42 protein-coding genes, 1 tRNA gene and 3 pseudogenes (1 of these 46 cut by a window edge) are annotated in these 50,870 nt (G+C 71.8%); 25 read left to right on the top strand and 21 right to left on the bottom strand.

The window, feature by feature from the left end; genetic code table 11:
* Window positions 1-392 precede the first annotated feature (392 nt).
* On the top strand, window positions 393-932 hold the full coding sequence (locus QNO09_RS18935) for a SigE family RNA polymerase sigma factor (RefSeq protein WP_283971370.1): 540 nt from the start codon (window positions 393-395) through the stop codon (window positions 930-932).
* On the top strand, window positions 932-1,762 hold the full coding sequence (locus QNO09_RS18930) for a hypothetical protein (RefSeq protein WP_283971369.1): 831 nt from the start codon (window positions 932-934) through the stop codon (window positions 1,760-1,762). Before QNO09_RS18935 ends, QNO09_RS18930 begins: the two co-directional genes overlap by 1 nt.
* Window positions 1,763-1,815: 53 nt before the next feature.
* Here QNO09_RS18930 and QNO09_RS18925 read toward each other — a convergent pair.
* A pseudogene (locus tag QNO09_RS18925) lies at window positions 1,816-1,939 on the bottom strand (DNA-binding response regulator); the annotation flags it as partial.
* Between the two features lie 85 nt (window positions 1,940-2,024).
* Between QNO09_RS18925 and QNO09_RS18920 the strand changes: the two are divergent.
* The 3 genes and pseudogenes from QNO09_RS18920 to QNO09_RS18910 form a co-directional block, all read left to right on the top strand.
* Window positions 2,025-2,318, top strand: a complete 294-nt coding sequence (locus QNO09_RS18920; RefSeq protein ID WP_283971383.1) for an integrase core domain-containing protein — start codon at window positions 2,025-2,027, stop codon at window positions 2,316-2,318.
* A gap of 1,217 nt (window positions 2,319-3,535) precedes the next feature.
* Window positions 3,536-4,276: a hypothetical protein gene (locus QNO09_RS18915; protein WP_283971368.1), complete on the top strand. Its 741-nt coding sequence runs from the start codon at window positions 3,536-3,538 to the stop codon at window positions 4,274-4,276.
* Between the two features lie 669 nt (window positions 4,277-4,945).
* Window positions 4,946-5,194: pseudogene (locus tag QNO09_RS18910) on the top strand (winged helix-turn-helix domain-containing protein); the annotation flags it as partial.
* Window positions 5,195-5,708: 514 nt separating this feature from the next.
* On the opposite strand, the gene QNO09_RS18900 reads toward QNO09_RS18910, so the two are convergent.
* Window positions 5,709-5,840, bottom strand: a complete 132-nt coding sequence (locus QNO09_RS18900; protein WP_283971367.1) for a hypothetical protein — start codon at window positions 5,838-5,840, stop codon at window positions 5,709-5,711.
* A 108-nt stretch (window positions 5,841-5,948) separates the two neighbouring features.
* Here QNO09_RS18900 and QNO09_RS18895 point away from each other — a divergent pair, with 108 nt between their 5' ends.
* Window positions 5,949-6,146: an integrase gene (locus tag QNO09_RS18895; RefSeq protein WP_283971366.1), complete on the top strand. Its 198-nt coding sequence runs from the start codon at window positions 5,949-5,951 to the stop codon at window positions 6,144-6,146.
* Between the two features lie 181 nt (window positions 6,147-6,327).
* On the opposite strand, the gene QNO09_RS18890 is transcribed toward QNO09_RS18895, so the two are convergent.
* Window positions 6,328-6,400: transfer RNA gene (locus QNO09_RS18890), tRNA-Arg, on the bottom strand.
* Window positions 6,401-6,721: 321 nt separating this feature from the next.
* On the opposite strand from QNO09_RS18890, the gene QNO09_RS18885 reads away from it, so the two are divergent.
* From QNO09_RS18885 to QNO09_RS18870, 4 genes are all read left to right on the top strand, one after another.
* Window positions 6,722-8,329 (top strand): dynamin family protein, encoded by a 1,608-nt coding sequence (locus QNO09_RS18885; RefSeq protein WP_283971365.1) that lies wholly within the window; start codon window positions 6,722-6,724, stop codon window positions 8,327-8,329.
* A gap of 3 nt (window positions 8,330-8,332) precedes the next feature.
* Complete coding sequence (locus QNO09_RS18880; RefSeq protein ID WP_283971364.1) at window positions 8,333-10,159, top strand: GTP-binding protein; 1,827 nt, start codon at window positions 8,333-8,335, stop codon at window positions 10,157-10,159.
* A gap of 396 nt (window positions 10,160-10,555) precedes the next feature.
* On the top strand, window positions 10,556-11,032 hold the full coding sequence (locus tag QNO09_RS18875; RefSeq protein ID WP_283971363.1) for a single-stranded DNA-binding protein: 477 nt from the start codon (window positions 10,556-10,558) through the stop codon (window positions 11,030-11,032).
* Between the two features lie 282 nt (window positions 11,033-11,314).
* On the top strand, window positions 11,315-12,721 hold the full coding sequence (locus tag QNO09_RS18870) for a Cys-Gln thioester bond-forming surface protein (protein ID WP_283971362.1): 1,407 nt from the start codon (window positions 11,315-11,317) through the stop codon (window positions 12,719-12,721).
* 61 nt (window positions 12,722-12,782) lie between these two features.
* On the opposite strand, the gene QNO09_RS18865 is transcribed toward QNO09_RS18870, so the two are convergent.
* Window positions 12,783-12,908 carry a hypothetical protein gene (locus QNO09_RS18865; RefSeq protein WP_283971361.1) on the bottom strand — a complete coding sequence of 42 codons (126 nt, stop codon included), beginning with the start codon at window positions 12,906-12,908 and terminating at the stop codon, window positions 12,783-12,785.
* Between the two features lie 410 nt (window positions 12,909-13,318).
* Between QNO09_RS18865 and ettA the strand changes: the two genes are divergently transcribed.
* The 3 genes from ettA to QNO09_RS18850 are packed head-to-tail and all read left to right on the top strand — an operon-like array spanning window position 13,319 to window position 16,068.
* Window positions 13,319-14,983, top strand: a complete 1,665-nt coding sequence (gene ettA / locus QNO09_RS18860) for an energy-dependent translational throttle protein EttA (protein ID WP_283971360.1) — start codon at window positions 13,319-13,321, stop codon at window positions 14,981-14,983.
* A gap of 6 nt (window positions 14,984-14,989) precedes the next feature.
* Window positions 14,990-15,403: an acyl-CoA thioesterase gene (locus QNO09_RS18855; protein ID WP_283971359.1), complete on the top strand. Its 414-nt coding sequence runs from the start codon at window positions 14,990-14,992 to the stop codon at window positions 15,401-15,403.
* Window positions 15,400-16,068 carry a DUF8010 domain-containing protein gene (locus QNO09_RS18850; protein ID WP_283971358.1) on the top strand — a complete coding sequence of 223 codons (669 nt, stop codon included), beginning with the start codon at window positions 15,400-15,402 and terminating at the stop codon, window positions 16,066-16,068. Before QNO09_RS18855 ends, QNO09_RS18850 begins: the two co-directional genes overlap by 4 nt.
* 18 nt (window positions 16,069-16,086) lie before the next feature.
* Here the strand turns inward: QNO09_RS18850 and QNO09_RS18845 are convergent, their stop codons facing one another.
* On the bottom strand, window positions 16,087-16,500 hold the full coding sequence (locus tag QNO09_RS18845) for a globin (RefSeq protein ID WP_053671759.1): 414 nt from the start codon (window positions 16,498-16,500) through the stop codon (window positions 16,087-16,089).
* Between the two features lie 59 nt (window positions 16,501-16,559).
* Between QNO09_RS18845 and QNO09_RS18840 the strand changes: the two genes are divergently transcribed.
* Window positions 16,560-17,543, top strand: a complete 984-nt coding sequence (locus tag QNO09_RS18840; RefSeq protein ID WP_283971357.1) for a methyltransferase domain-containing protein — start codon at window positions 16,560-16,562, stop codon at window positions 17,541-17,543.
* A 6-nt stretch (window positions 17,544-17,549) separates the two neighbouring features.
* On the opposite strand, the gene QNO09_RS18835 is transcribed toward QNO09_RS18840, so the two are convergent.
* From QNO09_RS18835 to QNO09_RS18785, 11 genes are all read right to left on the bottom strand, one after another.
* On the bottom strand, window positions 17,550-18,872 hold the full coding sequence (locus QNO09_RS18835) for an FHA domain-containing protein (protein ID WP_283971356.1): 1,323 nt from the start codon (window positions 18,870-18,872) through the stop codon (window positions 17,550-17,552).
* Between the two features lie 32 nt (window positions 18,873-18,904).
* The gene (locus QNO09_RS18830; RefSeq protein WP_283971355.1) at window positions 18,905-20,251 is read right to left on the bottom strand and encodes a vWA domain-containing protein; all 1,347 of its coding nucleotides are present in this window, start codon (window positions 20,249-20,251) and stop codon (window positions 18,905-18,907) included.
* Window positions 20,252-20,353: 102 nt separating this feature from the next.
* A complete protein-coding gene (locus QNO09_RS18825) occupies window positions 20,354-21,757 on the bottom strand; it encodes a PP2C family protein-serine/threonine phosphatase (protein WP_283971354.1) in 1,404 nt (467 codons plus the stop codon).
* A 3-nt stretch (window positions 21,758-21,760) separates the two neighbouring features.
* Entirely contained in the window at window positions 21,761-24,322 is a 2,562-nt protein-coding gene (locus QNO09_RS18820) for a serine/threonine-protein kinase (RefSeq protein ID WP_283971353.1), read from the bottom strand.
* A gap of 17 nt (window positions 24,323-24,339) precedes the next feature.
* The gene (locus QNO09_RS18815) at window positions 24,340-25,677 is read right to left on the bottom strand and encodes a coiled-coil domain-containing protein (RefSeq protein ID WP_283971352.1); all 1,338 of its coding nucleotides are present in this window, start codon (window positions 25,675-25,677) and stop codon (window positions 24,340-24,342) included.
* A 109-nt stretch (window positions 25,678-25,786) separates the two neighbouring features.
* Complete coding sequence (locus tag QNO09_RS18810) at window positions 25,787-26,821, bottom strand: glutamate ABC transporter substrate-binding protein (RefSeq protein ID WP_283971351.1); 1,035 nt, start codon at window positions 26,819-26,821, stop codon at window positions 25,787-25,789.
* A gap of 14 nt (window positions 26,822-26,835) precedes the next feature.
* Window positions 26,836-28,308 (bottom strand): GlnX family signal transduction membrane protein, encoded by a 1,473-nt coding sequence (locus QNO09_RS18805; RefSeq protein ID WP_502962316.1) that lies wholly within the window; start codon window positions 28,306-28,308, stop codon window positions 26,836-26,838.
* Window positions 28,309-28,695: 387 nt separating this feature from the next.
* On the bottom strand, window positions 28,696-29,667 hold the full coding sequence (locus QNO09_RS18800) for an N-acetylglucosamine kinase (RefSeq protein ID WP_283971349.1): 972 nt from the start codon (window positions 29,665-29,667) through the stop codon (window positions 28,696-28,698).
* Window positions 29,658-30,923, bottom strand: coding sequence for a 6-phospho-beta-glucosidase (locus QNO09_RS18795; protein ID WP_283971348.1), 1,266 nt, complete (start codon window positions 30,921-30,923; stop codon window positions 29,658-29,660). The genes QNO09_RS18800 and QNO09_RS18795 overlap by 10 nt, the downstream gene beginning before the upstream one ends.
* Window positions 30,924-30,980: 57 nt before the next feature.
* A complete protein-coding gene (locus QNO09_RS18790) occupies window positions 30,981-32,192 on the bottom strand; it encodes an ROK family transcriptional regulator (protein WP_283971347.1) in 1,212 nt (403 codons plus the stop codon).
* 281 nt (window positions 32,193-32,473) lie between these two features.
* Window positions 32,474-33,577, bottom strand: a complete 1,104-nt coding sequence (locus QNO09_RS18785) for a mechanosensitive ion channel family protein (protein WP_283971382.1) — start codon at window positions 33,575-33,577, stop codon at window positions 32,474-32,476.
* Window positions 33,578-33,896: 319 nt separating this feature from the next.
* Between QNO09_RS18785 and QNO09_RS18780 the strand changes: the two genes are divergently transcribed.
* The gene (locus tag QNO09_RS18780; RefSeq protein ID WP_033314199.1) at window positions 33,897-34,433 is read left to right on the top strand and encodes an HNH endonuclease; all 537 of its coding nucleotides are present in this window, start codon (window positions 33,897-33,899) and stop codon (window positions 34,431-34,433) included.
* A 94-nt stretch (window positions 34,434-34,527) separates the two neighbouring features.
* Here QNO09_RS18780 and QNO09_RS39980 read toward each other — a convergent pair whose 3' ends face one another.
* Window positions 34,528-34,770: a hypothetical protein gene (locus QNO09_RS39980; RefSeq protein ID WP_502962315.1), complete on the bottom strand. Its 243-nt coding sequence runs from the start codon at window positions 34,768-34,770 to the stop codon at window positions 34,528-34,530.
* Between the two features lie 351 nt (window positions 34,771-35,121).
* Window positions 35,122-37,971: a glycoside hydrolase family 84 protein gene (locus tag QNO09_RS18770; protein ID WP_283971346.1), complete on the bottom strand. Its 2,850-nt coding sequence runs from the start codon at window positions 37,969-37,971 to the stop codon at window positions 35,122-35,124.
* Window positions 37,972-38,193: 222 nt separating this feature from the next.
* Between QNO09_RS18770 and QNO09_RS18765 the strand changes: the two genes are divergently transcribed.
* The 3 genes from QNO09_RS18765 (at window position 38,194) to QNO09_RS18755 (ending at window position 40,887) form a co-directional block, all read left to right on the top strand.
* Window positions 38,194-38,451 (top strand): hypothetical protein, encoded by a 258-nt coding sequence (locus QNO09_RS18765; protein ID WP_283971345.1) that lies wholly within the window; start codon window positions 38,194-38,196, stop codon window positions 38,449-38,451.
* Complete coding sequence (gene malQ / locus QNO09_RS18760) at window positions 38,452-40,536, top strand: 4-alpha-glucanotransferase (RefSeq protein WP_283971344.1); 2,085 nt, start codon at window positions 38,452-38,454, stop codon at window positions 40,534-40,536.
* A 63-nt stretch (window positions 40,537-40,599) separates the two neighbouring features.
* Window positions 40,600-40,887: a hypothetical protein gene (locus QNO09_RS18755; RefSeq protein WP_283971343.1), complete on the top strand. Its 288-nt coding sequence runs from the start codon at window positions 40,600-40,602 to the stop codon at window positions 40,885-40,887.
* Between the two features lie 56 nt (window positions 40,888-40,943).
* On the opposite strand, the gene QNO09_RS18750 is transcribed toward QNO09_RS18755, so the two are convergent.
* On the bottom strand, window positions 40,944-41,456 hold the full coding sequence (locus tag QNO09_RS18750; RefSeq protein ID WP_283971342.1) for a MarR family winged helix-turn-helix transcriptional regulator: 513 nt from the start codon (window positions 41,454-41,456) through the stop codon (window positions 40,944-40,946).
* A gap of 123 nt (window positions 41,457-41,579) precedes the next feature.
* On the opposite strand from QNO09_RS18750, the gene QNO09_RS18745 reads away from it, so the two are divergent.
* Window positions 41,580-42,515 carry an EamA family transporter gene (locus tag QNO09_RS18745; RefSeq protein WP_283971341.1) on the top strand — a complete coding sequence of 312 codons (936 nt, stop codon included), beginning with the start codon at window positions 41,580-41,582 and terminating at the stop codon, window positions 42,513-42,515.
* Between the two features lie 142 nt (window positions 42,516-42,657).
* On the opposite strand, the gene pepN is transcribed toward QNO09_RS18745, so the two are convergent.
* Window positions 42,658-45,237 (bottom strand): aminopeptidase N, encoded by a 2,580-nt coding sequence (pepN, locus tag QNO09_RS18740; RefSeq protein ID WP_283971340.1) that lies wholly within the window; start codon window positions 45,235-45,237, stop codon window positions 42,658-42,660.
* Between the two features lie 171 nt (window positions 45,238-45,408).
* Between pepN and QNO09_RS18735 the strand changes: the two genes are divergently transcribed.
* Complete coding sequence (locus tag QNO09_RS18735; RefSeq protein ID WP_283971381.1) at window positions 45,409-45,906, top strand: DUF1203 domain-containing protein; 498 nt, start codon at window positions 45,409-45,411, stop codon at window positions 45,904-45,906.
* On the opposite strand, the gene QNO09_RS18730 is transcribed toward QNO09_RS18735, so the two are convergent.
* On the bottom strand, window positions 45,903-46,919 hold the full coding sequence (locus tag QNO09_RS18730) for an aspartate-semialdehyde dehydrogenase (protein ID WP_283971339.1): 1,017 nt from the start codon (window positions 46,917-46,919) through the stop codon (window positions 45,903-45,905). The two genes, QNO09_RS18735 and QNO09_RS18730, sit on opposite strands and share 4 nt — an antisense overlap.
* A gap of 336 nt (window positions 46,920-47,255) precedes the next feature.
* Here QNO09_RS18730 and QNO09_RS18725 point away from each other — a divergent pair.
* From QNO09_RS18725 to QNO09_RS18705, 5 genes and pseudogenes are all read left to right on the top strand, one after another.
* Window positions 47,256-47,791: pseudogene (locus QNO09_RS18725) on the top strand (RNA polymerase sigma factor).
* A 1-nt stretch (window position 47,792) separates the two neighbouring features.
* Window positions 47,793-48,446 carry a hypothetical protein gene (locus tag QNO09_RS18720; RefSeq protein WP_283971338.1) on the top strand — a complete coding sequence of 218 codons (654 nt, stop codon included), beginning with the start codon at window positions 47,793-47,795 and terminating at the stop codon, window positions 48,444-48,446.
* A 265-nt stretch (window positions 48,447-48,711) separates the two neighbouring features.
* Window positions 48,712-49,185, top strand: coding sequence for an RNA polymerase sigma factor (locus QNO09_RS18715; RefSeq protein ID WP_502962314.1), 474 nt, complete (start codon window positions 48,712-48,714; stop codon window positions 49,183-49,185).
* A gap of 2 nt (window positions 49,186-49,187) precedes the next feature.
* Window positions 49,188-49,931, top strand: a complete 744-nt coding sequence (locus tag QNO09_RS18710; RefSeq protein ID WP_283971337.1) for a hypothetical protein — start codon at window positions 49,188-49,190, stop codon at window positions 49,929-49,931.
* 220 nt (window positions 49,932-50,151) lie between these two features.
* Window positions 50,152-50,870, top strand: partial view of a hypothetical protein gene (locus QNO09_RS18705; RefSeq protein WP_283971336.1) — the 5' portion only. 16 nt of this gene lie beyond the right edge of the window; the window shows 719 of its 735 coding nt (coding positions 1-719); it begins with the start codon at window positions 50,152-50,154; its stop codon lies beyond the right edge, outside the window.

The following is a 50,870-nucleotide window of genomic DNA, read 5'->3' as shown; positions in this document are numbered from 1 at the left end:
AGACAGCCAAACGCGCTGAATCGATCAAGGAGCACCGAGCTCAGCGAGGATAAACGCCAAGCTAAGGGCATCAAGGGCTTGGTCGGGGGCCTGTCCTGCGATGGAGGGAGGCAGACGCCTGGCGGACGGTCGATGGGTTCCCCGCTGTTCCCCGTGGTTCCCCGCAGCATCTGGCACGCGTCTGGCACGAGTCATTCGTCGTCGCACTGACCTTCCCCTCGTAGCGTTGAGGCTGTGGCTGCCGCGGAAGGTGCCGGTGCGGCAGGCGTGAGGCCACGGCCGCGCGGGCCTGCCGCACAATCTCCGGGCCCGAGGCTCGAAAAAAATCCTCCGCGCGGCGGTGCAACGAAATCCGATCCTCATGGACTCCTTCAACCATCTAGGAGGTGCCCATGAGGGATCGGAAAGAGGCTCGGGACGCGGAGTTCCAGAGCTTCGTCGTCGGCCGCTGGCCACGGTTGCTGCGCACGGCTTTCCTACTCACGGGGGAGCAGCATGCCGCGGAGGACCTGGTCCAGTCGACGCTCGAACGGGCCTATGCGGCCTGGCGCAGGGTCGGCGCGGCCGACGACCCCGACGCGTACGTACGGTGCGTGATGATCAACGCGCACGCCCGCAGGCACCGCAGACGCCTCAAGGAGTTCCTGGCGCCGAAGGACGACTCGGGCCTCACCCACGAACTGCCCGACGCCGACGACCGCATCGCGCGGGCGGACGACCGCGGCGCGCTGCTGACGGCGCTCGCCGCACTGCCCGCGCGCCAGCGGGAGGCGGTGGTCCTGCGGTACTGGGAGGACCTGAGCGAGGCGCAGGCGGCGGAGGCCATGGAATGCAGCGTCGGCACGGTGAAAAGCAACACGGCGCGGGGGATCGCGAAGCTCCGCGCCCTGCCGGGACTGGCCGAGGCACTCACGAACGGAGGGCGGAAGTGATGAGCGCGGACAGGGAGACGAACCACGATATGACGTACGACGAGGCGCACACGGACATCGCCCTCCTGCTGGCGGACGCGGCGGACGAGGTGGAGGTCGGCGCGGCCCCCTATCAGGCGGTGGTACGGGGAGGGAGGCGCCGCAAGACGCGCCGCTGGGCGGTTGCCGCGGCGGCCGCGGCGGTGATCGCGGGGTCCACGGGGACGACGCTGGCGCTGGCGGGAGGCACGGGCGGCGGGCACGGGGCGGGGCAGGTGGCCGCGCGGCCCTCGGCGGGGACGGCGAAGCAGAGTCCCGAACGGCGGGTGACGACTCTGGCCAGGGGCACGGACCACGGCAGGAAGTGGAAGGTCGACGCTGCCGTCTGGACCGCGCCGAAGACCACGGCGGAGGCACGCGCCCAGCTCGCCGAGATGGCCCTGTACGGGGAGAAGCCGGTCGATGTGGAGAAGGCCTCGGACCTGGTGGGCGAGAGCTGGTTCTTCGTGCACCTGACCGTGGGGGGCAAGTCGTCGACGGTGATCCTGAGACTATTCAGTAAGGACGGCCTGGTCTCGGGCAAGGATCTCGAGGCGTACTCGAGGCCGTTGGACACCGACCGGGTCGGCGCCCCGCAGCGCCTGGTGATCGGGCAGGTCGCCCGGACCGTCCAGGAGGTCACCTGCACCTGGGGCGACGGCACGAAGACCCGGGTGGAACGGGCCGCTGCGGGGGCCGGCGACTTCAAGAACCTGATCCGCGAGGTGGACGGCTCCCAGAAGGACTGGTTCGTGTGCCTGGGACCGGACGGAGTGAACTACAAGAAGGCGGAGGTCACGGGGGTGAGGTGAGCGATGCGGGCAGGGCCGCGGCAGGGGTCACAACCCCCGCCGCGGCAGCAGGGTCACAACCACCCCTGCTGCCGCGCCTCCCGCATTGCCTTTATTTTGGTTGCGGGTGCCTGTCTTGCCGATCGCGGAGGAGAGGTAGTTGCGGACCTTGGACTCCGAGAGGTGGAGCTTGGCCGCGACGATCTTCCACAGCGACCGCGGCGCGGAGTACACGTCCGAGGCGTACAACAAGCTCTGTGACCGCCTGGGCGTGGTGCAGTCCATGGGACGCGTGGGGTCCGCGCTGGACAATGCCGCCGCGGAGAGTTTCAACTCGCTGATCAAGGTCGAGTACATCCACCGCCGACAATTCGCGACCCGGACCGAGGCCCGCCTGAAGATCGCCACATGGATCACTGGGTTCTACAACCCGCGACGAAGGCACAGCGCGGCCGGCGGCCTACCGTGTCGGCACTCGTCGTCGTCAGCATCGGTGGGGCTGCGGTGCTGTGGGCCGGTGTCGTGTGGTGGCTCAGTCTTCGTCCCTTGGCGGGGAGCTTGCGTCTCGTACTTGTAGCGAATGCACTTGCGGCATGTGTGCTCGCTGCGGTGTCTGTGGCTGCAGCAAGTGTGCTTGTCCTGCTCACCCTTGTGGCGGTCGCGATTGATGTCGCTGCTTTCGCGGGCAGTCAGACCGTTGCACTCAGACGACTGGCGCGCGAACTGACTTGACGAGTCAACGCGAGTGCAGCCAAGTGCTGATCGCCCCGGAGGCAGCCGCCGAGGACTCCTTGCACGCTCGTCACGGCGGCCGTCCTTCACCCCGACCACGTGAGTAAAGACGCACCCCGTGTGGAACGCGGATCCACAGGTCTTGACAATTCCTCTTCCAACCTGTGGTGGTGGGATGGTGGGTTGGGTGCAGGGGCGTTCACCTGCGTTCATGGGCGGCTGGCCCTGCGATCGGCTTCCGCCTTCGATCCCGTCTGAATGGCCGTGAACGGCGCTGAATGAGACGGAAACTGAGACGGTCGGCCGAGGGCATTACGAGGGTGTGACCACGGCCAGTTGAGGCCTCGCTGCACTGCATGGCCCGATAGTTCTGCGGAGGACAGTCGGCCGGTGACCACCGTGTGGTGGTCACCGGCCGGTGCGAGTCATCCGCCGAGGTGGTGGTGAAGGTGTCGCCCTGTGCGGGATCCGGAGAGTCGGTTCGTTCTCAGACCGCTGTGATCTTGGCGAGCGGCTTGTTGGCGGCCCAGCAGGGTGACATACGGCAGACGAGTGAATTCCTGCCCAGGGAAACGCAAAAAGACGCCCTCTTCGAGAGTCGTGTTGCCTCCGTGACGAGTTGCCGGAAGAGCGGGGTGGGGGTGGTCACCCGTGGGTGCCGACTGTCAGCGTTGGTCGGCTTCGCACGGCCCAGGGCGCCGGGCGGTCGCGATCACTGCGTTGTACGGGCGGACGTGACTGGAAGTGGGGACGCGCAGGTCACTGCCTTGCGCCGGCAGGCCAGCTACTGATGATCTCAGCGTCAAGTCGCCGGACGGTCGCCGAGACCTCCAGGTCAGGCACGCCTTCGTTGGGCGACCTCACGCCCGGAATCTCGGCAATTGAGGTATCTCAACTGCAGCAGACCAAGGGTGACCACACCACGCGGCACAGACCTGGCACGCCTGCCGCTCCGGTTGTGCCTGCATGGCGAGGCATCTCGCTACAGTCGTAGGCCCGCTTCTGGCGCGAAGTTTTGGCCGTTCGGGTACCTCAGAGTGACGCTAGTCGCACAATGTCATCATGTCGACGCCAACGCAGCGCACCGAGAAGCGCTTGATTTTTCAGAACTGTCAGCTAGGAAACAGCGACCTAAAAAGAGTGTTCGCGCTCGCATCTGAGGGCACTGACCCGGCTAGCGTTGAGGTATCGACGCAGCGGAACTCGACACGCTATAGCGCCTCCGACCTTGACGGACTTATCAATTCCCTGAATTCGGCAAATGTAGGCGGGGATCTAAAACTATGGGCCTATGTTCTAGTTGAGGCCAGCGATACGACGGGGGACCGGCGCGTTTCCTTGAGCGTAGAAACTCGCCGAGTGGAGTTCTCCGTCTCCGGAAAAGACGAGACGTGGGTCCTAGGGCAGGCGGCGCGACTCCAACTGTTCCTGGAGCAGGCCGGAGGAAGAGTCGTCATCGAACAGAAGGCGAGCCCTTGGTTCTACATTTGGTCCCTTTTGGGTGCTGGCTGGATCCTTGGCGTGCTCGGCCTGATGCAGGACCGAGGAGGCAAGGAAGCCGGAAAGGACTTCTGGATCTATGTAATGGCGCCAACTTTTGGCCCTATTTTCTTGCTCCTGTTTGCATGGCTATTCTTCACCTCGCGGGCAGCTAGGCCAATTCTCCGCGTCACCGAGGATGTCACCCGCGGATCTGTATGGAGCCGCCTCAATGCAGCAAATCGAATTGCCTTGGCTGGACTGATTGCCACTACGATAATTGGCGTGGCCGCAGTAGTAGTGACCGTGTTTTCGGGGCAATGAACCGTCGCAAATCACTCAGGCAACGCTGACTATGGAGGTCATACACGCCTTGCCCAACCTGACCCGGCGGGCCGAGATGTCGGCTGGGTGGCAGCCGTGCGCGGCACGCGCAAAACAGGTCGTTGCCGACCTCGTGTCGCCACTCGTCATCAACCCACCACCGGCCCAAGCTCCCATCCCGTCTGCCGTCGACCCACACACCGTGGAGCGGGCGTGGTTCATGGCGTCCAGGTGGAGCGCGCCACTGTACGAACGACCTGGACGCCATGGGCCGCGTCTGCTCGGCTCTGCCTGGGTCGACGGCAGACGGGATGGGAGCTCCCCGCGCCCGCCACTCACGGCCGGCACTCGCGAGCGGCGCCCCCGCCATCTCGGAGCCTGAGCGCCCCCGCCGGAGGCACGTCTTTGACCAGTGGGTGACTTCTTCGCTTCTGCCCGCTGCACCTAGCGCGCCGCCGGGCGCGGCCAGCCGGGGCGCAGACAGGAGGCAGGCCGCGCCGCAGAGGCGGCGCGCGCCCGCGCCGTGCGCGGGCCTTGATGGATGTAGGGAAAGTTCTACCGCGCTCCCATGTGATCGTCTGGTCCCGGCTGTGTCTACTCACGTGAGTGCTCTGGCGGCTACGCCTGTGTCGCTCGACATAGCTCGGCGACAAGGAGTGTGCTCAACGGATGGGACCGAAGTCGGAGCGGGTCTACCGCACGATCCGCGAGTGGATCTCGACGGGGAAGTACTCGCCTGGTTCCAAGATCCCGTCTGAGCGCACCCTGTCCGAAGAGCTGGACATCGGCCGTACGGCTCTGCGCCAGGTGCTGGCGAAGCTCGTCGCCGAGGGCGTCATCGAGGTGCATGGCCGTAGCTCCTACCGGGTGCCGGATCGGTCTGTGACCACTCAGGCGCCGGCGGACGTCGAGCCGTGGCTCGCGGGCCATGTGCGCCTGAGTGAGGTCGCAGTGCAGCCCTGCGGACGCTCGTATGAACGTCGGGTCGGCTGTGTCCAGGGCTGTGTAGAGGCTCTGGACTGCTTCGTGGTCGCCGATCAGGGCGAGCGCGTTGCCGCGCCATCTGGCGAGGTGCCCCTCGTTGAGGAAGATACTCAGCATGTCCGGGTCGCGGGCGTCCTCACCCGGGGGCAAGGACCTTACGGCGCTTTCCAGTGCGCGCTTGCAGTCGTCGGTCAGACCGGCTCGGGCGCATATCTCGGCTTCTGCGGCGTGTAGCCAGGCTGTAAGGCGTGGGGACATGGCCGTGCCGCCGAGTCGCTGTGCCTCGCGTATCAGCTGCACCGTCATGGGAGCGCGTCCGGCGTCGCAGAGTACGTAGGCCTGCTACCAGTGGTGCGAGCTGCTGATCCACACCGCGACTCCAGAGGTCGGAAAGCAGTGGACAGACACAGGGGAGATCCATGATCGGCGGCGTCAGGCTCGGGCAGGGTCACGTCAGCGCGACCTGAAAGGCCGTGCTGAGGGCGAGACCCGCACTGTCCCGGGGCATCCCGCCCTCACGCGCATCCTTCGGCAGCACATCGAGGTCGAAGAGCTCAAGCCGGGTGACCTGCTGTTCCAAGGCGAGTCTGGAGGCATCCTCGCCGGTTCCGTCATCCGTCGGGCGTGGCGCAATGCCCGTAAGGCCGTACTGCCCCCGCACGTCTTCGAGTCGCCCACCGGGCGGCGCGTGTACGACAACCGGAACACGCGCCTGACGAAGTGGCTGAACGACGGGATTCCACCCGCCCAGGTGGCCGAGTGGGCTGGGAACAGCGTTGCCGTGCTCCTGGCGACCTACGCCCGCTGCGTCGAGGGCCAGCTGCCCGACCTGAAGCGGCGGCTCGAAGCTGCCGGAGATCTTCCCGAGCGGCCGTCCGCCGACTGACCTCGCGGCCCGCAGAAACTTCGACACGTATTCGACACGGCCACCCGCAAAAACCCGGTAACAGCCGGACAGCCCCGGAAACCGCCCTTGATCATCAAGAGGGCGCCCGGGGCTTCGCCGCACCACCCCGCACCCGCCCTGACCAGCAAAAAGCCCTCCCCAAAGGGAGGGCGGAGACTTGCGCCCCCGGCAGGACTCGAACCTGCGGCCAAGCGCTTAGAAGGCGCCTGCTCTATCCACTGAGCTACGGGGGCCGGGTGTGGTGGCCTCTGTCGTGGTGCCCGGGTGTGGGCCGATCCGTGACGTTGCCGGGGACAAGGATAGGGCTCCCGCGTCCTTGTCCCTGTTGCTTCGCCTCCGTGGCTCGATGTGGAGGTTCAGTGAAGCGGTCCTGATAATCGCAGGCAGGTACGAATCGTGCATCGCTTTTGGCGTCAGAGGCATCGGGTGTTGTGCACTCGTTATGCCTGCGGTGCGCCTGTGTCCCAGTCGTCCCTTCCGTCCCTTGTGTTCTGTCGGCGCGCAGACATGCTCATATGCTTCAGAATTCCCCTAAAATTGGGCATTCTTCACATGTGGTGACCTTGGACGTACGGCCTCAGCTGCTCGACGCACTCTCCGCCCTGCGCGACCGTGTCGCCGCCGCACGCTTCCCGCTGCCCCTGGCGGGGGCCCCACGCGCGCGTGCCAACCGCGACGAACTCCTCGCGCAGCTCGACGACTACTTGGTGCCCCGCCTGCGGGAGCCCGAAGCGCCGCTTCTGGCCGTCGTGGGCGGGTCGACCGGAGCCGGGAAGTCGACGCTCGTGAACTCCCTCGTAGGACGGCGGGTCAGCGAGGCGGGCGTGCTGCGGCCGACGACACGCACCCCCGTGCTGGTCTGCCATCCGGAGGACCATCACTGGTTCAGCGGGATGAGGGTGCTGCCCGACCTGACCCGCGTGTGGGTCCCCCAGTCGGACTCCACGGACGACCTGCTGCTCCCCGGCGAGAACCCCGCGCGCGTGCTGCGCGTCGAGACCGCCGAGAGCCTGCCGCCCGGCCTCGCCCTCCTCGACGCACCCGACATCGACTCCCTAGTCGCCGACAACCGCGTCCTGGCGGCCGAACTCATCTGCGCCGCCGACATCTGGGTCATGGTCACCACCGCCGCCCGCTACGCCGACGCCGTCCCCTGGCACATGCTGCGCACCGCCAAGGAATACGACATCACCCTCGTGACGGTCCTCGACCGCGTGCCCCACCAGGTCGTCCACGAGGTGTCACGGCAGTACGGGGCCCTGCTCACCAAGGCCGGACTCGGCGAGGTGCCGCGCTTCACCGTGCCCGAACTGCCCGAGTCCGCCTGGGGCGGCGGGCTCCTGCCGGCCTCCGCCGTCGCCCAGTTGCGCACCTGGCTGGTCCACCAGACCCAGGATCCCGCGGCCCGGCAGCACGTCCTCGCCCGCACGGCGTACGGCGTCCTCGACTCCCTCAAGTCCCGGATGCCCGAGCTCGCCGGTGCCGCCGCCGCGCAGCACGCCGCCGCGCTGCGGCTCACCTCCGCCGTGGAAGGGGCGTACGACAGCGAGCACGCGCGCGTGCGGGGCCGGTTGCACAGCGGCGCGGTCCTCGCCGGGGACGCGCTCAAGCGCTGGCGCGCCTTCCCCCTGGACTGCACCGCGGCCGAACTCCTCGACGCGCTCGTGGAGAGCCTCAGCGCGCTGCTGCTGTGCGCCGTCACCGCCGCCGACGAGCGCGTGGACGACGCCTGGCGGCGCGAACCGGCCTCCGCCGCGCCGGAACTCGCCGCACGCGACACCGGCGCGGACAACGCCGAGCACCGCATCGGCCTCGCCGTACGCCGCTGGCGCCGCGAACTGGAGGAGCACGCCGAGGACGAGGTGCGCGAACTCGACCGCAACCTCGCACCCGACCCCGAACTGGTGGCCGCCCTGGTCGCCACCTCCCTGCTGGGCGGCCGCCGGGGCCGGACGGCCGGGGAGGGGCTCGCCGAGCGGATCGGCGCCCACGGGGCGCTGCGGCTGCGCGACCGCGCCGGGCGGCTGCTCACCGAGCACGTGGACCGGGTCCTGTACGCCGAACGCGAGCGCCGGCTCGCCCCGCTCGACGCGCTGGACGTCCACCCCGAGCCCCAGGCCGAACTCATCGCCGCGCTGTCCGTACTGCAGAAGGAGAGGTGACCGGTGACCGCCGTCACTGACCACGACCCCACGGACCACGCCGATCAGCCGGACGACGAGGCAGGCAGGACGAGGTCCGCCAAGAGCCCCTCACGGGGCGCCCTCGACGGCGAGCGCGCGGCGCGTACCGACGCGGCGGAGGCCTGGGACGACGGGCTCATCGCGCGCCGGGTCAACGAGACAGCCGAAGGAGACCGGTTCCCCATGACGGACCACCGCTCCGCCGTCCCTCCGACGGTGACCCCGCTGGTGTACGAGGGGCCGCTGCGCTCCCGGCTGGAGGCCCTGCGGGAACTCGTCGGGCTCTCCCGCACCCGCCTCGACAGCCGGACCCTCTCGGAGGCCGGCCGCGTGCTCGACGAGGCGTCGGCGCGCCGCAGGCTCTCCGGGCAGCACACCGTCGTCGCCATCGCGGGCGCCACCGGCAGCGGCAAGTCGCAGCTGTTCAACACGCTCGCCGGGGTCACCATCTCGGAGACCGGCGTACGCCGTCCCACCACCGCCGCCCCCCTCGCGTGCAGTTGGAGCGACGGGGCCGCCGGCCTCATCGAACGGCTCGGGATCCCGCCCCGGCTGCGCCGCCGGCCGCTGCCGACCGGGGACGGCGAGTCGCCGCTGCGCGGACTCGTCCTGATCGACCTGCCCGACCACGACTCCGCGGCCGTACAGCACCGCGAGCACGTGGACCGCATCCTGGCGCTCGTCGACGCGGTCATCTGGGTCGTCGACCCGGAGAAGTACGCCGACGCCGTCCTCCACGAGCGCTATCTGCGGCCGATGGCGGCGCACGCCGAGGTCATGTTCGTGGTCCTCAACCAGATCGACCGGCTGCCCGGCGAGGCCACCGAGCAGGTCCTCGACGATCTGCGGCGGCTCCTCGACGAGGACGGCATCGCCCTCGGCGAATACGGCGAACCGGGCACGACCGTGCTGGCGCTGTCCGCCCTCACCGGGGACGGCGTCGGAGAACTGCGGGAGGCGCTCGGCCAGTTCGTGTCCGAGCGGGGAGCGCCCGCCCGGCGTATCTCGGCCGACGTCGACATGGCGGCGGCGCGGCTGTGGCCCGTCTACGCCACCCAGCGGCGGACCGGGCTCAGCGAACAGGCCAGGGAGGAGTTCTCCGACCGGCTCGCGGACGCGGTGGGCGCCACGGCGGCGGGTGAGGCGGCCGAACGCGCCTGGCAGCGCAACGCCAACCGCGCCTGCGGCACCCCCTGGCTGCGGCTGTGGCGCTGGTACCAGGACCGCGGCGAGCCCACCACGGGCCGGCTCCCGTCGCGCACGCAGGCCGACGAGGAGGCCACCGCCCGTCAGCGGGTCGAGCAGGCGGTGCGGACCGTCGCCGACCGGGCCTCGGCCGGGCTTCCCGCGCCCTGGGCACAGGCGGTGCGCGAGGCGGCCGTCCGCGGCTCGCAGGGGCTGCCCGAGGCGCTGGACGAACTGACCGTGCGGGCGGGCGTGCCGACGGGGCGGCCACCGCGGCCGGGGTGGTGGCCGGTGGCCGTACTGACCCAGGCGTCCATGACGATCCTGCAGTTCCTGGGCGGGCTGTGGCTGCTGGGGCAGATCGTCGGGGTCATGTCACCGAACCTGGGGGTGCCGGTGCTGCTGATGGTGATCGGCATCGTCGGCGGCCCGCTCATCGAGTGGAGCTGCCGGCTGGCGGCCCGCGGCCCGGCCCGGCGCTACGGCCTGGAGGCCGAACGCCGGTTGCGGGAGGCGGCAGCCGGATGCGGCAGGGCCCGGGTCCTGGACCCGGTGGCGGCGGAGCTGCTGCGGTACCGGGAGGTTCGCGAGCAGTACGGGAGGGTGGTGGGCGCGGGGCGGTGAGGCCGTGACGGTGAGGTGGTGGGGGATGGTGGGGCGCCGGGCGGGCGGTGAGGCGCAGGTGGCAGGCGACAGGTGATTGGTGACAGGTAGTTGGTGATCGGTAGTTGATGACAGGCGACAGGCGACAGGCGACGCTACGGCGGTGAGGCGCCGGGTGGGCGGTGACTCCGGGTCGGGGCGGCTGTGACGGGCCGCGGAGGTGCCGTCGTCGCGACTCGGGGGCCATCCGGTGCCATCCCTGTGGGTGGCGGCGTTGTCCACAGGGCGGGGGTGGTCCACAGCGCTCAGCGGGTTCGGCCCGGCGGCGGCAGTCTGGCAGACACAGCCGTACGGGACGGGCCCGTACGCGTGTCGGCCCGGTGCGGGTGCCGTGGTCCGGGCGAGGGAGGGGTTCGCATGAACGAGACGATGGTGTGCGCGGTCGGCAGGGTGGCGACGCAGCCGGTGTACCGGGAGATGGCGTCCGGCCCGTCGGCGAGGTTCCGGCTGGCGGTGACCGCGCGCTACTGGGACCGCGAGAAGAACACCTGGACGGACGGGCACACGAACTTCTTCACGGTGTGGGCCAACCGGCAACTGGCCACCAACACGGCCGCGTCGCTGACGGTCGGAGAGCCCGTGATCGTGCAGGGCAGGCTGAAGGTGCGCACCGACGTGCGCGAGGGGCAGAACTGGACGTCGGCGGACATCGACGCGGTGGCGATCGGCCACGATCTGGCCTGGGGCACCTCGGCCTTCAGGCGCGCCGCCAAGACCGAGACCGGGCCCTCGGCGACGCAGCCGGAGCCCAACTGGGAAACACCGTCGCCGGATTCCGCGAGCCCAGGGGGTAAACAGTCTCAACACGAGCCGGAGCCAGCCGTATTGGCGTGACAGTCCGTCGTCGACGGCGACTGCCCGAACTGTGGCTTATCGACGAGTGTGCACCGAACAGTCAGGGGTGGATTTGTCGATAAGCCCTGCTCACCTGCGGACTTGGCGATAACGATTCCGAGTCGGATCACTCGTCCGACCGTCTGATCGGCGGGCGGTGCCCCCCGCGTCCCTAGGATGCCGGACATGGCTCTCGGGACTCTTGCGTCCGGTGAGGCTTCTGATTCTGCAGGTGGGACCGTCCCCCCCCACGTCAACGGGTCCTGCTCGAAAGGGAATTTGGTGCTTGCTTCGTTCTCTGAGCTGTTCCTGCGAAGGCGAGGGGCTGCTCGCCTCGCCACCGCGACGGTGGTGTCCGGGCTCGTCGCCGCCGGCGGGCTGGCCGGTGCCGGCCGGGCGGCCGCCGACGAGACGACGCAGAGTCAGGGCGGAGCGGCCGCGACGATAGGCGGTCTCAAGACGTACGGCGCGGCCGTCATACACGCCGCCACCGGCGACCAGGAGATCCCGGCGGGCCTGTTCGAGATGTCCGTCGACGGCGGCGGCATGCTCCAGACGTACTGCGTCGACCTCCACAACCCGACCCAGCGGGACGCCAAGTACCACGAGACGCCGTGGAGCGGCACGTCCCTGGGCGTCAACAAGGACGCCGGCAAGATCCGTTGGATCCTGCAGAACTCCTACCCGCAGGTGAACGACCTCGCGGCGTTGGCGCGGAAGGCGGGCGTGCGCGGTGCGATGACGGAGCAGGACGCGGCGGCCGGTACGCAGGTGGCGATCTGGCGCTACTCGGACGACGTGGCCGTCGACGCCCTGGACCCGCAGGCCGAACAACTCGCGGACTACCTGGAGAAGAGCGCCCGCAGTCTGCCCGAGCCCCGCGCCTCGCTCACCGTCGAGCCGCCCGCGGTCTCCGGCCGGCCGGGCGAGCGGCTCGGTCCGGTGACGGTGCGCACCAACGCCGGCAGCGCGACGGTCACCCCGCCCGCGGACGCCGCGACGAGCGGGGTACGGATCGTCGACCAGCAGGGCAAGGCCGTCACCACGACGTCCGACGGCGGGCAGGTGTTCTTCGAGGTGCCCGAGGACGCGGCGGCGGGCACGGCGGAACTGACCGTACAGGCCTCGACCACCGTGCCGGTCGGCCGTGCCTTCACCTCCGAGAGCCGCAGCCAGACGCAGATCCTGGCCGGCTCCAGCGAGTCGACGGTGTCCGCGACGGCCGGGGCGACCTGGGCGAAGCAGGGGCCGGCCCCGGCGCTGACGGCGGCGAAGGACTGTGCCGGGGGCGGGGTCGACATCATCGCCTCCAACAAGGGCGACGAGCCGTTCACGTTCGAGCTGGCCGGTCTGGAACACACCGTCGCCGCGGGCGAGTCCCGCACGGTGACGGTCCCGCTCCAGGAGGACCAGGCCTACGACTTCACGGTCCACGGCCCCGGCGGCTTCGAGAAGCGCTTCACCGGCACGCTGGACTGCCGGACCCGCGGCAGCGACACCGGCACCACCACCCAGACCCTCAGCGAACCGAGCCCGATGACCGTGGGCGGCACGGCCTCCGACACCAACCTCGCCGAAACGGGCAGCTCCGGCATCACCCCCCTGATCGCGGGCGTCGCCATCGGCCTGGTCCTGATCGGTGGAACCACCCTGATCGTGCTGCGTCGCAGGGAGGCGGCGGGGGAGTGACGACGACGAACGGCCGGTCGACGGCCAGCACCGTCAGCTGACGGCGGCTGCATCTCGGTGATCAGCCGAAGACGAGCACGAACTCCTCGCCCAGGCGGACCGTGACGACGGCGAGGCGGCGGGTCTCATCGATACGCCGCCGCAGAACGTGATCACTGCCGTCGCGAGGAGGGTGGTGCTCATCCACTCGCGAGGGCGCGTAGCCACCCGGCGAGCACGAAGAAGTCGGTCTCCAGGAGACAGAGATCCCGATCAACCGATAGTCGCATGGCCTGTCGAGGGCCGGGTGGGGCGGTGCTTCGGGCGCGTCCATGCCAGTCGCGGATGACGCGATCAACGGCTGCCGTTCACGTCGCGGCGGCGGCCCAACCCCACGCACGCTGCCCGCAAGCGATCAATCCTGGGCCGCCCCTGCGCCGTCCGAGGGCGCCCAAGGCCGACCAAAGGCGACCGGCAGTGACAGTCGCCCGGCAGTCGGTATCCGAGAAAGGCCAGGTCAGCCGCCCCCGGTCATACGCGTTTCCACCCAGGCCTAGCGGTACGGCAAGATGGGGTGTATCTGCCCACTGCCAGTTTCAAGCTGCCGGACGGTTTCTCTTGGCTGAGTTCATTTACACCATGCGCAAGGCGCGCAAAGCGCACGGCGACAAGGTGATCCTCGACGACGTGACGACCAGCTTCCTGCCGGGGGCGAAGATCGGCGTCGTCGGCCCGAACGGCGCCGGCAAGTCGACGATCCTCAAGATCATGGCCGGCCTTGAGCAGCCGTCCAACGGTGATGCCTTCCTCACTCCCGGTTACACCGTCGGCATCCTGCAGCAGGAGCCGCCGCTGACCGAGGACAAGACCGTCCTGGAGAACGTCCAGGAGGGCGTCGCCGGGATCAAGGGCAAGCTCGACCGGTTCAACGAGATCGCCGAGCAGATGGCGACCGACTACACCGACGAGCTCATGGACGAGATGGGCAAGCTCCAGGAGGACCTGGACCACGCCAACGCGTGGGACCTGGACGCCCAGCTGGAGCAGGCCATGGACGCGCTGGGCTGCCCGCCCGGCGACTGGCCCGTCACCAACCTGTCCGGCGGTGAGCGCCGCCGCGTCGCGCTGTGCAAGCTGCTGCTGGAGCAGCCCGACCTGCTGCTGCTCGACGAGCCCACCAACCACCTCGACGCCGAGTCGGTGAACTGGCTGGAGCAGCACCTGGCCAAGTACCCGGGCACCGTCGTCGCGGTCACCCACGACCGGTACTTCCTCGACAACGTCGCCCAGTGGATCTGCGAGGTCGACCGCGGTCGCCTCTACCCCTACGAGGGCAACTACTCCAAGTACCTGGAGACCAAGGCCGCCCGCCTCAAGGTCGAGGGCCAGAAGGACGCCAAGCGGCAGAAGCGGCTCAAGGAAGAGCTGGAGTGGGTGCGGTCCAACGCCAAGGGGCGTCAGGCCAAGTCCAAGGCGCGTCTGGCCCGCTACGAGGAGATGGCCGCCGAGGCCGACAAGATGCGGAAGCTGGACTTCGAGGAGATCCAGATCCCGCCGGGCCCGCGCCTGGGCAGCATCGTCGTAGAGGTCAGCAACCTCAGCAAGGGCTTCGGCGACAAGCTGCTCATCGACGACCTCAGCTTCACGCTGCCGCGGAACGGGATCGTCGGCATCATCGGGCCGAACGGTGCCGGCAAGACGACCCTGTTCAAGATGATCCAGGGCATCGAGGAGCCGGACTCCGGATCCATCAAGGTCGGCGACACCGTCAAGATCTCCTACGTCGACCAGAGCCGCGAGAACATCGACGCGAAGAAGTCGCTGTGGGCGGTCGTCTCCGACGAGCTGGACTACATCAACGTGGGCCAGGTCGAGATGCCGTCCCGTGCCTACGTCTCGGCCTTCGGGTTCAAGGGGCCGGACCAGCAGAAGGCCGCCGGCGTGCTCTCCGGCGGTGAGCGCAACCGGCTGAACCTCGCGCTCACCCTCAAGCAGGGCGGCAACCTGCTGCTCCTCGACGAGCCGACGAACGACCTCGACGTCGAGACCCTCAGCAGCCTGGAGAACGCGTTGCTGGAGTTCCCGGGTGCGGCCGTGGTCGTCTCCCACGACCGGTGGTTCCTGGACCGGGTCGCCACGCACATCCTCGCCTACGAGGGCGAGTCCAAGTGGTTCTGGTTCGAGGGCAACTTCGAGTCGTACGAGAAGAACAAGATCGAGCGGCTCGGCCCGGACGCCGCTCGTCCGCACCGTGCCACCTACAAGAAGCTGACCCGGGGCTGATCGATCTTGCGGCACATCTACCGCTGCCCGCTGCGCTGGGCGGACATGGACGCGTACGGCCACGTCAACAACGTGGTGTTCCTCCGCTACCTGGAGGAAGCCCGTATCGACTTCCTGTTCCGCCCGGAGAAGGACTTCAAGCAGGGGTCCGTGGTGGCACGCCATGAGATCGACTACAAGCGGCAGCTCGTCCACCGGCACCACCCGGTGGACATCGAGCTGTGGGTCACCGAGATCAAGGCCGCGTCCTTCACCCTCACCTACGAGGTGAAGGACGGCGACCAGGTCTATGTGCGGGCCTCGACGGTGATCGTGCCGTTCGACTTCCAGGCGCAGCGCCCGCGCCGGATCACCGCGCAGGAACGGGAGTTCCTGCGTGAGTACATGGAGGACGCCGAGGAGGAGGCCGTCGCCGCATGACGGTGCTCCACCTCGCCGACGAGGGGGAGGCGGCGGATCTAGCGGCCTTCCTCTCCCGCCTGCTCCACTACGACCGTGGAGCCGCGGTGCGGCTGCAGGCGGCCGGCACCGCGCTGGCCGTCTTCGGGCGGCCCCCCTCGTTCGAGGTGCTGGCCGTGCGGGCGGTACGGCTGGGGAAGCCGTACGAGGAGGGGCTGGAGGTCACGCTGGATGTGACCGTCTCGGCCGGTGAGTTGCTGGAGACGGTGGACGAGAGCGCCGGGACCGTCGTCGTGCCGGGGGCCGTGACCGGGCCGCCGTGGGCCGGTGTGCTGCCGCCCCGCGGTGGCTGGCGGGCCGAGCCGGGACTGCCCGCTCCGGACGCCCTGGGGGCCCTGGTGGCCGCCGTCGTCGCCGAGTTCCGTTCGCGGACGGGGGAGTTGCCCGCCGAGCGGCGGACCCGGGACGAGCTGGACCGGATCGGGCGGGACATCTGGTCCCGTACGGTCGGGGACACCCGGCTCCCCGTCCGGGCCGTGCACGCGGCGCAGTCCCTCGGGTTCCTGCGGCCCGGAGAGCCGCCGGCTCTGTTCTCCTCGGGCGCGTGGCTGAGGCTGCGCACACCGTACGGGTCCGTCGCCGTCCGGCGTGCCGGGCTCGGGGCGCTGGACGTCAGCGTCCGCTGACCGGCCCCCCGGCGGGCGTCAGCCCGCGGTGTTGACCATCGAGGCCGCCGCGTACGTCAGGTAGTTCCACAGCGTGTGCTCGTGCTCCTCGGACAGGCCCAGCTCCTCGACGGCGACGCGCATGTGCTTCAGCCACGCGTCGTGCGCCGCCCGGTCGACCGCGAAGGGCGCGTGCCGCATCCGCAGCCGGGGGTGGCCGCGGTTCTCGCTGTACGTCGTGGGGCCGCCCCAGTACTGGATGAGGAACAGCACGAGACGCTCCTCGGCCGGGCCCAGGTCCTCCTCGGGGTACATGGGCCGCAGCAGCGGGTCCTCGGCGACTCCCTCGTAGAAGCGGTGGACGAGCCGACGGAAGGTCTCCTCCCCGCCGACCTGCTCGTAGAAGGTCTGCTCCTGAAGCGTGCCGCGCCGAATCTCATTCACGCGATCCATGGTCTCAGACGCCCCGGCATAGGACTCAAGACCTAGGTCCTTGCCCCTACTGTGGAGACATGGGCGGCTACGGACCCGGCAGGCAACTCGACGGTCTCGCCGCCGTCGCGCGGGCGGCACTGGTGCGGCGGATCGAGGCGAGCGGGGTCTGGGCCGCCGATCCGGGCTGGCGGGCCGCCTTCGCGGCGGTCCCGCGGCACCTCTTCGTGCCGTACTACTACGTCGGTGTCGCCGGCGGCTACGAACGTCGCTGGGGCGAGAGCGCCGACCGGGGGGCGCGGGAGCGGTGGCTGCGGGGCGCCTACGAGGACACCCCGCTGGCCACCCGGCTGCGCGACGGCGAGCTGCTGTCCTCCAGCAGCCAGCCGTCCCTGATGGCGGACATGCTGGCCGCGCTGGACGTCGCGGACGGCCACACGGTCCTGGAGATCGGCGCGGGCACCGGCTACAACGCGGCGCTGCTGGCCCACCGGCTGGGCGACGACAAGGTCACCACCGTCGATCTCGACCCGGAGATCACCGAGTCGGCGCGCAGGCACCTGGCCGCGGCCGGGTACCACCCGGTCGTCGTCACCGGCGACGGCGCCCGGGGTGTGCCGGAGCGCGCGCCGTTCGACCGGATCATCGCGACCTGCGCCCTGAGCACCGTCCCGTGCGCCTGGGTGGCCCAGAGCCGCCCGGGAGGCCGGATCCTGATGCCGCTGGCCACCGGCCTGATCGTGCTGACGGTGACCGGCGCCGGGGACGCCGAGGGACGCTTCCTGCACACCCCCGCCTACTTCGTGCCGCTGCGCGGGACCGGCCGGCCCGGGGGCGAGTCGGCCCAGCTGGGCGGGGTGCCGCGCCGGGCCCGGGAGGACGACCTGTTCCGCTTCCTGCTGGCCCTGACCCGCGGCAGCCTCGATCCGCAGGAGGCGCACGCGCTGTGGGAGCAGGAGGGCCGGCCGCAGCGCGAGCGCTACGGCATCACCGTCCGGGGTGAGCGGGAGTGGGCCTGGCTGGACGACCCGGAGGGGCCGTACGCCTGGCCCCTCCCGTCGTGACGGGGCTCAGCCGCGGCGGATCGTGATCGTCGTCCAGGCGCCCACGTGCACCCGGTCGCCGTCCTGGAGCGGTACCGGGACGAACGGCTGGATCGGTTCCTCCGAGCCGTTGACCGTCGTGCCGTTCGTGGAGTTCTGGTCGACGACCGCCCAGCTGCCGTCCGGCTGCTGGACCAGCACCGCGTGCTGGTGCGAGACGCCCGGGTCCTCCGGCGGCACCGACAGGTCGATGTCGGGGGTGTCGCCGGTGGAGTGCCGCCGGCGGCCGATCGTGAGCTGGTTGCCGGTGAGCCGGCGCTGCTGCTCCGGCGAGTACGCGGGCAGGTTCAGGCCCGCGGCCTCGGGACCGGAGCGCTGCATCATCGCCATGAAGTAGTCGCGGTCCGGGCCGATGGTCGCCGTCCACGTCGCGGGTCCCCGCGGCGGCTGGGGCTGCTGCGGGAAGCCGCCGGGGCCGGGAGGGGCCTGGGTCGCGCCGGGCTGCGGGTAGCCGTAGCCGCCCTGACCGGGGCCGCCGGGGCCACCGGGACCGGACGACGGCGGGGAGATCACCCAGTCGTCCTCACCGCCGCCGAAGGACGGACCGCCCTGCTGCGGAGGCCGCTGCGTCTCCTGCGGGTATCCGGGCGGGGCCGGCGGGCCGGACTGGTGGTAGGCCTGCGGAGCGCCACCGGGACCGCCGGGACCACCCGGACCGCCGGGTCCAGGCGGAGGCGGGACCGGCCGGGAGGGGTCGGCACCGAATCCGGGCGGGCCGGGAGGGCCGCCGTGACCGCCCGGGCCTCCGTGGCCGCCAGGACCGCCGGGGCCCGGGTAGCCGCCGGGGCCGCCCTGGCCGGGGCGGCCGGACGGGTCGCCGCCGAACGGCGGGATCGGCTCGGCCGGGCGGTTCATCTGCGAGGGGCGGGAGCCCTGGTACTCGTAGGAGTCACCGCCGCCGTACGACGGCCCGGGCGGGCCCTGCCGGCCCGGCGGCTGGAAAGGCCCACCCGGACCGGGCGGCGGGGCCGCGGGCGTGTACGACGTCGCCGTGTTCGTCAGGAAGTTCCACCGGCACTCCTCGCAGAACGGGGCGCCGCCCTCACGCGGCGTACGGCACTGCGGGCAGAGTTCCGGCTCGGCGTTCGGTACGGCGGACAGGTGCGGCGGGCGTCCGCCGGGCCGGCCACCGGGGCCCTGGGGGCCGCCCGGCCCGGCGGGGGGCGGGAAGCCGTAGCCGCCGGGCGGCGGCGGGGGAGGAGGCGGAGGCACGGCACCCGCCATGCGGTGACCGCAGACCTCGCACCAGTCGTCGGAACCCGACTGGTGTCCGTTCGGGCAGGTCGGCATGTCGGCGCGTCCCTCCTTCGATCTCTTCCAGGTCACTTCTTCACGCGGACGGTCTTGGTGGAACGGGTCTCGAGCGTCATCTCGTCGGCCTCCGCGACCTTCGCCTTCAGTCGCACAGTACCGGTCGCGGCGTCGACCACGTCCACCACCTTCGCAAGCAGTTTCGCAGTATCGGCGTTCCCGGAGGCACTCGCGAGCTGAACGGCCCGGCCCAGTTTGGCCGTTGCTCCATCCATATCGCCCGACTTGCGAAGATCCAGCCCCTGCTGGATGACTTGTGCCAGTTCGGCCTGCCCGGTGTAGTGGGCGACCTGAGGGTTGATCGACGTCGAGGCGACCACGTCGTCCGTCCACACCGCCCGCACCAGGCCCTGCGCGCCGAGGTTCTGGGCGTTGCCGTCGGGCTGCGGAATGACCAGCGAGATCCGGGCCGCGAGCATCTCCTGCCCGATGTTCGCGGCCGGGACCTCCACGCAGACGTGGTAGTCGCGGGACTCGTCTCCCCAGGAACCGAGGGGGTAGTCGCCGGCGCGCGGGCCCGCCTCGGTGCGCCGGCCGGTCAGTTCCTCGACCGTCGGCGCGACCTGCTTGACGAACCTCACGGTCGTGCCGACGGGGGTCCACAGCCGCAGGGAGACGTCCGCGACCTCCTTGCCCATCGCCGTTTCCATCATCTGTGTGAAGTCGGCGGCGAGCGCGGCCGGATCGGCGACGATGTCGGCGGTGCCGAGCAGGGCGGAGGCGATCGCTGTGACTTCTTTCACTTCCCAGTCCGTGCCCACACCGCGCGCGTCACAGGTGAACCGCCCGGCGCACGCGTCGAGCGCGGCCTTCAGATCCTCGGGCGACTCGTGCTCGTTGCGGCCGTCGGTGAGCAGGATGCCGTGCCGGATGGCGACGTCCGCTGAGGACAGCAGGCGGTCGGCCAGTCTCAGCCAGGTGCCGATGGCGGTGCCGCCGCCGGCGCTGAGCGAGCGCAGCGCCTGCTTGGCCTGCTCGCGCGTGGTGGCGTCGGCGACCGCGACGCGCCCGCCGCCCGGGTAGACCTCCTTGGCCACGTGGGTCCCGCCGATCACCGCGAAGTGCACACCGTCGCGCAGGGTGTCGATCGCGGCGGCCGTCGCGTCGCGGGCGTTGCGCATCTTGGTCGGCGGGTAGTCCATCGACCCGGAGCAGTCGACCATGATCGCCACGGCCGCGGACGGGCCCTGGCCGGGCGAGTAGAGGTGGGGCGCCGCGACCGCGCTGCCGATCGTGCCGCCGCCGGTCGCCGACACCGTGACGATGGCGTTGACCTCACCGGCGCCCTCCGGCAGGTACTCGTTCTGGTACACGTCCACCGAGAACTGGGGCACGTTCGACTTCGAGAAATTGGCCATGCTGCTTCGATCCCCCTTCAAAGCCCCCGCCGCGGCGGGGTGATGACGGTAGGCGGACCGGTCCCCTCCGGTCCGCCGAGGCGTGCGTCCCCGTACCTGGCCTCAGGCCGATCCTGCCCCCTGGGGCACGGCGGGGAACGGCACGAGCGCCACTGTTACGTTGTCGTGGCCCCCGCCGTCCAGGGCGTGGCCGAGGAGCACCCGGGCGCTGTGCAACGGGTGCACGGCGGCGTCGAGCGGGACGACCCGGGCCATGTCGTCGGCGGCCTCCGCGTAGTTCCACAGACCGTCCGTGCAGACCACCACCACGCCGGGCCGGTCCGGTTTGAACGCGGCGGTGTGCGGTTCCAGCTCGTAGGCGTCCGCGCCGAGCCAGCCGGTGATCGCGTGGGCGCGCTCGTCGGCGTAGGCCTCGGCCTCGTTCATCAGGCCCGCGGCGACCATCTGCGCGGCCCACGAGTCGTCCTCGGTGAGCCGGGCCGGGGGAGCGCTGCGGTCGACCGGGACCCAGTAGGCGCGGCTGTCGCCGACCCAGCCGACGATCAGCAGGCCCGACGTCACCACGGCGCCGACGATGGTGCAGGCGGGGGCGTTCTGGTGAGGGGCCTGCTCAAGGGCCGTGGCGGGCTCCGCGGCGAGCGAGTTGACGGCGCGCGAGGCGGCGAGGATCGCGTCGTGCATCGCCTGCTGCGGGTGCGCGCCGCGCGGCAGGGCCGCCAGCAGCGTCTCGCCCGCCGCCTTGGAGGCCGCCGCGGAGGCGTCGTCGGGGCGGGTCGCCGAGGAGACACCGTCGCAGACGATCGCGACGCAGGCGGGGGAGCCGTCGGGCAGCGCGGTGGTGCCGATGGCGAACGCGTCCTCGTTGCGGTGGTGGCGCAGGCCGCGGTCACTGACCGCGGCCACCGGGCCGGACTCCTGCTCCATGTGGTCCCGTTCGCGCGGCTGGGCGTGGCCGCAGTTCTCGCAGTAGCCGTCGTCGTCCACGCGGCCGGCCCGGCAGGCGACGCAGACCTTGCCGCCGGTGCCCGCGGCCTGGGCCGCAGACTCGGCGGACACCCGTGGGTCCGGTGCCTGGAGGAGGTACTCGTCGGGCTGTGTCTGGTAGATCTCCGGCGACGCGGCGGGCCCGTCGGGCTGCGGCGGCCGGTCGAACCGCACGCCCGCGGCCGGGGCCGGCGGGGCGCTCGGGGGCGGGGGCGCCTGAGGCGGCAGTGCGGAGCCGCCCGAATCGGCGCCCGGCAGGTGCGCCGGCTGTGGGGCACCCGTGCCGTCCGGCCCGGGGACGGGCCAGGCCGCGCCGGCGGACGGCGCCGACGGGGGCTCGGGGTACGCACCGGCCGGAGCGCCCTGGGCGGGCACCGAGCCGTTCATGGTGATGGTCGGGTTGTCCTGAGGCCGTGCCGGCACGGCGGACAGGTCGTATCCGCACGCGCCGCAGAAACGGTCACCCGACTCGAGGGGTTCCTCGCAGCTCGGGCAGGCGGACAACCGGGGCATCTGCGACATCAACTACACCCACGTCCGGGGGCGGTAACGATTGGCACGTTCCACCAGGTCGATTCTCTCCTCGCCGCCCCGCGCCAGCCGGGCCAGCGTGCGGTACGAGCGTTCCAGACCGAAACGCAGGCCCCGCTCGTCCAGGCCGCTGCCGAGCAGCGTCCGTCCCCCGGCGGCGGGAGGGGCGGAACCCTGGTCCCCGGAGAGTACCCAGTCCAGCGCGCAACCGAGGACTTCGGCCGACAACCGCTCCCGGCGCGCCGGATCCAGACCGTACGCCTCCAGCGCCTCCACCTGCGCCGCGGCGGCCGTCAGATCCTCCGGGAACGACGCGTCGGACGCGGTCGCCGCACGCTGCCGCAGCCGCGCCCGGACGGCCGCCACCCGCGCGGCCGTGTAGTGGATGGAGGACTCCGGCACCGACTCCAGCGTACGCACGGCACCCCGCCGGTCCCCGGTCGCCAACTGCACGCGGGCCAGGCCGAACGCGGCGCTCACATAGCTCGGATCGGTCGACCACACCAGCCGGTAGTACTCGGCGGCGTTGTCGAGCTGCTCCAGCACCTCCGCGCACAGGCCCAGCGCCAGCTTGGGCGCGATCTCCCCCGGGAAGGCGTCGTAGATCGCGTCGAAGGCGAGCGCGGCGCCCTCGTCGTCGCCCGTCACCAGCGCGGCCACACCCCGGTACCAGACCACCCGCCAGTCGTCGGGCCGTTCACCCTCCAGCGCGACCAGCGCCTGGAGCGCGGTGGCCGGCTCGCCGGTCTCCAGCCAGGCCCGGACCTGCCTCAGGCGGGTCTCGATCGACGGGACCGGGGCCGCCGCCAGGGCGCCGAGCAGTTCGGCGGGTGCCGAGGTCATCAGGCCCGCCAGGAAACCGGCGTTGGGGTCCCCCGGGTCGACCCGGGCGACGGGCAGGGCGAAGGCGGCGGCGGGGGTGTCGACGGGCTTGACGAGGCCGTGCGGGCCCCCGGGCCGCTGCGGGTGGGGCAGGACGGCAGGGGCGGCGGACGCCCGGGTCCGCACCGCCCGGGCCCCGAGGCGGGACACCTCTGCGTCCAGCCTCGGGAACAACTCCGTGTCCGGCACCCGCAGTTCCGGTCCGAAGAGCGTGGACAGGGCCGGGCGGGCACGACCCGTCTGGAGGGAGACGACCTCCCGCAGGACGCCCGTCAGCTGCTCGGTCATCTCCTGCGCGGAGGCGAAGCGGCGGGCCGGGTCGGGATCCGTGGCACGGACCAGGAGCCGGTAGAACGACTCGTACTGCCGGAACACCTCGATGTGGTCCGGATCGGGCAGGGAGTCGGCGTAGACGTTGGTGTAGCCCTGGAAGTCGAACGTCATGACGGCGAGGGTGCGGGCGACCGTGTACAGGTCGCTCGCCACCGACGGGCCCGCCTCGGCGACCTCCGGGGCCTGGTAGCCGACCGTGCCGTAGATGGCCGACTCCTCGTCGTCCATCCTGCGCACCGCGCCCATGTCGATCAGCTTGAGCTGGTCCTCGGTCTGGATCGCGTTGTCGACCTTGAAGTCGCAGTACAGCAGGTTCCGGCTGTGCAGGTGCCCGAGCGCCTCCAGCGCCTCGATGCCGTACGCGCACGCCTGCTCCACCGGCAGCGGGTCCCGTCTGCCCTGCGCGGTGCGGCGGGCGTTGGCGATCTCCTTGAGGGACTTGCCGCCGACGTACTCCATGACGATGTAGCCGTCGAGCGAGCCCGTGCGCTGGTCCAGGTGCTCCACGAAGTTGTAGATCCGCACGATGTTGGCGTGCTCGATCTCCGCGAGGAAACGACGCTCGGAGATCGCCGCCGCCATGGCGTCCTGGTCTCCCGTGTCCAGCAGGCCCTTGAGGACCACCCAGCGGTCCGAGACCGCCCGGTCGACGGCGAGGTAGATCCAGCCCAGGCCGCCGTGCGCCAGACAGCCGACCACCTCGTACTGGCCGTGCACCACGTCCCCGGCCTTCAGCTTCGGCACGAACGAGTACGGATGGCCGCACTTGGTGCAGAAGCCCTCCGTACGGCCCGGCCGGTCGCCGCGCGCCCGGCCCACCGGCGCTCCGCAGTCGGACCGTGAGCAGAACCGCTTCCGCTCGGGCACCTCGGGGTTGTCCAGGACCATCTCGCGCGGGTCGGGCCGCGGGATCGGCGGCACCTGCACCAGCCCGGCGCCCAGCCGCCCCCGGGACGCGGAACCGGCGGTCGAGCCGGAACTGCGCACCGACATCGAGCGGCCCGTCGACGTACCCGACAGGGACCGCGAGAGGCGTCCCGACACCGAACGGCGGGACCTCGACGACTGGGAGGAGGTCCGCGAACTGCGGCTGCCGGAGCGGGAACCACCGGTGCCGGCGGACCCGCGGGAGCCGCCCCTGCCGCCGGCCGTGATGCCGGTGGGAGGCGAACCGACCATGCCGTTCCCGGAAGGGGGTCCCCCCGCCGCGACGACCGGGGCGAGACCGCAGGTGTCGCAGTACAGTTCCCCACCGCCCACGTCCTCGTAGCTGCCGCCGCAGGCGGGGCGCTGGCAGGCGCGTCCGGACGCGCCGGGCGGCTCCTGCGGTGGCTGACTCATGGACTCCCCCTCGTCACTCATGCGCCCGGCCCCCTCCGGTCGTCCTCGGGCACACCCTGCCCCGGCACCCGCGGGCCGCCGCCCAGCAGCTCGGCGGCCGCGTGCTGGTAGCGCAGCACCGCCTGCTCGGCGGCGCGCAGGTCGCAGGGGGCGCTCCACAGCATGCGGCGCGCCTTCTCGTACCGCTCCACCAGCAGGGTGTCCTCCGCGAAACCGTGCCGGGCGACCTTCGCCTTGTACGCGTCGAGCCGGCCGCGCAGCTCGGCGCGGACCGCCAGTGGGGCGGTGACGGCCGTCAACGACTCGCGGGCGCGCAGCAGTTCGTCCTCCGCCTTCTGCTCCAGCGACTCCAGCAGCGGGGACAGCCGGTGCCACTGCGCCTGCCTGCGGTACTCCGCGGCCGCCGCCAGCTGCTCCTGCAGCACGGTCGGCGGGCCGCTGACGACCGGCACCTCCGTCGCCGCGATCTTCGCCAGGACCTCGCCGCGTGCCGTGCGCGCCTCGGCGAGCGTGCGGTCCGCGCGGCTGAGGATGTCCCGCAGCCGCACGATCCGCTTCTCGGCGTCCTGGCGCACGGTGAGTACGGCGTCGATCTCGCGGCGTACGTCCTCCAGGGCCCGTGCCTCACGGTCGTACACCGTCAGGTCCGGCCTGCCGCCGCCCGGCGCCGAACTGCCCTCCGCGGCCAGCCAGAAGGCCAGCGGGTCCGAGACCACCTGCTCGCGCAGCTTCGTCAGTATCCGCGTGATGCGCTCCAGGTCGTCACCGGCCGGGTGCTCGCCGGGGCGCACGCCGACCGAGTGCGCGAGCCGGCGGGTGCGCTGGAGTTCCGCCGCGAGCAGATCGATCCGGGCGGGCAGCGCCGACCAGACCGCGTCCGCGGCGACGACCATGTCCAGGCTCGTCGCGTACAGCTCGTTCATCCGGTCGACGAGGGCGGAGAGCGAGTAGCGCTCGCTGAGCCTGTTCGGACCACCGTGCAGGGTCGGGGCGTTGGCCGTCGCCGTGGCGCTGCCCGCGACGGTGACCGAGTCGCCGTTCAGCAGCTCCGTCAACTCCACCAGGTCCTCGCGGCTGGACCAGCGGCGGCGGGCCCGGATGTCGCGGGCGGTGCGCAGCGCGTCGGTGTACGCGTCGAAGTACGTCCACAGCAGCGTGATCGACGCCTCCGTGGACGTCCAGCGCTCCTGGGTGACGCCGGTGAGCCGGGCGCCCTCCAGGAGTCTGCGGCCCGCGTGGTCCTGCAAGGCCAGGAGCGAGGTCTCGATCGCCTCGTGCTCCGCGCCGAGCCGGGCCAGCGCACGGTCCACCTCGTCCCGGTCCATCACCGGCCCGGTGGATCCCGTGACGCCCATCGATCACCTCTCGCTGCGGTTGTGTGTCGCGTGTCGTCTGTCGTCGTCTGGTGCGGGTGCTCTCGGGTGCTCTCGGGTGCTTGCGTGTGCTCGCGGGTTCGGCGGGGGGTCAGGTGGTGCGGAGGTACTGCGGTGCCGGTGGTTGCGACTTCTTCGCATCCTTGCCCAGGGTTGCCGACAGCCATTGGTCGTACGACGCCTGCCAGCCGTTCGCGGTGTCCTTGCGGTAGTCCACCAGGATTTGGTTGACCCGGCGTACCAGATCGTCCGCGTCCTTCTTCATCGCCACGCCGTAATACTCGGCAGTGAAGGCGTCGCCCTTGAGCTGGACCGTCGGATCCTGTGCCGCCTGGCTCGCCGCGAGGGCGCCGTCGGTGACCACCGCGTCGACCTCGCCCAGCTGGAGCCGCACCAGGCAGTCGAGTTGGTTCGGCACGGTGGTGGAGATGTCGGTGCTGGCCGGGAGGTCGCCTGCCTTCTGGTCCGCCTGGAGTTTCGCGTACGCCGTCGAGCCGGCGGCCGTGCAGACGCGGCGGTCCGCGAGTGTGCCGTCGTAGCCCTTGACGGGCGAGGACTTCGGGGCCAGGACCTGCTGGCCCGTCTTGAAGTAGGGCGCGGAGAAGGCCACGTCGGCGATGCGGGCGCAGTTGATCGTCATCGTGCGGACGACCATGTCCACCCGGCCGTCCTTGATGGCCGGGATGCGCTGGTCGGTGGGGATCGCCTTGAACTGCACGGCGTTCGGGTCGCCGAGGATGTCCTCGGCGATGCGGTGCACCAGGTCGATGTCGAAGCCCTCGAGCTCCGCGGTCTTGCCGCTGTTGGGGTTGCGGTAGCCCCAGCGGTAGCTGTTCTGGTCGACGCCGACGATCAGTTTGCGCTTCTCGCCCTCGCGGTTCTTGATCGCCCGGATGGTGTCGCCGTCGGCGGAGGAGGGGGAGAGCGTCTGCTGCTCGGGGGCCTCGCAGTCCTCTTCCGCCGCCGTGCCGACGGTGCGCGTGGCCGCGGTGGTGTGCTGGGTGGCCGCGGGTGCCGTGGTGAGCGGCAGGCAGAGGGCCACCAGCGCCACCAGGGCGCAGAGGACTGCCATCGCGGTCACTCCGCCCCAGCCCCTGAGTGCGTCTCGCACGGTCGTTCCTCCCATCGCCCCTGGCCCGTTCACCGGTACTCCGACAGCCTGCGGCCGATGCCCAGGACCGCGCCCGCGGCGCCCAGCACCGCGAGCACGGCCGCGCCGGCCGGCAGGCCCGTCAGCGCACCGCGGCCGTCGTCCGCCGCGCGCTTGAACTCCGTCTCCTCGTGGGCGATCGCCGTGCGCAGGTTCTCGTCGACGCTGTCGAAACACTCGCCCGTCGCGCCCTTGGTGCCGATGACCCTGTCCAGCGCCTGCTGGTAGTTGCCGTTCTCGTCCTGCTCGCGGGCCGCGGCGTGGCGCTTCTTCCACTCCGTCATATTGCCCACGGCGGCGGTGACGGGGCGTTCGCCCGAGGCGTCGTCGGCGAGTTTCTCCGCCGCCGCCAGGTGTGCGGCGAGGGCCTTGATGTCCGAGCCGAAGTCGTAGTCGTAGGCGTCGTAGGTCGTTTCGCCGACCTTCTTCGTCTCCGCGCCGCGCGCCACCAGGGTCAGGTTCTCGTTGCCCCGGGCCTTGAGGGAGGCGATGCGCGCGTCGTGCAGGACGTTCAGGGAACGGACGCCGTGGTCGTAGGAGTCGTTGAAGCCCGCGCGGGCGACGGTGTGGCCCACGACCAGCCAGAGGAGGACGACCGTGGCCGTGGCCGTGGCGGCCACCAGGCCGTGGTTCAGGACCCTGTTCGTCCGCCGGTAGTTGCGGTGCTGGGCCCAGGCGAGGGCGGCCAGGGCGGCGACGCCGAGGGCGATGGCCGCCCAGGGGTACGGGGTGGCGCCCGCGTAGTCCGCGCGCAGGCGCTGGTTCTCCTTCTTGTACAGGTCCTCCGCCGCCGGGAGCATCTGCTGCTGCATCTTCTCGTTGGCGTACCGAAGGTAGGCGCCGCCGACGGGGAAGCCCTGGCGGTTGTAGGTACGGGCCCGCTCCACCAGGCCCTTGTACTCCGGGAGGAGCCGGTTGAGTTCGGCGATCGTCGCCGTGGACGGGGAGTGCGGGTCGGCGTTGGCGGCGGCGTTGACGAGCTTCTCGGCGGCCGTGCGGATGTCCCGCTCGTAGCGTTCGCGGGTGGTGGCCGACTCCTGGCCGCCGGCGAGGAAGCCGCTGGAGGCGGCGGTGTTGGCGTCCGCGAGGGAGCGGTAGATGTCGGCGGCGTCCGAGCTGAGGGGCTGGCTGCGGGTGAGGACGTCGTCGGCGGCGGCCGCGCGGCCGGTCATCTGCCAGGCGGCGACCGCGCCGAAGGCGATGACGAGGAGGGCCAGGAGGGCGCCGATGACGCGGAGGCGGCCGGGTTCGGTGGTGGCGGCGGAGCGGAGCCGGTCGAGGCCCTCGGCGAAGGCGGTGCGGCGGGGGCCCGCCGGGAGTTCGGGCGGTGCGGGGGCGCTGCCGGGGTGCCGGGCCGGGGGTGCCGTCTGCGCCGGTACCGCCGGCAGGATGGGCAGGCCCGGGCCCGGTGGCGGCGGGTTGCTCTTCGGCGTGTACGTCACTGTGACCTCCCCCGTGGTCATCCGTCGCCGCAAGTATCGCTGCCGGGGCCGACATCCGCACCGGCCTTGTCTGGATCTTGATCGGATCGCAGCGTGGACACCCCCCCCGGGCACCGCCCCTTGCCCAGGAACACGTATGGGGAGGTGGATCGGTTCCCGGTGGGGCGGGTGCGCGTCGTCTGTGGGTGACGCCGGGGGGGGTGTGCTTTGCCTGTGGCGCTGGGTGGGGGTGTGCGTCTTCGCCTTGCGCCGGGTGGGGGGGGCGGGGCCGCGCCGGGGGGTGTCCGTCCTCGGAACGGCGCGATGGACGCTCATACCGACTGACTTGACGCGCCAGCCGCTGCGGGCGGACACCCCCCGACACGGCCCTTTCTCGCAGTACGCGGGTGCGGGCGCGTCGCGGTCGGCCTAGGCGTCGTAATGCCTGCGCAGACTCTCCTGCGCCGCCCTTCTCGCTCCGACGTGGTCCAGGCCCAGCAGCGCCGCGCCCAGGACCGGGCTGGCCGTGACCACCCGCGGGACGGCATTCGGTGCGCGTTCGGCCAGCATGTGCTCGATGTGGTCGTTGAGTTGGGTGTGACGGGCCGCCAGGATGCCGCCGCCCAGGAGGACCGGGGTCTGCTCGGACAGCAGGTCCAGGCGGGTCAGGGCGACCACTGCCATGGCGACCACCTCCTCGGCCTGGCGCTCCACGATCGTCCGGGCGATGGCGTCACCGCCGGCGGCCGTGGCGAAGAGGACCGGGGCCAGCTCGTGGCGCCGGAGCGTCGGGATGTGCGCCAGGTGCAGCGCCTCGACGAGGGCGTACACGGAGGGCAGGCCGAAGTGGGCGGGGAGGGTGTGGGACAGGGCGGTGGGGGCGCCGCGGCCGTCCTCCGCCCGGGAGGCGTGCCAGAGGGCTTCCTCGGACAGGTCCCAGCCGCCGCCCCAGTCGCCCGAGACCCTGCCGAGTGCCGGGAAGCGGGCCGTGCGGCCGTCGGGGCGCATGCCCACGCAGTTGATGCCCGCGCCGCAGACGACCGCCACACCCCGGGGTTCGGTGACACCGGCCCGCAGGATCGCGAAGGTGTCGTTGCGGACCGTCACGGTCGTGCCCCACGCGCGTGCCCGCAGCGCCGCCGCCAACCGCTCTTCCTCGATGGGGAAGTCGGCGTTCGCCAGGCATGCCGAGACATGGGTGACCGAGGTGAGACCCGCGGTGCCGAGGGTCTGCGCCACCGTTTCGGCGAGGGCGTCCATCGCCGCGTCCACGCCCACGGCCGGCGGACGGAAGCCGCCTCCGCGTGCCGTGGCGAGGACGTCCCCGTCCGCCGTCACGATCGCGACGTCCGTCTTGCTGTTGCCCGCGTCGATGGCGAGGACACGTGTCGTCAGGCCCACGCGAGGTGCTCCCGGTTGTGTGCGATCAGCCGGTCGGTGAGCGTCTCGGCGTACGCGTACTGGCCGACGAGGGGGTGTGAGAGGAGGGCGCGGAAGACGCGGTCCCTGCCGCCGTGCAGGGCGGCCTGCAGGGCCAGCTCCTCGTAGGCCGTGACGTCGGCCATCAGGCCCGCGTAGAGCGGGTCCACGGGCCGCACGGGCAGGGGGGACGCGCCCTTGACCCCCACGGCCGCCTGGACCTCGATCACCGCGTCGTCGGGGAGGAACGGCAGCGTGCCCCGGTTGTAGGTGTTCACCACCTGGTAGGGCGAGCCGCCGCCGCCCAGCAGGGCCGCGGCCAGGTCCACCGCCGCCTCCGAGTAGAAGGCACCGCCCCGCCCGGCGAGCAGCTCCGGCTTCTCGTCCAGGGCCGGGTCGGCGTACAGCGCGAGCAACCGGCGTTCCATCTCGGCCACTTCGGCCGCCCGGGACGGTTTCGTGCGCAATTCTGCTACGACCTCGTCGTGCGCGTAGTAGTAGCGCAGGTAGTAGGAGGGGACCACGCCCAGGGTGTCCAGCAGGGGGCGGGGCAGGCGGAGGTCGGATGCGATCGTGTCGCCGTGTTGGCCCAGCAGTTCCGGCAGGACGTCCTCGCCCTCCGGGCCGCCGAGGCGTACCGCCGTCTCCCAGGTGAGGTGGTTGAGGCCCACGTGGTCCAGGTGGAGTTCGGACGGCTCCAGGGAGAGCAGGGCCGCGAACTTGCGCTGCAGGCCGATCGCCACGTTGCACAGGCCCACCGCCTTGTGGCCCGCCTGGAGCAGGGCGCGGGTCACGATGCCGACCGGATTCGTGAAGTCGATGATCCACGCCCGCGGGTTGGCGCGGCGTACGCGCTCCGCGATGTCCAGGACGACGGGGACCGTGCGCAGGGCCTTGGCGAGACCACCGGCGCCGGTGGTCTCCTGACCCACGCAGCCGCATTCCAGGGGCCAGGTCTCGTCCTGCTCGCGGGCCGCCTGGCCGCCCACGCGGAGTTGGAGGAGGACCGCGTCCGCGCCGTCCACCGCCTCGTCGAGATCGGTCGTGGTGGTGATGCGGCCCGCGTGGTCCTGCCGGGTGAAGATGCGGCGGGCCAGGCCGCCCACCAGGTCGAGACGGTTCTGGGCGGGGTCCATCAGGACCAGGTCCTCGACGGGCAGGGTGTCCCTCAGGCGGGCGAGGCCGTCCACGAGTTCGGGCGTATAGGTCGAGCCTCCGCCGACCACGGTGAGTTTCATCGCAGAGCTCCCTGAGACGTGGGGGAAGGAAGAAGGGAATACCGGGGGAGGGGCGGGTCAGCGGGAGGTGTCGAAGACCTCGTCGCGTGTGGTGGCGAGCGCGCTCTCCAGGGCGCCGCGCAGCACGGGGTGTTCACGGACGTCGCCCACGACCAGACGCGGGCGGGACGCGGCCAGCTCTTCGAGTTCGGCCTGGACGAGGGCGCGCAGCGGCTCGCCGCCCGAGGTGAGGGACGCGCCGCTCAGCACGACGAGTTCGGGGTCGAGGACCGAGACCAGCGAGGCCAGACCGGTGGCCAGCCGGGTCGCGTAGGCCTGGAGGAGGTGCCGGTGGGCGTCGTCGCCGGCCTGGGCCGCCCTGGCCACCAGTTCGGCGGCGGCCTCGGCGTACGGGCCCGGCGGGACGTTCGCGATGCCGAGCTCGCGGGCCAGGCGCGGGACGGCCTGGGAACCGGCCAGTTCCTGGTACCCGCCGCTGTTGGCCTCGGTGACCCGGCGGACCAGGGGGGTGCCCGGCACCGGCAGGAAGCCGACCTCGCCGGCGCCGCCGGTCCAGCCGCGGTGCAGTCGGCCGCCGAGGACCAGGGCGGCGCCCAGGCCCTCCTGGTTCCACAGCAGCACGAAGTCCGCGTGGCCGCGGGCCGCGCCGAGGCGCTGCTCGGCGAGCGCGACCAGGTTGACGTCGTTCTCGTACTCGAACGGCATCGGCAGGGTGGCGGCGAGCTCGTCCAGCAGGGTGGGTGAGTGCCAGCCGGGGAGGTGGGAGGCGTAGCGCAGCCGGCCGGTGGTGGGGTCGAAGGCGCCGGGCGTGCCGATGACCAGGCGGCGGACGTCGTCCCGGACGAGACCCGCCGCCTTCACCGCGCCGTCCAGGGCGTCGGTGACCTGCTGGACGACCGGGGTGCCGGTGCGCCTGCCGGGGGCGGGCGACTCGTGGCGGCCTATCGTGCGGCCGGTGATGTCGGCGACCGCGGCGAGGATCCGCTGAGGGGTGACGTCGAGTCCGGCGGCGTAACCGGCCGCCGGGTTGACCTCGTAGAGCTGGGCGCTCGGTCCCGGGCGGCCTTCGGTGGTGCCGGTGGCCAGGACGAGCCCAGCCGCCTCCAGACGGGCCAGGAGCTGGGAGGCGGTCGGCTTGGACAGGCCGGTGAGCTTGCCGATCCGGGTGCGGGACAGCGGTCCGTGCTCCAGCAGCAGATCCAGGGCGGCCCGGTCGTTCATGGCGCGCAGGACGCGCGGAGTGCCCGGCGTGCCGGCGGTTCCTGCCATGCGGGTCCGCACCTGCCCTTCGGCTGTTCGGCTTCTCGTGATCAGGCGGGGAACTCGACCCGGCGGCCGGCGCCCCGCCGTCCCTCATTATTAGGAAAGTTTCCTGTTGATAAGAGGAAAGTAGGTCTGCGCCGGGCAGGCGTCAAGAGGGACCGCTCGTCGCCTTACGGACACAGGGCGCACGCGTATCGGACATGCGGCCGGACACGCGTCGGACATGCGGAGAGGGCGGCACCCGGCTGTGCCGGATGCCGCCCTCTCCCGCGGGCCGTGACGGACGGCTACTTCGTGGTGCTCGTCGGGGCGGGCGGGGTGAGCGGGGAGGCCGCGGCCGACTGCGGGGACGCCGCGTTCGCGTACACCGACGGGGCGGCCATCCCCGCCGTCGGGTCCGCGGGCTGCTCCTCGAGCGTGGCCGTGGCGCCGCCGACGATCCGGATGCCCGCCGCGTCGAACGCCCGCTTGATGCGCCAGCGCAGTTCGCGCTCCACGGTGAGGGACTTGCCGGGCATGGTCTTGGCCGTGACGCGCACGACCATGGAATCCAGCAGGACGCTGTCCAGGCCGAGGATCTCGATCGGGCCCCACAGCATCTCGTTCCAGGGCTCCTCGGCGCCCATCTTCTCGGCGACCTCGTCCAGGGTGGCCTTGACCTTGTCCAGGTCCTCGCCGGAGTGGACGGTGACGTCGACGTTGGCCGTGGCCCAGCCCTGGGAGAGGTTCCCGATCCGCTTGACCTCGCCGTTGCGGACGTACCAGATCTCGCCGCCGTCACCGCGCAGCTTGGTCACGCGCAGGCCCACCTCGATCACCTCGCCGGAGGCGACGCCCGCGTCGATCGTGTCTCCGACGCCGTACTGGTCCTCCAGGATCATGAAGACACCGGAGAGGAAGTCGGTGACCAGGTTGCGGGCGCCGAAACCGATCGCCACACCGGCGACACCGGCGGACGCCAGCAGCGGGGCGAGGTTGATCTGGAAGGTGCCCAGGATCATCAGCGCGGCGGTGCCGATGATCAGGAACGACGCCACCGAGCGCAGCACCGAGCCGATGGCCTGCGAGCGCTGCCGACGGCGCTCGACGTTGACGAGCAGCCCGCCGATCGCACTGCTCTCCCCGGTCTGGTGGTTCCGGTTCATGCGGTCGATCAGCTTGGTGATCGACCGCCGTACGACGACCCTCAGGATCACCGCTATCGCCACGATGAGCAGGACCCTGAGCCCGATCGCGAGCCACGTCGACCAGTTCTGCTCGACCCAGCCGGCGGCGTTCGTCGCGCTCTCCTGGGCGTCCTGGAGCGAAGGCACTCTCGGGGACTGGGTCTCCGAGGGGGTCGGCGACGGTGACGGGTCGGCGGCCAACAGGACGGAGTCCGCGAGGGACAGGGACACGGCAGGTACCTCCAGGTGCAGCGGTCTGCCCCGGCGCGGTGGTTCTGGGGGGTCAAGGTCACGGCTGGGTCACCGAAGGGGCAGAACCACCACACTAACGGGGCATTGTGTGTGCTTCCGCGGGATGTGTGAAGGAGAGACCGTGCTCACCCTGGCTTGAACAGACCATGATCCTGGGGATGAATGGGATGTGGTCGAAAACACTCCCAGCCCGTTACGGGGACATGGTGGCGCTTCCACCAGGCATGAGGGGAGACTGACTACGAATCGTCCCGGCGCGAGCCACGCGCCGCCGGCGTCCAAGGAGGCATCCGTGCCGCATGTCCTGGTACTCAACGCGTCGTACGAGCCCCTGGGCGTCGTACCGCTCCGCCGCGCGCTCGTCCTCGTCCTCGAGAACAAGGCCGTATGCCTTGAGGAGTCCGGCGCCTACCTGCACAGCGCGACCGTCACAGTCCCCGCACCCAGCGTGGTCCGGCTCAAGCGATTCGTCCGGGTTCCCTATCGGGGGCCCGTTCCACTGACCCGCCGGGCGCTGTTCGCCCGCGACGGGGGCCGGTGCATGTACTGCGGTGGCGTCGCAACCAGCGTCGACCACGTCATCCCGCGCAGCCGCGGGGGCAAGCACGTCTGGGACAACGTGGTGGCGTCCTGCCGCCGCTGCAACCACGTGAAGGCCGACCGCCACCTCTTCGAGATCGGCTGGCGGCTGCGCCACAAACCCGCCCCGCCGTCCGGCCTGGCCTGGCGCATCATCGGGACCGGCCACAGGGATCCGCGCTGGCTGCCGTACTTGCAGCCGTACGGCGCGGAGGACGCCATGGCCCGGATCGACGGCATTTCCGCCTGACGACGATCCGGGCCTTCGTATTGCCGCGTGCGGCCTGCCGACCGGCCCGGGGAACCCCCGTTCCCCCGGGCCGGCCCGTCATGGGGGGAAGCGCCTACGCGTACCGCAGTTCCCCCGGGCGCACCGATCGGCGCAGCAGGGGCAGTGCGGTGGCCGCGGCCAGCAGGCAGGCGGCGTAGACGGCGACGGGGACCAAGGTGATCGCCCAGGGGACCGGCTCGTTGCCGAGCAGGGCGTACCGCGCGCCGACGGCCGTCCCGCCGAGGCCGGCGAGCAGCACCGCCGCCAGGAACAGCAGCCCCGGCCCCCGTCCGGTGCGGGGCCCGGCCCTGCGCACCCACCCGAGCGGAGAGGCCACCACCCGGCGCAGCGCCCAGCAGCGGTACGGCGACGGCGACCAGGGAGATCCCAGCCCAGGTCAGGGCGGTAGGCCGGTCCCACAGGCGCAGCAGGAGCACCGAGAAGACGATGCCGACCGCCGAGCCCAGCAGACAGGTTGGTCCGGCCTCCAGCGCGGCGATCCGCCGCACCTGCCAGGGCGTCGCCCCGGCCGGCCGCCGGTCGCGGTGCACCGCCCCGATCCGGGCGCACTGCCCGAGAAACCCGAGCACCGGCACGAGCAGTAGCAACGCCGAAGGCCGTCGCTCTTCTTCTCCGCCCAGTCCGCTTCGCCGGGTCCTCGAGGGACTCAGTCCGTGACGGCGTACGCCTCCACCGACCACAGCGAATAGCCGTACGGAGTCGCCCGTTTGTCGCCCTGCACGCGTACGAAGCGCACGTCCCGCTCGTCCATGCGGACGTTCTCCCGGCCGCCCACGCCGTCCCGGACGGTGGCCGCGTCCCGCCAGCGGCGGCCGTCGGGGGAGACCTGGACGCGGTACGCCGAGGGGTGGGCGTCCTGCCAGTGCAGCGCGACCCGGCCGAGCCGAACCGGGCGGGCCAGCTCGACCTGCCACCAGGCGCCGTCGTCGACGGGGGAGGACCAGCGGGTGTCCGGGTCGCCGTCGTTGGCCGCCGACGCGGGGAAGTCGGGCGTCTCGTCGCCCGAGGACCGGGCGGTGCCGGTGCGGGCCAGGTCGGGGCCGCCGGTGGGCGGGACGGCGCGGACGGTGAGCGTGCGGTCCGCTCCCGCGAACCCCAGCCGGATGTCGTACGAGCGCATCGGGGTGCCGCGCTCCACGGTCACCTCGACGGGAACCCCCACCGTGGTGCCGCGCCGCACGGTCAGCTCCGTCCTCGGCACCCGCACCCGGACGCCCTCGGGTGCCTCGGCGGTGAGCCTGCCGCGGGCGTCGGCGGGGCGCAGCGAGCTCAGCCGGGCCGTCAGCCGCTCCGTACGGCCGGTCTCGACGTCCGCGCGGTCGCGGGGCAGGCCCAGGGAGGTGGCGGGGGCGTCGGTGAACCAGGGGATGAGGTGGTGCACGCCGGAAGGGGTGGGGCCGGTGACCCGCAGGGCATCGGCCCGTGCCGAGAGCCGCACCTCGGTCGCCCCGGACCGGTCCAGCCGGCCCGCCTCGCGCCAGCCCTGCCCCGGCACGTGCATCTCGACGCCGCCCTCGGTGCCCGGCTCGGTCAGGGCCGTCACGGCGGTCAGGGCCCGGGGCCGCGGGAAGCGCAGGGTGCGGCCGTCGCCGGGGTTGCGGGGCGGTTCGTGCTGGATGCCGGACCAGGCCGCGTAGGACTTCTGCGCCCGTCGCAGGAAGGGGTCCAGCACCTCCGTGCCCACCTCGACCGGCGCCGACTCCAGCCGGGCCCGCAGGACGCCGAGCCTGCGGTACGCCGTCCAGGCCGCCGCCGGGTCCCCGGCGCGCTGCGCCTCCAGCATGCCGAGCGCGGCCGTGCCCGCCTCGCCGTAGGTGGCCAGTTGCTCCGACCAGGGGGCGACCTCGGAGCCCAGGCCGGTTCCGGACAGCCGCCGGGGCAGCTCGCGCAGCACGGTGAAGGCCTCGCGCAGCCGCCGCGCGGCGTCGTCGGCGCCCGTGCCGCCGGCCGTGCGGGACCTCCAGTACGCCTCGGCCAGCGGGCGCAGATACGCCGACTCCTCCTCGCCGAGCACCGACGACGCGTCGTTTCCGGCGAGCGCCGCCACGGCCCGCTCGCGGCGCCGGTCCCCGCCCGCGAGGTCGGTGATCGCGGCGCGCCAGGACTCCCCGGGACGGTAGGCGCGCGGGTTCCAGGCGTAGTCGGCGGCGGTGAACAGCGGAATGCGGGACGCCTCCGGCTGCTGCATGGCGTTGGCGAGCAGGGCGGCCGAGCCGGTCGCCACGGCCGGCTCCCGGCCCCGGTACGGGCCGAGGAAGAGACGGCCCGGGTCGTAGTCGTTGACCGGGTAGTTGTCCATCGTGACCAGCGGATGCCGGAACGCCTCGCGCGCGCCGGCCAGTTCGCCGCCCGTGATGGTGCGGGGCACCACCCCGACCCCCGTCCACGCCACCTCGACGCCCGCGGTGAGGCCGCTCGCCAGTGCCCGCCGGTAGTCGGTCGTGCCCTCCTCGTAGTACTCGGTCGGCATGATGGACAGGGCGGCCGCGCCCGGGTGCCGCGCCGCCAGGTGCCGGGCCACCGCGTTCGCCACCCGGGCCTGCGCCCGCGCCGCCGCCTCGGGGCCGGAGCCGAACCGGTCGGAGTCCGCCCCGCAGTGCCACTCGCTGTAGCTGACGTCCTGGAACTGGAGCTGGAACGCCCGGAAGCCCAGCTCCCACATCGCGTCCAGCTTGCGCGTCAGCGCCCGCACATCGGCATCGGAGGCGAAGCACATCGCCTGGCCCGGGGCCACCGCCCAGCCGAGCGAGACGTGGTTGCGCCGGGCCCGCTCGGCCAGTTCCCGGAACCGGGCCCGCTGCCCGGCCGGGTAGGGCTCACGCCAGCGGGCCTGCCGGTAGAGGTCGTCACCGGGGGCATACAGGTAGCGGTTCTGCTTGGTGCGCCCCATGAAGTCGAGCTGCGCCAGCCGCTGCCGGTGCGTCCACGGGGTGCCGTAGAAACCCTCGGTGATACCGCGGACGGCGGTGCCGGGCCAGTCACGCACCACGACCGCCGCGATCGTGCGGTCGGGCCGGACGAGCTGCCGCAGCGTCTGCACGGCGTGGAACAGACCGTCCTCGCCGGTGCCGGTGAGGGAGACGCCGTCCCGGCCCACGGACAGTTCGTATCCCCCGGAGGGCGGGGCATGGCGGTCGCCCCGGCGGACGGGTTCGGTCCACGCCCGGACGACCAGCGCCCCCGGTCCGGCCGTGTCCGTGATCCGGCGGGCTCCCGCCTTCCGCAGCAGCGTGCGCAGGGCCTCCACGGAGTGGGGATCAGTCCGGGCGCCGGTGATCAGGGCGACGTCGTGCGGCACGGCGACCGGGGCGCCGTTCGCGCGCAGCGACTGCGGGCGCGGCCAGACGGAGAGGTCCGGTCCGGCGGTGTCGGGGGTCGCCGTCACGGTCGCGCCCGGGGCCGGCGGAGCCGCCGTCGCGGCGGGCGGGGCGACAAGGCTCCCGGTGACGACGGCGACCGCGAGGACGGCGATTCGCGTTCCACGCCGCAGTCCCACAGGCCCCTCCAGATGTGTTCGACCGGGAGAACGAGCCCATCACCGTCCGGAGAAGGTGTCAACGAGAGTGGCCGTTGTGGCGCGAATGCCGGAATCTGGAGGGGGTGGAGGGGAGCGGAATGTGAGCCGAAGCACGATGTTCGCTCTGGGGCGTCTGCCTGCGCGCCGACTGGGTAGGGCTGCGATGACCCGTCGAAAGCCTTACATGCCAAGGAGGCCCCCGTGGCTGCGATGACTTTCCTTCCGCTCCCGGCCCCGTCCAAACCCGTGGCGGACCCGTCCGCCGACCTCGACGACCCCCACTACGCCGATCCCCGCTACTGCGTCTTCAGCTCCGAGAGCACCCACACCGAACTGCCGCTGACCAGCGAGCCCCCGCTGCCCGACGCCGAGCCCCTCACCAGTGAGCCGCCGCTCGCCGAAGCCGCCCCCCTGACCAGCGAGCCCCCGGCCTTCGTCCCGGACTACTCGAGGATGTAGATGACCGCACCCCGGCCGGCCGACCCGCCCTCCGAGGATCTGTCCCGCCTCGCCGTCCTGCACGGCGTGGCCACGTCCTACAGTCCGTCCTCGGACCGCGTGGTCGCGGCCTCGGCCACGGCTCTCACCCTGACCCTGGCCGCCCTCGGCGTGGACGCGAGCACGCCCGGCGCCGTGAGCGCCGCGCTCGCGGCCCGCGAGCGGGACGCGGGTGAACGGCTGCTGCCGCCGACCGTGGTCGGCTGGAGCGGCAGCCCCCCGGCCGCCCTGGCCGCGCTGCCCGAGGGAACCCGGCTGCGGATCGACACCGAGCAGGGCGAGACCCGCGCCTCGGCCGACGGTCTCCCGCCCGGCGTCCACCGGCTGACCGCCACCACCCCCGACGGCCGCACCGCCGCCGCCCACCTGATCGTCGCCCCGCCCCGCCTGCCCAGCCCCGCCGGGCGCACCCACGGACTTCTCGTCCAGCTCTACTCCCTGCTGTCCCGCCGCTCCTGGGGCATGGGCGACCTCGGTGACCTCGCCGAGCTGGCCGGCTGGGCCGGGCGATCGCTCGGCGCCGGGTTCGTCCAGGTCAACCCGCTGCACGCGGCCGTTCCCGGCGCCCCCACCGACCCCTCCCCGTACCGCCCGTCCTCGCGCCGCTTCCCCGATCCCGTGCACCTGCGCGTCGAGGACATCCCCGAGGCGGCGTACGTCGAGGACCCCGAACGCCTGCGCAGCCTCCTGGAGCGAGCCGGACGGCTGCGCGAAGCGGTGCTGCACCAGGGCGCGTTGATCGACCGGGACGCCGTGTGGGAGCTCAAGCGGGAGGCGCTGGAACTGCTCGGCGAGGTCCCCCTCGGTCCCGGCCGGCGCGCCGCCTACTGCGACTTCCTCGCCGAGCAGGGCCAGGCCCTGGAGGACCACGCCACCTGGTGCGCGCTCGCCGAGGTGCACGGCTCCGACTGGCACCGCTGGCCGACCGGCCTGCGCGATCCGCGGTCGGCCGAGACCGTCCGGGCGCGCAACGGCCTCATGGACCGGGTCGACTTCTGGTCCCGGCTCGCCTGGCTCACCGACACCCAGCTGACCGCCGCGCAGCGCGCCGGGCGCGAGGCCGGGATGCCCGTCGGGATCGTGCACGACCTCGCGGTGGGTGTCCACCCCGGCGGGGCCGACGCCTGGGCGCAGCAGGAGTACTTCGCCGCCGGCATGTCGGTGGGCGCCCCACCGGACGCCTTCAACGCCCGCGGCCAGGACTGGGGCCTGCCGCCCTGGCGCCCCGACCGCCTGGCCGAGTCCGGTTACGCCCCCTTCCGCGAGCTGCTGCGTGCCCTGTTCCGCTACGCCGGGGCGCTGCGCATCGACCACGTCATGGGCCTGTTCCGCCTCTGGTGGGTCCCGCAGGGCCACCCGCCCACCGAGGGCACCTACGTCCGCTACGACGCCGAGGCCATGCTCGCCGTGCTGGTCCTGGAGGCCTCCCGGGCCGGGGCGCCGGTGATCGGCGAGGACCTCGGCACCGTCGAGCCCGGCGTGCGCGAGGCGCTGCGCGAACGCGGGGTGCTCGGCACGTCCGTGCTGTGGTTCGAGCGTGACTGGGAGGGCGACGGCCGTCCCCTGCCTCCCGACAGCTGGCGCGCCGACTGCCTGGCCACGGCCACCACCCACGACCTGCCCTCCACGGCGGCCCGCCTCACCGGCGAGCACGTCGAGCTCCGCGACAGCCTGGGCCTGCTGACCCGCCCGCTGGAGGAGGAGCGCGCCGAGGCCGCCGCCGACGCGGGGGAGTGGCTGACCCTGCTCTCCCGGCTCGGCCTGCTGCACGGCACGGGCGGCGGCAGCGACACCTCCTCGGAGGAGGCCGAGATCCAGGCCGTCCACCGCTTCCTGCTGCGCACCCCGGCCCGCATGGTCGGTGTCTGGCTTCCGGACGGCGTGGGCGACCGGCGCCCGCAGAACCTCCCCGGGACGTGGGACCAGTACCCGAACTGGCGTCTGCCCATCGCTGACGCGCAGGGGCGGCCGGTGACGCTGGAGGACCTGGCGGCCTCACCGCGGCTGCACGCGCTGATGGAGGTGCTCAGGGAGCGCGGATCATGAGACATGGGCGTCTTACGGCACCCCGGGCGCGCGTCCCCGGTCGGCGTTGGATACTTTGACACCGTGGACAAGAAGAACGCCCTGCGCGCCGGCGCCCTGGCAGCCGGTACGACGCTGATGATGCTGCTCATGTCGTCCCCCGCGAGCGCGCTCACCCGCGACGACGGTGACGACCCCGGCCCGGGCCTGAGCGTCATCGAGACGCTGGGCCTCTTCGTCGTGGCCCCCCTCGTGCTCTACCTGGTCATCCACGGTCTGGTGGTGATCGGCGACAAGTCGCACAAGAAGAAGGACCCGACCAGCTCCAACATCACCACGAAGGCCGACGCGACGAGCGAAGTCAAGGCCTGATCAGCGTTCCGCGCCGAGGGCGCCGCCGCGATGACCGCGGCGGCGCCCTCGGCGTGTCAGGGCCTGTCCGTCCCCGCCAGGAGGTCCCGCAGCAGATCGGCCAGTTGCCCGGCCCGCCGCGCGCCCAGGGCGGACAGCGCCTCCGTCTGGACCGACAGTCCCGCCCCGACCGCCTCGTCGACCAGTGCGAGGCCCTCGTCGGTGAGGGTGACGTGCAGCCCGCGCCGGTCGTGCGGGTCGGGGGAGCGGCGCAGCAGCCCCGCCCGCTCCAGTTTGTCCAGCCGCCCCGTCATGCCGCCGGTGGTGAGCATCAGCGTCGCGGAGAGCTGCCGGGGTGAGAGCGTGTAGGGCTCGCCGGAGCGGCGCAGGGTCGCCAGCACGTCGAACTCCCCGCGGGAGATCCCGAACGTCGCGTACACCTTCCCCACCCGCTCGCCGATCGCGTGCGAGAGGCGGTTGATCCGGCCGAAGACCTCCATCGCGGCGGTGTCCAGGTCGGGCCGGACGGTCGCCCACTGCCCGATGATCGCGTCGACGGGGTCCTTGCGCTGCTCGGGGCGTTCGCTCATGCCCCGAGTATCGGCCATGCCCCGCCTATCGGTCGCCAGTCGGTCACTCGCCAGGAAGTAGCTTGACTGAAAGTTGCTTAGCGCTAAGCTACTTTCTATCGACCTACTTGAAGGGTGCCCGTCATGGCCACCTCCCGCGCCGCTCTCATCACCCTCACCGCCCTCGCCCCCGTCTCCTGGGGCACGACCTACGCCGTCACCACCGAGTTCCTCCCGCCCGACCGCCCCCTGTTCACCGCCCTGGTGCGATCCCTGCCCGCCGGCCTGCTGCTGCTCGCCCTCGCCCGGGTGCTGCCGCGCGGTGCCTGGTGGTGGAAGGCGGCGGTGCTCGGCGCGCTGAACATCGGCGCCTTCTTCCCGCTGCTGTTCCTCTCCGCGTACCGGCTGCCCGGCGGTCTGGCGGCGGTCGTCGGCTCGGCCGGTCCGCTGTTCGTGGCCGGCCTCTCCGTGCTGCTGCTCGGGCAGCGGCCCTCGGCGCGCACGCTGCTGACCGGGGCCGTGGCCGCGTTCGGCGTCAGCCTCGTCGTCCTGCGGGCGGCCGGGGCGCTGGACGCGCTCGGTCTGCTGGCGGCCGTCGCCTCGACGGCCTCGATGTCGGCCGGCACCGTGCTCACCCAGCGGTGGGGGCGCCCCGAGGGCGTCGGCCCGCTGGCCCTCGCCGGCTGGCAGCTGACCGCGGGAGGCCTGCTCATCGCGCCGCTCGCCTTCCTGGTCGAGGGCGCCCCACCGGCGCTCGACGGCCCGGCGGTCGGCGGTTACCTCTACCTGGCCGTGGCGAACACGGCGGTCGCGTACTGGCTGTGGTTCCGGGGCATCGGCCGTATGACCGCCACCCAGGTCTCCTTCCTCGTGCCGCTCTCCCCGCTCACCGCGGCCGTCGTCGGCTGGGCGGCGCTCGGGCAGGCGCTGACGCCCGTGCAAGTGGTCGGCATGGGGCTGGCGTTCGGGGCGACGGTGGCCGGGCAGTTCGTCACCCGGCCGTCGTACACCATCGGCGTCAGTAGGGGGAAAGCCCGCACGGAGCCGGGGGACGTGCGGGGCGGAGCCCTGCGGCGATAGCAGCGGCCCCGCCCGTCCGAGGGGCGCGGAGGGCAGGCGAGGGGGCGCCCGGCCCACGCCGGACGCCCCTTCTGTCGGGCGCCTCTTCCGCGGACTCCCCTTCTGCCTGACACCCCTTCCGTCGGGTGTCGAGCCGCCGGGGCTACTCCCCGGCCGCCGCGTCCGCCCGCTGGGCCCGCAGGGCGCGCTCGACGCCCGCGCGGGACTCCGAGACCAGACGGCGCAGCGCCGCGTTCGGCTCGGCGGACGCCAGCCAGGCGTCCGTCTTGTCCAGGGTCTCCCGGGACACCTGGACCGCCGGGTAGAGGCCGACGGCGATCTGCTGGGCCATCTCGTGGGAGCGGGACTCCCAGATGTCCTTGACCACCTCGAAGTACCGGTCCGCGTACGGGGCGAGCACCTCGCGCTGGTCGGTCTGGACGAAGCCGCCGATGACCGCCTCCTGCACGGCGTTCGGCAGCTTGTCGGAGTCGATGACCGACGCCCACGCCTCCGCCTTGGCCTCCGGTGTCGGGCGGGCCGCCCGGGCCGTGGCCGCGTGGCGCTCACCGGCGGCCGTACGGTCCCGCTCGTACTCGCCCGCGATCTCCGCCTCGTCGAACCGGCCGACCGCCGCGAGGCGCTGCACGAACGCCCAGCGCAGCTCCGTGTCGACGACCAGGCCCTCGACGGTCTGCGAGCCGTCCAGCAGCGCGTCCAGCACATCCAGTTGCTCGGGCGTGCGGGCCGTCGCCGCGAAGGCGCGCGCCCACGCCAGCTGGTGGTCGCTGCCCGGTGCCGCCGCCCTGAGGTGGGCCAGCGTCGCGTCGGTCCAGCGAGCCAGCAGTGCCTCGCGGGCGGCCGGGTCGGCGTACAGGTCGATCGCCAGCTTCACCTGGCGGTGCAGCGACTGCACCACACCGATGTCCGACTCCTTGCCGATGCCGGACAGCACCAGCGACAGGTAGTCGCGGGCCGCGAGCTCGGCGTCCCGCGTCATGTCCCAGGCCGACGCCCAGCACAGGGCCCGCGGCAGGGAGGACTCGAAGTCGCCGAGGTGCTCCGTGACGAAGGCCAGGGACTGCTCGTCCAGGCGGACCTTCGCGTACGACAGGTCGTCGTCGTTGAGCAGGATCACGGCCGGGCGGCGCTTGCCGACGAGCTGCGGCACGGGCGTCGACTCGCCGTCCACGTCCAGCTCGACGCGCTCCGCGCGGACCAGCTTGCCGCTGCTCTCGTCCAGTTCGTACAGGCCGACGGCGATCCGGTGCGGGCGCAGCGTCGGCTCGCCCTTGGCTCCGGCGGGCAGCGCCGGGGCCTCCTGGCGGATGGCGAAGGAGGTGACGACCCCGTCGGCGTCCGTCTCGATCTCCGGGCGCAGGACGTTGATGCCGGCCGCCTGGAGCCACTTCTCCGACCAGGTCTTCAGGTCACGGCCGGAGGTCTCCTCCAGCGCGCCCAGCAGGTCCGACAGCCGGGTGTTGCCGTAGGCGTGGCGCTTGAAGTACGCCTGCACGCCCCGGAAGAACTCGTCCATGCCGACGTAGGCGACGAGCTGCTTCAGGACGCTGGCGCCCTTGGCGTACGTGATGCCGTCGAAGTTGACCAGGACGTCGTCCAGGTCCCGGATCTCGGCCATGATCGGGTGGGTGGACGGCAGCTGGTCCTGCCGGTACGCCCAGGTCTTCATGGAGTTGGCGAAGGTGGTCCACGCGTGCGGCCAGCGCGACCCGGGCGCGTGCGCCTGGCAGGCGATGGAGGTGTACGTGGCGAACGACTCGTTCAGCCACAGGTCGTTCCACCACTCCATGGTCACGAGGTCGCCGAACCACATGTGGGCCAGCTCGTGCAGGATGGTCTCGGCGCGCACCTCGTACGCCGCGTCCGTCACCTTCGACCGGAACACGTACTGGTCGCGGATGGTCACCGCGCCCGCGTTCTCCATCGCGCCCGCGTTGAACTCCGGTACGAACAGCTGGTCGTACTTCTCGAACGGGTACGCGTAGTCGAACTTCTCCTGGAACCACTCGAAGCCCTGCCGGGTCACCTCGAAGATGGCGTCCGAGTCGAGGTACTCGGCGAGGGAGGGTCGGCAGTAGATGCCGAGCGGGACGGACTGGCCGTCCTTCTCGTACACGCTGTGCACCGAGTGGTACGGGCCGACGATCAGCGCCGTGATGTACGTCGAGATGCGCGGGGTCGGCTCGAACGCCCAGACGTTGTCCTGGGGTTCGGGCGTCGGCGAGTTGGAGATGACGGTCCAGCCCTCGGGCGCCTTCACGGTGAACCGGAAAGTCGCCTTCAGGTCCGGCTGCTCGAAGCTGGCGAACACCCGGCGGGCGTCCGGGACCTCGAACTGGGTGTAGAGGTAGGCCTGGTCGTCGACCGGGTCCACGAACCGGTGCAGACCCTCACCGGTGTTGGTGTAGGCGCAGTCGGCGACGACCCGGAGGATGTTGCGCCCGTGGAGCAGCCCGGGCAGCGCGATCCGGGAGTCCGCGAAGACCTCGGCCGGGTCGAGGGAGTCCCCGTTCAGGGTCACCTCGTGCACCGCCGGCGCCACCAGGTCGATGAACGACTCCGCGCCGTTCTCGGCCGTCACGTCGAAGCGCACCGTGGTCACGGACCGGTAGGTGCCGCCCTCCTGCGCGCCGGAGAGATCGAGTTCGATCTCGTACGAGTCAACGGCGAGCAGCTGCGCCCGCTGCTGCGCCTCTTCGCGGGTCAGGTTTGTGCCAGGCACGCGGTCATCTCCTCGTTATGGGTGGGTTGCGCCATCTTTCCACGGCGACTCGACGTCAGGCGACGACCCGGGCGTCTCCTAGGGATACCCCTCGGGCGGCGGGGCCGGGCGAACGTGACGTCCGGATTCCGCCGGTAGGAAGGCCTCGCGCGCGCGAGCCTGATGAGCATGATGACGACCACGTACACTGCGCGCCCCATCGACCCGCGGGCCTTGAAGGAGCTGCGCACGACGGATGACGCGGGCCGTCCCGCGACCCCCTTCACCGACACCGAGGGCGGCGCCCCCCTCCGCTGCTGTCTGCGCCACAGCGAGCCGGGTGAACGCGTCGCGCTGGTCTCATACGCCCCCCTGCGCCGCTGGGCCGCCGAAACCGGCGCCGCTCCGGGCGCCTACGACGAACAGGGCCCGGTCTTCGTCCACGCCGAGGAGTGCGCGGGCCCGGCCGGTGGGGCCCTCCCCTTCACCGGCACCCACCGCACGGTCCGCCGCTACTCGGCCGAGGGCCACATCCTGGGCGGACGGCTGGTCCGGGAACCCGGCGCGTTCCGGCAGGCCCTCCGGGAAGCGTTCGACGACCCGGCCGTGGCACTGGTCCACATCCGGGCCGTCGAGTACGGCTGCTTCCTCTACGAGGTGCGCGGGGACTGCGCGGGGGAGAGGGGTTAGCCCTTCAGCTCCGCCGCCACCAGCTCCGCGATCTGGATCGCGTTCAGGGCCGCGCCCTTGCGGAGGTTGTCGTTGGAGACGAAGAGGGCCAGGCCGTTGTCCACCGTCTCGTCGCGGCGGATGCGGCCGACGTAGGACGGGTCCTTGCCGGCGGCCTGGAGGGGAGTGGGGATGTCCGTGACGACGACGCCCGGGGCATCCGCCAGGAGTTCCGTCGCGCGCTCCGGGGAGATCGGGCGGGCGAAGCGGGCGTTGACCTGGAGGGAGTGGCCGGAGAAGACCGGGACGCGCACGCAGGTGCCGGAGACCTTCAGCTCGGGGATCTCCAGGATCTTGCGGGACTCGTTGCGGAGCTTCTGCTCCTCGTCGGTCTCGTTCAGGCCGTCGTCGACGATGTTGCCCGCGAGCGGCAGCACGTTGAAGGCGATGGGGCGCTTGTAGACGCCCGGCTCGGGGAAGTCGACCGCCGCGCCGTCGTGCGTCAGCTTGTCCGCCTCGGCGACGACCTTCTGCGTCTGGCCGTGCAGCTCGGCCACGCCCGCGAGGCCGGAGCCCGAGACCGCCTGGTAGGTGGCGACGACCAGGGCCTCAAGGCCCGCCTCGTCGTGCAGCGGACGCAGGACCGGCATCGCGGCCATCGTCGTGCAGTTCGGGTTGGCGATGATGCCCTTGGGGCGGTCCGCGATCGCGTGCGGGTTCACCTCGGAGACGACCAGGGGGACCTCCGGGTGCTTGCGCCACGCGGAGGAGTTGTCGATCACCACGGCGCCCTGGGAGGCGACCTTTTCGGCCAGTGCCTTGGAGGTGGCACCGCCCGCGGAGAACAGCACGATGTCCAGGCCGGTGTAGTCGGCGGTCGACGCGTCCTCCACCGTCACGCCGTCCAGCTCCGAGCCCGCCGAGCGGGCCGAGGCGAACAGGCGCAGCTCGGTGACCGGGAAGTTCCGCTCCGTGAGGATCCTGCGCATGACCGTGCCCACCTGTCCGGTGGCTCCGACGATTCCGACCCTCACGGTGACTCCCTCTCCTGCGTCTCTTCACGTGCTCGTTGCTTGGCCGAGGCTTTTCCATCATGCGGCCGACCACGGCCCGCCTGTCCACTTCTTTCCCCGGTCTGCCCGGAGAGTGGGACGACGTGTCCCGTTCCATGGTTGCGGACGTCCGGCGCCCACCCCCGCTGAGCTGGAGAAATTCAGCTGCCGGGGGGCATACGCCGCAAGGTCGCCTGCCCCTGTTGCTCTCGGCCACACGGGAGTGTGACGTACGCCTCTGTCGCCCGAAGAAAGAGCACCGAACGTTCCGGGCGGAGCCGGCGGCCTAGGAGAAACACGGCGAGGGGGTGGCTTGTGCTGCTGCGCGGAAGGGCCCGGCGGGGTCGGGAGACGCGCGCCGGGACCGGTGACGATCCGCTGGACGCGGCACAGGAGCGCCGGGTGCGGGCGGTGCTCGCGCTCGGCGGAGTGCCGCAGGCGGACCTGCCGGACGGGGTGCAGCAGGTCCGTCTGCGGTTGCTGGAGCGGGCCGCTAGCGGCCAGGAGGCGCCGCGGGACGTCTCGGCGCGGGCGGCCGTGGTCGCCTCCAACCTCGCCATGGACTGGCACCGGGCCAAGCGCCGCCAGGAGCGGCTCGGGGAGCGGCCGGCCGCCCTGCGGCACCTGGAGCACCCCTCCGGCGAGGACACCAGCGTGCTGTCCGTCGCCGTCGCCCAGGGCCTGGACGGGCGCCCGACGCCCAGCGGCAGGTCGTCGTGCTGCGTTTCTACGCCGACCTGCCGGTCCGGTCCATCGCCGAACAGCTCGGCGTCCCGGAGGGCACGGTCAAGAGCAGGCTGCACACGGCGGTACGGGCCCTGTGCGCCCGCCTGCACGAGGACGAGGTGGTGTGAGATGGCCGCCGAGCACGACGGGCACGTCGGCGCGGACCCCCTGATGGTCGCGCTCACGGACGAGCCGCTACCGCCCGAGGCCCACGAGGACGCCGCCTTCCTGGCGGAACACCGATCGGCGGCGGCCGACGTCGCGCTGCTCCGCGAGCAGTTGGGGATCACCGGGCACGCGCTGAGCGAAGCACCCGAGGCTGAGCCCGCGCACAGGGAGGATCCGGCCCCCGTACTATCCGCCCGCCCGCGTCGACGCCCGCTCGCCATCGCCGTCGCTGCCCTCGCCGTGGCCTGTGCCGGGACGCCGGTGACCGGAATGGGCTGGCTGCTGGTCCAGACCAGGGGCGATTCGGGCGGCGCGGCGAGCGGTTCCAGCGCTCAGCAGGACAGTGGCGGCGATGCCAAACTCAGCGCCCCGGGCTATGTCGCCTGCGCCCGCCTCATCGTTGAGGGCGACGTGACCGGCATCGAGCCCGTGCCCGGCACCGCGCAGGACCGGATCACCCTGGAGGTGACGCGCTCCTACAAGCCCGCTGAGGAGAAGGACGAGGTCACCTTCGTCATCGACAGAGCCGTCGACCCACGGCTGCGCACCGGCGACCATGTGCTCGACGGCATCCCCGCGTCACGGGGTGTCCCCCGACATGTGGACCGTCGGTGAGCGGGACATCGCGCGCGACCGTACCTGGATCCTCCGGGCGCTGCCCGAGTCCCGCACCCTGCCCTGCGAATGAGTAGAGGCGGGAACCCGTCACCCGACGGAGGCCTTCCGGATCGAACGTTCCGTGGTGCTTCGGCGTCATAGGAGAAACACGAATGGGGGGAGAGCGCTGGTGCGGATCAGGAGGTCTCCGGGTGCAAGAGCGCACGACCCGCTCCACGCGGACCGCAACCTGTCCGGTCGTGAGCAGGACCCGCTCGACGCAGTGCAGGCCGACCGGGTACGTGCTGTTTTGGCCCTCGGTGGGGTGCCGCAGGGCGATCTGCAGGACGGCTTGCAACAGGTACGGCTGAAGCTGCTCGAACGCCGGGCGCGCGGCGAGGAGGCGCCGCGTGACGTCGGCGCCTGGACAGCGGTGGTGGCGTCCAACATCGCGGCCGACTGGCACCGTGCGAGGAACCGTCAGGAGCGCGTCGCCACCCGGCTGAAGTTGTTGAACACGCGGGACGCCCAGGTCGAGAGCGGCCAGGAGAGCAGCCTGCTGGCGATGGCTGTCGCCGAGGGACTCGACGCGCTGCCCGACGCACAGCGCCAGGTGCTCGTCCTGCGCTACTACGCCGATCTGCCGGTGCGGCGCATCGCCGAACTCCTCGGTGTGCCGGTGGGCACGGTCAAAAGCAGGTTGTTCGCCGCGGCGAAAATCATGCGCGAACGGCTTCAAAAGGAAGAGGTGGCGTGAGAGTGGACCGGGACGAGCAACTGATGGCGGTGCTGCTTGGGCAGCCCTCTCCGTCCGGGGACGCGGCTGCCGCTTCCGCCTACGCGGAAGCGGAACGAGACATGGACGTCGTCCGGCATCAACTGCAGCGTGTCGGCAATGGTTTGGCCCGGCATGCGTCCGGCGGCCAGGACGCCTCGGGCAACCGGGATTCCTCCCCCGACGGCCGTGCCGGCTCCGCCGAGGCGTCCGCACGCGGCGTACGCACCAGCCGTACACGCGGATTGCTGTTCGCGCTTGCCGCGTCTGTCGCTGTGGCAGCGCTCGGTACGGGCACGGCGTATTGGGCGGCGCACAATGGCGGCACAGAGGAGCACAGCGCCGACACGAAACTCACCCCCGAGGGCATTGTGGCTTGCTCCACGGCCGTCGCCGAGGGCACGGTGGCGCGCGTCGACCCTCTGGCCCGGGACCAGGGTGTCAGGGTCGTCCTTGATGCTGACCGCTATTACAAGCCGCGCAGCGGGAAACCCGAACTGGTCTTCACCAGCGAGGGAGACGACACCGGGTCGTATTACAGACCAGGCGTGAGGATGCTGGTCATTGTGTCCCGGTTCTCCGCTGAGGGTCCTCAGACCTTCCGGCAGGGCGATCCAGTCCCTGACGGCCACCAGGGCAGCGGTATCCGAGATGCTCTTGACTGGGGGCGGCAATGGGTCGACAGGGCGCTGCCGGGGGCCGCAGGTATGCCGTGCCCCGCCGGATGACCCGCGCCAGCTAGGGCGGCCGGAGAGCGAGGCAAGGTCAGAACGAGCCGGTTTCTCGGGGTCCCTGGCCGGATCAAAGCCGTTGCCCCCCTTTACCGGACTCTTACTGTTCCTCCATGCGATCTTCATGGCATGTCCATGCCATTCGCATACAGGGGGAGGTTCCGTGAGTGCTGCGAGACCGAGTCGGCTGAAGGCGTCGTGGAGAGCCGCGATCGCCATGGCCGCAGCGAGCGCGGTCATCGGGGTCGGCGCCTGGAGTGCCGTGGGGAAGCCGTCCGAATCGGACCGGCGTCTCGATCCGGTGGCCGAGCGCATCGTCCACGGGCGCGAGACCCTGGTATTCAAGAACCTCGAACAATTGGTGGGGTCGACGCCCTACATCGTCAAGGCCACCGTCACAGACATTCAGCCAGGGCGGAGCACAGGCAGTGAGGAGGACGGTGGCGTTGAGCAGGCGCGCGATGTGACCCTCTCCATCGAGACAAGCCTCAAGAAGAGCGTGCTCCCCTCCAAGATTGTCGTGGAGGAGTGGGGATGGGACTCGGAAGGGGCGGGGTACCAAGTCGAGAACGTCGCCTGGAGCGAGGTGGGCGACCACGGCTACTACTTCCTCACACGGAGCGCTGGCGTTGCCGACCGGTACCGGCTGATCAACACCCAGGGGCGGGCGCTGAAGAAGGCCGACGGATTCCTCCAGCTGTCGGCTGATCCCGAATCCGATCTGGCCGCGGACCTCGCCTCGATGGACTCACTGGACCTGGAGATGCGGATCAGGTACCTGCTGCAGCCGGAGAACAGCGACCAGTTGCAAAGGGTCCCGGAGCTGCCGGCGGCGCCGAGTGCCTCTCAGGAGTCGCCGGCACCCGAGGACGGCATTGAAGAACCGTACCCCGACGACTCGGTCGACGACGGTTCGGAGCCCAGCCCCTCGGCATC

Origin of the sequence: Streptomyces sp. 378 (genome assembly GCF_030124145.1) — a bacterium.
In the GTDB taxonomy this organism is placed as follows: Bacteria; Actinomycetota; Actinomycetes; order Streptomycetales; family Streptomycetaceae; genus Streptomyces.
This window is presented reverse-complemented; position numbering and strand designations above follow the sequence as displayed.

Coding starts and splice junctions, on each gene's coding strand:
- QNO09_RS18935 (WP_283971370.1), top strand. CDS start 393: ATGAGGGATCGGAAAGAGGCTCGGGACGCGGAGTTCCAGAGCTTCGTC.
- QNO09_RS18930 (WP_283971369.1), top strand. CDS start 932: ATGAGCGCGGACAGGGAGACGAACCACGATATGACGTACGACGAGGCG.
- QNO09_RS18920 (WP_283971383.1), top strand. CDS start 2,025: ATGGGACGCGTGGGGTCCGCGCTGGACAATGCCGCCGCGGAGAGTTTC.
- QNO09_RS18915 (WP_283971368.1), top strand. CDS start 3,536: ATGTCGACGCCAACGCAGCGCACCGAGAAGCGCTTGATTTTTCAGAAC.
- QNO09_RS18875 (WP_283971363.1), top strand. CDS start 10,556: ATGAACGAGACGATGGTGTGCGCGGTCGGCAGGGTGGCGACGCAGCCG.
- QNO09_RS18850 (WP_283971358.1), top strand. CDS start 15,400: ATGACGGTGCTCCACCTCGCCGACGAGGGGGAGGCGGCGGATCTAGCG.
- QNO09_RS18845 (WP_053671759.1), bottom strand. CDS start 16,500: ATGGATCGCGTGAATGAGATTCGGCGCGGCACGCTTCAGGAGCAGACC.
- QNO09_RS18840 (WP_283971357.1), top strand. CDS start 16,560: ATGGGCGGCTACGGACCCGGCAGGCAACTCGACGGTCTCGCCGCCGTC.
- QNO09_RS18835 (WP_283971356.1), bottom strand. CDS start 18,872: ATGCCGACCTGCCCGAACGGACACCAGTCGGGTTCCGACGACTGGTGC.
- QNO09_RS18830 (WP_283971355.1), bottom strand. CDS start 20,251: ATGGCCAATTTCTCGAAGTCGAACGTGCCCCAGTTCTCGGTGGACGTG.
- QNO09_RS18825 (WP_283971354.1), bottom strand. CDS start 21,757: ATGTCGCAGATGCCCCGGTTGTCCGCCTGCCCGAGCTGCGAGGAACCC.
- QNO09_RS18820 (WP_283971353.1), bottom strand. CDS start 24,322: ATGAGTCAGCCACCGCAGGAGCCGCCCGGCGCGTCCGGACGCGCCTGC.
- QNO09_RS18815 (WP_283971352.1), bottom strand. CDS start 25,677: ATGGGCGTCACGGGATCCACCGGGCCGGTGATGGACCGGGACGAGGTG.
- QNO09_RS18810 (WP_283971351.1), bottom strand. CDS start 26,821: ATGGGAGGAACGACCGTGCGAGACGCACTCAGGGGCTGGGGCGGAGTG.
- QNO09_RS18805 (WP_502962316.1), bottom strand. CDS start 28,308: ATGACCACGGGGGAGGTCACAGTGACGTACACGCCGAAGAGCAACCCG.
- QNO09_RS18795 (WP_283971348.1), bottom strand. CDS start 30,923: ATGAAACTCACCGTGGTCGGCGGAGGCTCGACCTATACGCCCGAACTC.
- QNO09_RS18790 (WP_283971347.1), bottom strand. CDS start 32,192: ATGGCAGGAACCGCCGGCACGCCGGGCACTCCGCGCGTCCTGCGCGCC.
- malQ (WP_283971344.1), top strand. CDS start 38,452: ATGACCGCACCCCGGCCGGCCGACCCGCCCTCCGAGGATCTGTCCCGC.
- QNO09_RS18750 (WP_283971342.1), bottom strand. CDS start 41,456: ATGAGCGAACGCCCCGAGCAGCGCAAGGACCCCGTCGACGCGATCATC.
- QNO09_RS18745 (WP_283971341.1), top strand. CDS start 41,580: ATGGCCACCTCCCGCGCCGCTCTCATCACCCTCACCGCCCTCGCCCCC.
- QNO09_RS18735 (WP_283971381.1), top strand. CDS start 45,409: ATGACGACCACGTACACTGCGCGCCCCATCGACCCGCGGGCCTTGAAG.
- QNO09_RS18720 (WP_283971338.1), top strand. CDS start 47,793: ATGGCCGCCGAGCACGACGGGCACGTCGGCGCGGACCCCCTGATGGTC.